Raw genomic sequence first — 42,619 nt, 5'->3', positions numbered from 1 at the left:
CCCCATGATAGGGGGAGCCTGCTTTTCGGGAGGGCCGCCGATGGGACACCCATGTCAACGGTGGTTTAACATAGAGCCACCCGTTTTTCGAAAAGAAGGACAGGGGAAAGAAAGGCGGCGAGAAGGGGGACGGCGAGAAGAAGGGCGATGGGGAGAGGGTCGGCAGGATGAAGGACAGCAGGAGGAAAGGCCAGGGGCGGCGCTTCCTCTATACCGGATATTCCCCCAGGTAGTCGGCGTGATTCTCTTCAAGGTATCGATCGAGCATTTTTACAGCATACCGCACGCGTGGCTTCTGCCGAATGTGCTTGGGGTAAAGAAATCCGACGTAGCTTATTGATTCTGGGGTCGAGAGAGGCACGAAGGCGAGGCCGTCCGTCGGCATGGCAGCGTCTTTGAGCGCAAGGTGGTAGCTGAATGAGTCGAGAAAGGCCACAGCATCATCGCGCGAATGGACGAAGCGGATGAGCATGCGCGGACTTGCGACGCTCATTCGCACGTTCTGCAGTGGATAATCGCGAAACAGCCACTCCATCTGCTGCGCCGCTTCTCGCGAGGCGTCCGTCGCGCAGGGTACGCCTGCAACCTCGCGTCGACGAAGGGACTCTCTTCGTGCATACGATGACGCTGCATGGCACACGACTCCCAATTGCGTGCGAAGGACAGGGTCGAACGCAAGCTCCGTGCTCGCGATGAGGTCGAGGGCGCTGTTGGCGTGAAGGTCAACAAACCCGAGGTCAGTGCCGTCTGACAGGCATGTGCGCGAGACGATTTTATCGAAAGGCTCCTCGATATACGAGCATCTGGCGAGCAGATCGACGTACGCCTGCGTTGCCGAGGCGATCTGCGCCGAGTAATGCGTGACATGGATATCGAAGGGGTCCTCTTCCCGCTTCTGCTCCTCGTCGGGGTTGTAGAGCGCATCGAGAAATTCCCCGTAGTCTGCGGTTACCTTTCGCGCAAACGCGAGAAAGCTTTTTCCCGTCGGCGTCAGCGTAACGCCTTTGCGGCTTCGCTCGAGAAGCTTTGCCGAAAGTTCGCGCTCAAGCGAGGTGATCGCCTTGTTCAGCCCCTGTTGAGACACGGCGAGTCGCTTTGCGGCGCCGTAGAACGACTCTGCGCGAGCAACCTCTTCAAAGTAGTGGATCGTCTCGATGTTCATAGGTGCTCACTTTCATATGCAACCAACCGTTGTCTAAAAGACAATTATAGGCTTCTTTCGGTTGCTGCTATACCTTTCCATAATGAACGCAGGGTGAATGAGCGCCGTCCTTCCAGCCCTCTGCAGGCTGGGTGCATCTTGCAGCGGGCCATCGGGGTGGGCATCGCCCAGGTAGGAGAAATACGAGAGGAGCTATGCCATGACGCAAGGGGAGTCGTTCGTCTACACGTGTTGTCCCGGATGGGGCGACCACGAGTTCTGCGCGATCAAGACCATCGTCAAAGATGGCAAAATCGTTCGCACCGAAAAGCCCAGCTATACCGGCGCGGAGGAAAACGAGGGCTACATCTGCCAAAAGGGCATCATGTCGTGCAGGCAGCCTTACAATCCGAAGCGCTTGCTGCATCCGCTGAAGCGTGCAGGTGAGCGCGGCGAGGGCAAATGGGAGGAAATCAGCTGGGACCAGGCGCTCGACGAGATCGCCGCGAAGCTTTTGCAGCTGCGCGATGACTACGGTCCCGAATCGCTCGCGATGTGGAATGTGGTGGCGTCGGTGCCTCCCTCGCAGGGGCTTGCCGCTGTGCTGAGCTCGCGGTTCATGGGGCTTTGGGGCGCGACCGACCCCATCCAGGGGTACGGGCTCGACAACGGGCCGTTCTACGCGGCGTTCTTCGACATGGGCGACTTCTACAAGTACATGACGACCGACCCCGCGAACTTCGACACGTCGGACTACATCATCGTGTGGGGCGCCAACCCCATCGAAAATCAGCAACGCATTGCAAAGCACCTGGTCGAAGCACGTTCGAACGGTGCAAAAATCGTCGACATCGGGCTTCTGTTCGACGGCACGGCGGGCTTCGCCGACGAGTTCATCCCCGTGAAACCAGGCTCCGACCCAGCGCTTTCCCTTGCGATGGCCAATCTCATCATCCAGGAGAAGCGCTACAACGAGAATTTCCTGCTGTCCTACACGGTGGCACCGTTCCTCGTGCGCGACGATACGGGCGAATTCCTTCGCGACGCGGACGGCAACTACCTGGTGTGGGACGTCGATGCGGCTGCGGCGATGCCCATGACCCCTGGCGAGCAGGCGTCTCCTGTGGCGCATATGGAGCTCGATGGCGAGCACGAAGTCGGCGGCGTGGCGTGCAGAACGGCGTTCGCGTGCCTGCGCGGGCATGTGGCAAGCTATACGCCCGAATGGCAGGAAGGCGTCACCGGCGTCGCTCCCGAAGTGGTCAGGCGCCTAACCGACGAGTACGTGAGCGCTCCGAACGCCTACATCTTCGGCGCGCTGGGGCTTCGCTATCAGAACCAGGGCGAAAGCTATCGCTCGTTCTACCTGCTCGGCATGCTGACAGGCAACTTGGGCCGACCTGGTGCTGGCGTCACAAGCGAGATGCTGCCGGCCGGTTTCCCGATGATTTTCAACGACACGCCCATCACCATGCCGCTTGGCCGCGAGGGCTACAAGGCGAAGATGCTGCGTCAAAACGAGTTCATCAACCAGGTGAAAAGCCAAGAGCCGTACCCGATTAAGGCGTTTTGGGTAATCGCCGGCAACCCGGTGCACAACTGCCCGAACCGCGGTTTGTGGATTGACGAGATCTTCCCGCAGATGGAGCTCATCGTCGACGTGGACATCTGGATGACCGACACAGGCCAGTATGCCGACTACGTGCTGCCCGACTGCATGCCGTTCGAGCGCTATGAGCTGGTGGCATCGGCGGCGTACAACCACATCGTCTTGCAGGAGCCGGCGATCGAGCCGCAAGGCGAGGCGCGCGACCCCACGTTCCTCTACAGTGAGCTTGCGAAGCGTGTGGGCTTGGGCGAGTACTTCGACAAGACGGCGGAGGAATGGATCGAGGTGCGCATCCAGTCGAAGTGGCCGATGATCGCGGGCATCCAGCCGCCGCTGACCTACGAGCGCCTGAAGAAGGAGAAGCTCGTGCGCGCGGCAACGCCCCCGGTGAATTGGGACCCGTTCATGGGACTGCAGTTCAACACGCCCTCCAAGCGTCTCGAATTCTACTGCGAGCGACTGCTTCCCGTCGGGGCGCAGATGGCAGCCTATCGCGAGCCGCTTGAGGCTCCCACGCCGATGAGCTTGGGAAACGGCACCGCCAAGGGGAGGTACCACTTCTTCAGCGGCCGCCAGCGCTTCTTCATGCAGTCGATGTTCACTGACGATCCGGTCATGGCCGACCTATCGGGCGGGTACCCGACGGGCCGCATGAACCCGGCGGATGCGCAGGCGGAAGGCATCAAAGACGGCGATAAGGTGGAGATTTACAACGAGCGAGGGCACGTGACCATCGAGATGAAGCTTGACCAGCAGATTCCTCCGGGAACCGTGCAGTGCTGGTTCGGTTGGCGTCACGATGCGTTCGAGGACGGCATGTACTCCGAGCTCATCCCGGCGCTCGGCAGCGACTATACGTTGAACGATGTGTCCAAGCATTGGGATAGCTGCGTGCGGGCGATCGGCGGCTTCCAGCCAGGGTTCGGCACTGGCGGCATCGGCGGCATGGCTGGTGCTTGGGATACGATTTGGGACTGTGCGTGCGACGTGCGCAAGGTCGAGGAATAGGGGGAGCGACATGGATGAGAAGACGATTCTGGTTAATCTGCAGCGATGCACAGGATGCTGGACCTGCTCCCTTGCTTGCAAGGTAGGGAACAACCTCCCCGATGAGAAATTCTGGCTGACGGTGCGCACGGAAGGCAGCGGCGAAGGCATCGATCGCCCCGCGGGGACGTGGCCCGACCTGCATATGAGCTGGATTCCCATCTGGTCGAAGAGCTGCGTGCGCTGCGGTGGACGGCTGACGGCGGGTGAGCTTCCGTACTGTGTGAATGCATGCCCGAACGGAGCGCTTTCCGTTGGTGGTACCGCGGCAGGGGAATGCGAGGCGCTGCGACAGCGGGGTTTCCGCATTTTCAAGCTTCCCGCCTGGGAAAACGCCGCCGATAACGTGGTGTACGCCTCGAAGGGGTAGCGAGGGTTAGGCCGAGGCGCAAAACCTGAGGCTGGGGTGCTCTTTCCCCGGGCGGCGAGCTCGTCGTCCGGGGAGCCCTATCCAGGACCGCCGCGCCTCTTCCTTCAGAATCCTCCTGCTTTCGCGAGTTCGAGGGCGGGTGTCCCCGTCGGTGCTGCTATACTTCCGAACCATGGACACACTATCGAACACCCACCACGCGTCTGCCCACAAGCAGCGCATCGCCGTCGTCACCATGGGCGTGAAGCTCGGCGACGAAACGCGTGGCTACACGCGCTTCCGCTTCCTGTCTGAGCTGCTCGTGCGCGAAGGCTTTGACGTCACGCTCTTCACCTCGTCGTTTCAACATTGGGAGAAGGCCCAGCGCGACACGGAGAAGGCGTGCTATCGCGATCTCCCGTACCGCGTCGTCTTCATCCCCGAGCCCGGCTATAAGAAGAACCTCGACCTTGCGCGCATCATGAGCCATCGTAAGGCTGCGAAGAATCTGCGCCGCATGTTCGAGGAACGATTCGCCGCCGATGCTCGCGCGTTCGACCTTATCTACGCTGAGATTCCGCCCAACGATGTCGCCCGCGTGTGCGCGGAGGTGGCGCACGAGCGCGGCATTCCCTTCGTCGCCGACGTGAACGACCTGTGGCCCGAGGCCATGCGCATGGTCGTGAACGTGCCGGTTGTGAGCGATATCGCCTTCCGCCCGTTCGCGCGCGATGCACATCGCGTCTACGAGCTGCTTTCGGGCGCGGTGGGGACCTCCGACGAGTACGCCGCGCGCCCCGCCGCCGACCGCGAGGAGCCTTACGCGCGCGCCACGGTGTATGTGGGGAACAATCTCACCGCCTTCGACGAGGGTGCGCGCGAGAATGCGAGCGCAATCGTGAAGCCCGCGGGCGAATTCTGGGTAACGTACGCGGGCACGCTTGGGGCAAGCTACGACCTCTCGACTCTCATTCAGGCCGCTAAGCTTGCAAAACCTCAGGTGAGCGGCTTGCGCGTGAAGATTCTGGGCGATGGCCCCGATCGCGATAAGCTCACCGAGCTTGCGAGCTCGATTGGCGCGCCGGTCGATTTCCTGGGCTACACCCCCTACGAGCGCATGGCGGCATGGCTCGTCGCGTCCGATGTCACGGTCAACTCACTCGTGCATGGCGCTGCCCAGAGCATCGTCACGAAAATCGGCGATTACCTTGCCGCGGGCATTCCCATGATCAACACGGGGGAGAGCCCCGAATTTTGCGCGAAGGTGGAGGCGGACGGCTTCGGCGTGAACGTCGCCCCGGGCGACCCGAACGAGCTCGCCGAGGCAATTCGCAAACTCGCCGCGCATCCCTCGTCGCGCAAGATCATGGGGGCGAAGGCGCGCGACGTCGCTTGCCGCCAGTTCGACCAAGCTCATTCATACCAGGCTATAGTGGAATTGATACGCAATTTGCTCTGATCGCACTTCAAGCGGGCGGGTTCGTTGCACAATTAAGTGCTTGAAGTAACCTGGGTGCAAAGTGCGCCCGAATTGTTTGCCCTCGGTTGTGCTCGATATGACGTCGGCGCGCAAAGGGCGACGAAAGGACGGCATGTTCGTGAACGTGAAGCGCAATATCCCCTTCTCTCCTCCCGATATTTCCCAGGCCGAAATCGACGAAGTGGCCGACGCGCTTCGAAGCGGCTGGATCACTACCGGGCCGAAGACCAAGCAGTTCGAGCGCGACTTGGCGGAATTCAGCCACACGACGCGTTTTGCTTGCTTCAATTCCGCGACGGCAGCGCTTGAATGCGCCCTGCGTGTACTCGGCATCGGCCCAGGTGACGAGGTCATCACGAGCGCTTACACCTATACTGCGTCAGCAAGCCCGATTGTGCATGTGGGCGCGACGCCTGTGCTCTGCGACGTGGCGCCTGGTTCCTTCGAAATTGACTACGACCAGGTGGCGAGTCTCGTTACCGAGAACACGCGCGCCGTCATTCCCGTCGATGTGGCGGGTGTCATGTGCGATTACGACCGCCTGCGCGCGGTGCTTCAAAGTGTGAGCGGCAAGTGGAGCCCGCGCACGCCCCGTGAGGAGCTCTTCGATCGCGTGCCCATCGTGGCAGATGGTGCGCATTCGCTCGGCGCCGTGCGCCATGGCCTTCATTCGGGACAGGCGGCCGACTTCACGTCGTTTTCCTTCCATGCGGTGAAGAACCTCACGACTGCCGAGGGTGGCGCGCTTACCTGGCGCGATATCCCCGGGCTCGACTCGGAGGAGCTCTATCGCGAGCTTATGCTGCTGTCGCTTCACGGCCAGACGAAGGACGCTCTTGCGAAAACGCGCGTCGGCGCATGGGAATACGACGTGGCGTTTTGCGGCTGGAAGTGCAACATGACCGATCTGCAGGCGGGGCTCGGATTGGCTCAGCTGCGCCGCTACCCAGGCCTTCTCGCGCGCCGTCGCGAGATCGTCGAGCGCTACGAGCGCGGGCTGGCCGATTTGCCTTTCTCGCTGATCAAACATTATGGGGATGATTTCGCGTCGTCGGGGCACCTCATGCTCGCGCGCATCGAGGGCGCCTCGCAGGAGTTCCGCAACGCGTTCATCAACGAGATGGGGGAGACAGGCGTTGCCTGCAATGTTCACTACAAGCCGTTGCCCCTGCTCACTGCCTACAAAGATCTTGGCTTCGACATCGCTGACTTCCCGAACGCGCTCGCGCAGTTCGAAAACGAGGTCACGCTGCCGTTGCACACGAAGCTCTCCGACGACGATGTGGACTACGTAGTCGAGATGTGCCACGAAGTGTTCGCGAAGCTCTCAGCGAGGGGCGTGCGCTAGATGTACCTGCGCTTTGGGAAACGCATCTGCGACATCGTCATCGGTTTGGTTGCGCTGCCGTTTGTGCTGATCATCGTGGCGATTTGCGCTCCGCTCATCTACTTCGAAGACAAGGGTCCTATCTTCTACAATGCGCCGCGCGTGGGCAAGAACGGCCGCGACTTCACCATGTACAAGCTGCGTTCGATGAAGGTGAACGCGCCTGACCTGGTGATGGAAGACGGCTCGACCTACAACGGCGCCGACGACCCGCGTATGACGCGCATTGGAGCCTTCATGCGCAAGGCCTCGATTGATGAGATGCCTCAGTTCTTGAACGTGCTCAAAGGCGACATGAGTGTGGTGGGTCCGCGTCCCGACTTGCGGCGTGAAACCGAGCTCTACGAGGGCGATGACGCAGAGAAGCTGCTGGTCAAACCTGGCATTACGGGCTATGCCGCCGTCTATGGGCGCAATTCGCTCCCCTGGCGCGACCGTCTGAAGCTCGACGTGTACTACGTGCGCCACGTGTCCTTCGCGCTCGATGTGAAGGTATTCTTCCGCACGTTCTATGTCATCTTCAAGCAGGATGGCGTCTATGTCGAGCCCGAAGACGGTGGCGTGAAGGAAGCTAACTAGGCCCCGACTAAGACCGGGGCGCTTTCGCGTGAGCAGACTGCTGCTACCGGAGCTTCCCCTGTGCCGTCTCCCTGGCAACCTGTGCTTGAGCCCTGCATTCCCAACCCTTTGAAAGGAACGCCTGATGATTCGTCCTATCGTGAAGATGCCCGTGCTGCTTTCGGCTCCGAGTGTCGATGCCACGCCGCTTGATGCCGCCGTCGGGCAGGATTTGCTCGACACGCTCGCGGCTCATGCGGGCGAATGCGTGGGACTTGCGGCGAACATGATTGGCGTGCGCAAGCGTATCGTCGTGGCGGCGTGCACAGGTGGCGCGGTGCTCATGTACAATCCCAAGATCCTCGAGGCGTCGGGCGAGTATCAAATCGAGGAAAGCTGCCTGTCGCTTACGGGCGCGCGTCCCTGCACGCGCTACAAGCGTATCAAGGTCGCCTATCTCGACGCATCTTTCACGCCGCGCGAAAAGTCGTTTTCGGGGTTCGAGGCACAGATCATCCAGCACGAAATCGACCACTGCAATGGGGTCGTGATTTAAGGGCGCGCCCCGTTCTCGCTCTTCTACCTGCGGCGCTTGTCAATTTTGCGCGCGGTTACGTCGCCGATCGCCTGGAACACGATGACGAGCACGACGCACAAGAGCACGGCGAAGATCATGACGTCGGTCTGGAAGCGCTGGTAGCCGTAGCGGATGGCGATATCGCCCAAGCCGCCGGCGCCGACGGTGCCGGCCATGGCGGAGTACCCGAACAGCGTGACGAACGTGATGGCCGCGCCGCGCACGAGCGAGGGCAGCGTTTCCTTCAGATACACCTTCCACACGATTTGCCAGGTGGAAGCGCCGAAGCTCTGAGCTGCCTCGATAAGCCCACTGTCGGTTTCCTCGAGGCTCTGCTCGACCATACGTGCGGCGAAGGGCGCGGCTGTCACCACGAGGGGCACGACGGCTCCCGGCACGCCGAGCGAGGTTCCCACGATAAAGCGCGTGAACGGGATAAGCGCGACGAGCAGGATAATGAAGGGCACCGAGCGGCCGATGTTCACGATCCACCCGACGATTGTCGAGACAATGCGATTCGGTCGCAACCCGTTCGGGCTGGTCACCACCAAAAGAATGCCAAGGGGGATACCGATGACGTACGCCAGGATGGTGGCTACGCACGTCATGACGAGCGTGTCGATCGTGCCCTGTAAAAACAAGTTGCCGTACTGGGCGAAGAAAGCGGAGAAATCGAACATGGGCTACTTCACCTCCAGGCTGTCGAAGGAAACGAGCTCGCGGGCGGCCTCGCTTTGCGGGTTCTCGAGCACTTGGCGCGTCGGGCCTTCTTCCACGATGACGCCTTCGTCGATCACGGCGACGCGGTCGCAGATATGTCGCGCCACGGCGAGGGAGTGGGTGATCACCACGAGCGTCACGCCGAGTTCCTTGTTGATTTTCGCGAGCAGGTTCAAAACCGACACCGTCGTGCGCGTGTCGAGCGCGCTCGTTGCCTCGTCGCAGAGCATGATGCGCGGGTTGTTCGCGAGTGCGCGCGCAATCGCCACGCGCTGCTGTTGGCCGCCGGAAAGCTCGCTCGGATAGCGCTGCGCCTTGTTGGCCAGATCGACCACGTCGAGCAGCTCGAGTGCGCGTTTTTTGGCGGCATCCTTCTTCTCGCCGCGAATGGTGAGCGGGAACATCACGTTGTCAAGCACCGTGCGCTGCTGGAACAGGCTGAAATTCTGGAAGATCATGCCGATTCCCTCGCGCAGACGCCGCAGGTCGCGGCCTTGATAATTCGTCACATCGACGCCATCGATGAGAATGCGCCCCGACGTGGGACGCTCGAGCAGGTTGATGCAGCGCACGAGCGTGGACTTGCCCGCGCCCGATTGGCCGATGATGCCGAAGATCTCCCCCTCGCCAATGGTAAGGCTCACATCATGCAGGGCACGATGTGAGCCTTCGCGAGCGAGGTAGACCTTTTCCAAATGGTCTAGCTCTATCATTCGCTTTCTAACTCCTTTGTGGGCGTCCCTTAGAACACGGGGACGACAGCGCCGGCGTAGGTGTCGTTGATGTAGGTGCGAACCTCGTCGGACGTGAGTGCTTTCACAAGAGCCTTGATTTTATCAGAATCCTGGTTGCCATCCTTCACGACGAGCACATTCGCGTAAGCTTCAGCGGCGAGCGAGGTGGCGGACTCGGTTGCGAGCGCGTCGGTGGTCTTGAAACCGGCGGGGATGGCGTAGTTGCCGTTGATGCAGGCGATGTCGACGTCAGCGACGATGTTAGGAACCGTTGCAGCCTCGACTTCCTTGAACTGGAGGTTCTTCGGGTTGGAGACGATGTCGTTCGTGGTGGCGTTGATGCCCGCGTCGTCCTTCAGCGTGATGAGACCAGCGTCCTGGAGCAGCAGCAGCGCGCGCGCTTCGTTGGTGGCGTCGTTGGGAACGGCGACGGTCGCGCCGTCAGCGAGGGCGTCGAGGCTCTTGGTCTTGCCCGGGTACAGGCCGAACGGCTCGTAGTGGACGTCGGCAACGCTCACGAGATGCGTGCCCTTCTCCTCGTTGAAGTTGTTGAGGTAGGTGATGTGCTGGAAGTAGTTCGCGTCGACTTCGCCTTCCTCAGTCACTGTGTTGGGCTGCACGTAGTCGGTGAACTCCTTGACCTCGAGGGTGTAGCCTTCCTTCTCGAGCAGCGGCTTCACAGCGTCGTTCAGGATTTCCGCGTGGGGTGAGGGGGTTGCCGCGACCGTGATGGTCTTGTCGTCGGAGCTTGCCGACTTGTCGGAGCTTGCGTCCTGTGCGCCGCAGCCGGCCAGGCCGAACGCGAGGACTGCGCCGAGAGCGAGCGTTGCGACGAGCGCCGCTTTCTTCTTTTTGAAGTTGAGTGCCATTAGTGATGTCCTTTCCTGGGACGCGTTGCCTCGGGGGAACGCGTTCGCTTCCATTCGATGTTCTCCATAGTATCGCGTGGGCGTGATAAGTGGTAGTTCGAAAAACAAATGCCTGGCTATCGGTATTCGCGATATACGGAAAACGACGCCCCTCTGTCTCGCTATTTCGCCGATGGGGAAGACGAGGGGCCGAAGCATTTGCAAAACTGTTAACTCCCTCGAAACATAACCCGATATAATAGTAGGATATTTTATGGGCGCGGCCTGCGATAGGGCTGGGTCCGCGCGGTGCGGGGCACACCGCCGAGAACGATCGAACGCAAGGAGCATATGCCATGTCATCGAATCCAGAACAAGATTTCGTGCTCAAGACCATCAAGAGCCGCGATGTCCACTTCGTCCGCTTCTGGTTTACCGACGTGCTCGGCAACATGAAGTCGTTTGCCGTCATCCCGAGCGAGCTTGAAAACGCCTTCGAGGACGGCATGGGCTTCGATGGTAGCTGCGTCGAGGGCTTCTGCCGCACGCGCGAAAGCGACATGCTCGCCTTCCCCGACGCATCGACTTTCCAGGTGCTCCCGTGGCGCCCTGAGAGCAATGCCGTGGGCCGTATGTTCTGCGATATCCGCACGCCTTCCGGCAAGCCCTTCGAAGGCGACCCGCGCCAGGTGCTCGCGCGCGAGGTTGAGCGCGCACTCGACATGGGCTACGTGCTCAACGTCGGGCCCGAGCTCGAATTCTTCTACTTCAAAGACCAGCATTCGACCGAAGTGCTCGACCATGGCGGGTATTTCGACCTGACGAGCCTCGATTACGCCTCTGACCTGCGCCGCGACACGGTGCTCACCCTGGAGAAGATGGGCATCCCGGTGGAGTATTCCCACCACGAGAACGGCCCCTCCCAACACGAGATCGACCTGCGCTTCACCGACGCGCTTTCCATGGCCGACGCCGTGATGACTTATAAGCTGGTCGTCAAGGAAATCGCGATGAAGCACGGCGTGTACGCGTCGTTTATGCCCAAGCCGCTGGCCGACGCCCCCGGATCGGGCATGCACGTGCACCAGAGCCTGTTCGACCTCGACGGCAACAACGCCTTCTTCGATCCGAACGATCCGCTTGGCTATAACCTCTCCGACCTGGCGAAACACTACATTGCCGGCCTTCTTAAATACGCGCCCGAATTCTGCTGCATCACCAACCAGTACGTGAATTCCTACAAGCGTCTGGTCTCCGGCGGGGAGGCGCCCACCTATATCTCCTGGGGCGCGCGTAACCGCTCGACGCTCGTGCGCATTCCGGCGTATCGCCCGAACCGCGAGGTCGCGTGCCGCGTAGAGCTTCGCAATCCCGATCCGGCGGCGAACCCGTACCTCGCGTTTGCTTGCATGCTCGCTGCGGGGCTTGCTGGAATCGAAGAGGAGCTGCCCCTGCAAGACCCGACCGAGGGCCTTGATTTGTTTGAGCTTTCGCGACAGGACCTGCGTAAACAGGGTGTTCGCACGCTGCCTGAAAGCCTCGGCGAGGCGGTGGAGCTCTTCGCCGAGTCCGAGCTTATGAAGAAAACGCTTGGCGAGCACATCCACGGGTACCTGGTGGAGACGAAACGTGCCGAATGGAACGAATACCAGGGCACCGTTTCCGAATGGGAACGCAATCGCTATCTCGAGGTCCTCTAACATGCGCGCCTTCTACGCGGGAAAGGTCGAGCCATGATGCAAAGGAAAACGGTTCTTTTCATCGCCGATAGCCTCGATAACGCCCATAAGTTCCAGTCCGTGCTCTCGGGGCTCGACGTCGATGTGGTGGCGGGGTCGTCTGCGCAGTTCAAGAAACTGCTCGCCCAACATCCCTCGCATGATCTGGTGATTTACGAGGCGCGCGGCGATGCCCTCGACACGATATCGCAGGCCGAGTCCCTTCTGGTGGAAGACGGATCCACGTCGATGCTCGTCATCGTGAACGAGGCGCAGCTCTCTGAGTTCCGCCTGCCCGTGCAGATCAAGGCGGACTTCGTGGTGCATGGGGCATCGGCGGAGGAGTGTGCCGCCCGCATCCGACAGCTTCTGTGGCCGGGCAATGAGAGCTCGACCTCGGATTACATCTCGGTCGACAACATGACGATTAACCTGGCAACCTATCAGGTGAAGGTGAACGGCGAGCCGCTCGACTTCACGTACCTGGAGTATGCGCTGCTTGCGTTTTTGGTGACGCACCCAGGCCGCACGTACTCGCGCGACGCGCTTCTGCGCCGCGTGTGGGGCTTCGACTACTACGGCGGTAGCCGCACGGTCGATGTCCATGTGAGGCGCGTGCGCGCGAAACTCGGCCCCGAGCTGGCGCAACGCCTGGAAACCGTGCGAGGTGTCGGCTACCTCTGGAGCGCATAGGCGCGCGCTCCAGAGTCGAAAGTGCCTAGCGGCGTTTGCTGTGCTGGCGCGCTACTTCGGCGCGGTGCGCGCGGCCGGGGCGGAAGTCGCCCTTTGGCTTTGCGGTTCCCGTCTGCTTGCGCGCGCTTCCGCCCTGCGACGGGGCTTGCTTGCGTGACTGCCCGCCGCTCGCCTGCTTGCGAGAGTGCCCGCCTGGCGTCTGCGCGTTCTTTCGCGCGCTCTCGGCGTGCGCCTTCGCATCATTGGTGGCCTTGCCGGTTGTTGGCGAGTTCTTGCGGGGGCGCTGCTCGTTTGCGCGGGATGTCTTCTTCCCGTCGTGCGTCTTGGGACTCTGCTTGCCACCTTTACCTGCGGGTTTGCCACCCTTGCGTGCGCCCTTCCCCTCGCGGGCCTCTTCGCGCTCTTCGGCGGCGCGGGCCTGCGCCTTCTTCTTTTTCTTCTCGCGTTTGTCCATCTCGCGCTTCGCCTCGGCGATGTCGGGGTCGCGCTTCGCGGCGGCTTTCGTGGCACGTTCGGCGGCAGCCACAGCACACGCTTCCTCGTTGAAGCCCTCGATGCGAACCTCGGGAATCTCTCGCTTCGTGAACTTCTCGATGTCGGTGAGCGCTTCCTGCGTCTCGGGCGTGACGAACGAGATCGCGCGGCCCTTCGCACCCGCGCGGCCCGTGCGCCCGATGCGATGCACGTAGTCCTCCGCCTGTGTGGGCAAATCGTAGTTCACGACGTAGTTCACCTCGTCGACGTCGATGCCGCGGGCGAGCACGTCGGTCGCCACCAAGATATCGGTCGTCCCAGCTGCGAAGTTCTCGAGGGCGCGGCGGCGCTGGTTTTGCGTGCGGCTCGAGTGGATGGCCTCCACCGAGTATCCAGCGCGCTTCAAACGACGGCAGGTCGCATCGGCGCGGCTGCGCGTGCGGGCGAACACGATGACGCGCTCGTGCCCCCATGCAGCGATCGTCGCGCGCAAAAGGTCGGCTTTGAGCACCTGCGGCACGCGCACGATGCACTGGTCGACCGTGTCGGCCGTCTCGCCCTTGTGTGCGATCTCCACCACTTCGGGGTCGCGCAGGAACGCGCCCGCGACACCCTCGATCGAGCGGTCGATGGTGGCTGAGAACAAAAGCGTCTGGCGCGTTTTCGGCGTGGCGGCGACAATCTTTTTCACCGACGGTAGAAAGCCCATGTCGAGCATGCGGTCGGCCTCGTCGAGCACGAGCACTTCCGCCCGGTCGAGATGCGCTGCCTTCTGCTCCATAAGGTCGATCAGGCGTCCCGGCGTGGCGATGAGCACGTCGGTCCCACGTTTGAGTGCGCTGATCTGCGGATTGTACGACACGCCGCCCACGACGGAAAGCACGCGGTGGTGGGTCGATTTCGCCACGGTCTCGCAAACCTCCGCGATCTGCGCGGCAAGCTCGCGTGTCGGGGTGACGACGAGCATGAGCGGCCCGCGTTCGCCCTTCGCGTGCCCGAGCTTGTCCATCGAAGGAAGCGAGAAGGCCGCGGTTTTGCCCGTGCCCGTCTTTGCGGCGGCGATGATGTCGCGCCCTTTAAGGGCAAGCGGGATGGCGCGCTCTTGCACGGGGGTCGGCTCCTCGTAGCCGAGGGCGCGGACGGCGGCAAGCGTCTTGGGGCTAAGCCCCAGTTCGTCGAATGAAGACATGGTTGTTCGGTTGTTCCTTTCCATCTCGGCGCGATGCCGAGCGCGTTAGCGGATGTGTGCGGGGGTGTGTCCCCAATAAAAGTGGAGGAAGTGCTTCTTGCGCATGCGCGTATCGGTGCTCGGCTCGGCCGCGGCAAGGCGCAGTGCGTTGCGCGCGATGTCGAGCGCCGCGTTCGGTCGGCGCAGGTAGGAACCTTGCGTGAGCATCGCCTCCACGATGGCGGGGTTCGCGTCGATATGCCCCATCGCGCCGACGAGCTCGCGCGCGGTCGTCACGTGCAGGGCGGCGCCGAGCGAGGTCAGCATGCGCACGTTGATGTTCTCCTGGCCATAGGCCCGCCCGAGCAGGATCATCGGCGCCTTCGCGCAGAGGCATTCGGTCACGGTGAGCCCGCCTGGCTTGCAGATCACCAGATCGCTCGCGGCCATGAGCTCGGCCATGCCCTCCACGTAGTCGAGCACTGTGGCGTTCGGGATTCCCAGCTCGTCGCATTCCCGTCGCAGGTGAGAGGCGTATTCCGCATCTGCGCCCGCCACGATCACAAGGTGGGTGTTCTTAAAACGGTGCAGGTAGGGAAGCATCTTGTCGAGCGCCTCGCGGAAACGCACGTAGGGCGTGGGGAGGTAGGCGCCGGCGAGCGCCAACACGATGCGCTTGTCCCGGGGCAGCCCGAACTTCTCGCGTCCCGCCGCCTTGTCGTAGGTCTTACGGAACGCGGGTCGGGCGGGAATGCCGGTGATCGTGATGCGATCTTCGGGAACTTTGCGCGGGCGCAGAGTCTCGGCCATCGATTCGTTCGCGACGCAGAAAAGGTCGCTGTGCAGATGAGGCCACAGTCCTTCGGTCTCGTAGTCGGTGGGGACGCAGACGATGGGGAAGGACTGCCCGGTGATCATGCGCGCGCCGACGGCGACGTTGGCGGCCGTGATGTGCGTGCAGACGATGGCGAGGGGGTGGGTTTTGCGCACGTGCTCGGTGAAGCGGGGGAACATGATGCGCGACCAGGCGGTGCCGCCTGCCCACAAAAGGCGCCCCGTGAGGGTATAGCGCCAGGTAAGGTCGTAGATGGGACGCGTCGGACCGGTGAACATCGACGCCATCTTGTCGCCGTTCATGCGCATGCGGCCGAAGTCGAGCACGTCGAGCACCTCGACATGCAGGTCGTCGGGGCAGGGGACGCTCTCGCGAAGGGAGGGGTCGTCGCGCAGAAGCTCGAGCGCCTGGGCGACGGCGTTCGCTGCGCTGCGATGGCCCGAGCCGACCGATGCGTGCATTACGATGACCGTCGGGCGCGGCGTGTCGTCAGGCGAACCCTCGGCCGCGGCGGCAAGCTCCTGCTCGGGGGCGTCTTCGCGCGCAACCCCCGGGACCCCTTCGGCCGCGGCGGGCTGCTGCGAGTGCACCTCGCTTTGATCGGTGGGCTGCTGCGCGAGCTCGTTGTCCTTTTCGCTGGTATGTTCCATAGCTTCCATCGTAAACGCTGCGGCCTAGCGCTCGCTCGGCGTTTCGGCAGGCGCGTCGCCGCCGTCGAGGAAGATCTTCCTCGTGACGAAGTTCCACACCATGACGATGAAGGTGGCGCCGATTTTGGTGATGAGGTAGTGGATGTGCGCGAGCTCGACGCCTGCCCACATGCAGAGGTTGTTGATGATAAGGCCGATCACCGACAGAGTCACGAAGATGACGAACTCGCGGCGGCGACTCATTCCCTCTTTGTGGGTGAACACGTAGCGCATCGAAGCCAGGTAGTTGAAGATAACGGATGCGGTGAAGGAAATCGTGGCGCTCACCAGGTAGTTCACGCCGAAAACTTCCGTCAAAAGGGCAAGCAGGCCGTAGTCGATGATGAATGCGATCACGCCGACGATGCCGAATTTCATAAGCTGTGCGATAAGTTTCTTCACGTTTTCCGAGTGCCTTTCGAATGCGCGTCCGAATGCGCGCTCCCATGAGTTTTCGATGCGGGCGCGCAAATCGCGCTCGCAAGCGGTTTCGGCCCGCGTGAACTCTACCACAGCGGGTAGCTCAGGGCGCATTCTCCTTTTATTCCCTGTTTTTTCCTTGGCGTTGTTTCGCGTTGGCGTTCCATCCTCTAGCATTCACTGGTTAGAAGTTTGGTGTTGCGCCCTGCGCCGCGCCACGATGCGTACGTTTACGAGGAGTATTTTCATGAGCCTTGGGGCCGTCGATGCTGTTGCCGATCGCGCGGAGAAGCCTTCCGTCGCCGTTATCATACCTTGCTACAACGAAGCGCTCACCATCGCGAAGGTGGTCGACGACTTCAAGCGCGTCCTGCCCGACGCCGCGATCTACGTTTACGACAACAACTCCACCGACGGGACGGGCGACATCGCGCGCGAACATGGTGCGCTGGTCCGCGTCGAGCGCCGCCAGGGGAAGGGCAACGTCGTGCGCCAGATGATGCGCGACATCGACGCCGACTACTACATCATGGTCGACGGCGACGACACCTATCCCGCCGAGGCCGCGCCCGAGCTTTTGGCGCCGCTTATGAACGACGAGGCCGACATGGTGGTGGGCGATCGCCTGTCGAACGGTACGTACGGCGAAGAAAACGACCGCGCGTTCCACGGCTTTGGCAACAATCTCGTTCGTTTCCTTATCAAGGCGATTTACGGGTTCGAGTTCTCCGACGTCATGACGGGGTATCGTGCTTACAACGAGGTGTTCGCGAAGTCGATGCCGGTGCTCTCGCCAGGCTTCGAGATTGAGACCGAGCTGTCGATTCATGCGGTTGACAAGCGCTGGCGCATCGCAGAGGTTCCTATCGATTACCGCGATCGCCCTGAAGGCTCCGAAAGCAAGCTCAACACCTTCTCCGACGGCATGAAGGTGCTCATGATGATTCTCTCGCTGTTCAAGGATTACCGCCCGCTCGCGCTGTTCTCGCTTTTGGGGCTTCTGCTGTGCGTGATCGGCCTGCTGTTCGGCGTGCCTGTGATCTGGGAATTCGCGCATACGGGACTCGTTCCGAAGATGCCGAGCGCGCTTTTGGCCGTGGCATTCGTGTTCTTGGGAATGCTGTCGTTTTCGTGCGGGCTTATCCTGGACACGGTGGTGAAAGGCGCGCGCAAGCAGTACGAGATCGAGGTCACTCGCATTTACGAGGAGTGCGGCAAGACCACGCGCGCGTAAGGGCCTGCTGTGCAGCTGGGCTCGCCAAGCGGCCGCGCTTCGCTCAGAAGCTGCTCAGCCTTCGCTTCGGTGGTCGCTTAGTGAGCCCTGCCGCAACGCTCGCGGGGTGCTGCGAGGTGGCAAAGCCGCGTTCGCGATGCTATTCCTACGAGGGCGAGAAAACGAAACGCCAGGCCGTGAGACCTGGCGTTTTCTAGTGTTTCCTGGTGCCCCTGGCAGGATTCGAACCTGTGGCCTTCTGCTCCGGAGGCAGACGCTCTATCCCCTGAGCTACAGGGGCACAACCCCGAGATTATACGCTATCATGGGTGAATCGCAAATATCGATACCGAAATTGGAAGAGAATAGGCAGAGTGCATGGGAGAAATCGTAACGATTGAGCGCATGGGGTTCGGCCCCGAGGCGGTCGCGCATCTTGAGAGCGGCAAGGCCGTGTTCGTCGAAGGCGGCGCACCGGGCGATGTGCTCGCCATCGAATTGACGGAGGAGAAACACTCCTTCGCACGCGCGCGCATCGTCGAGGTGAAGGAGCCTGCGGCGTGCCGCGTGGCCCCCACCTGGGCGGAGCCGTCGTCGCAAGGGGTCGCCCCCTGGCAGCACCTCAGCTACGAGGCCCAGCTTGCTGCGAAGACCGACAACGTCGTTGCGGCGCTTTCGCGCACCGCCGGTTTCGGCGACGAGCGCGCGGCGGCCCTCGTGCGGCCCTGCCTGGGAAGCAAGCGACAGTGGGGGTATCGCAACAAGATCGAGCTCGGCGCGGCGTTCGATGCGGCGGGCATGTTCCAGCTGGGCTTCCACGATGAAGGTTGCCAAGACGTTGTCGCGAGCGCCACGTGCCCGGTTGCCTACAAGCAGATCGAGCGTGCCCCCAAGGCGCTGCGCGGGGCGCTCCGCTTCGCGCAAGGCGCAGACGACCTGGGAATTTTCCGCGTCGGCGTGCGGCATAGTGTGCGCACCCACAGCACCGAGGTCGCGCTTTGGACGACGCCTGCCGCCTTCCCGCGCGGCCATGTGGCCAACATCCTCAAGGGGTCGTTCAAGGCCACGAGCATTGTGCGCGTGCTCGCCGATCCCGGTCGCGCGCGCAAGATCAAGGGAGTGGAGGTGCTCGACGGCAAGGGCTTTTGGGAGGAGAAGCTGCTTGGCTTCACCTACCGCGTTGCTGCGCCGTCGTTTTTCCAGGTGAACACCGCGCAGGCCGAGAAGCTCATCACCGAAGTCATCCGTGGACTCGGTGGGGAAGTGGGCGATGAGGGGCCTGTCGGTCTCGACGAGTTGCTCATCGCCGATTTGTATTCGGGCGGCGGGACGTTCTCCATCCCGCTTGCTGCGGCGGGCGCCGACGTGATCGCCGTCGAATCGGCGGGTAGTTCCGTGCGCGACCTGCGCCGCAATGCCGACGCCAACGGGGTCGACATCGAGATCATCGGCGGCGATGCGGCGCGCGAGCTTCCCGAGTTGGGAGAACTCGACGCGCTTGTCGTCGATCCGCCGCGTGCGGGCTTGGCGGACGGCGTGGTCGAAAGCATCGCCGCGGCGCGTCCCGAGCGCGTGGCATACGTGAGCTGCAACCCCGCGACTTGGGCGCGTGACGTGGCCCGATTCGAGGGCAACGGCTACGAGCTGCTTTACGCGCAGCCGGTTGATCTGTTCCCCCAGACCTACCACGTCGAGGTCGTGAGCATCTTTGTGCAAAAAAGTCGAAAATAGTTCTTGCCAAGCTTGCGCATCTTTGCGATAATATCCTGGCTGCTTTCGCAAGGAAGCGACTTCGTCCCCATAGTCTAGAGGTTAGGACGCGGCCCTTTCAAGGCTGAGACACGAGTTCGATTCTCGTTGGGGGCACCATTCAAAATGAACGGGCTGGAAGATAACTTCCAGCCCGTTTTTCGTTTGCACACTAAAGGGCGCCTTCAAGCGGGAATGCCGAGTTCGCGCCCTCGTTTGCCCGCGGGTGTGCCTTGGGCTTGAAAGCTCGCTATCTGCTCGAGACGCTCTTTTTGTTCAGATATCGAACTACCTCCGCGCGAATCGACTCGACCGATTCCTTCGCGAGGCTACAGCGTGTTTCCCTCCTTTGACGTGCTTTCGTTTGCGAACATTGCGGTTTTTGCATCATTGCAGTCGCATACTGTTAGAATACAGATTCGTATGCAATCATCTGCCCGCCCGCGCAATCTGGAAGGTTGCCCCGCGGGTCAAGGAAACGCAAAGGAGCCGCCTTATGGCGCTGTACACCCCCGAATACAAGCCGAACGGCAACGAAATCGCCGTCATCACCACTTCCAAGGGCACCATTCGCGTGCAGCTCGCGGGCAACGATGCCCCCATCCATGTGGGCAATTTCGTCGAGCTCTCCCAGAAGGGCTACTACGATGGCCTGAAGTTCCATCGCTATGTTCCCGGTTTCGTTATCCAGGGCGGCTGCCCCAACACGCGCGACCTCACGCCTGAGCAGGTCATCAGCGAGGGCTCTCGTCGCGGCTGCGGCACGGGCAACCCGGGCTACTCCATCCATGAGGAGTACACCACCAACCCGAACAACGTGCACAAGGACGGCACGCTCGCCATGGCTCGTTCGCAGAATCCCAACTCCGCGGGCTCCCAGTTCTACTTCTGCCTGGGCGCGCAGCCCTTCCTCGACGACGGCTACACCGTGTTCGGTCAGACCATCGAGGGTAAGGACGTCATCGGCCAGCTCCGTGTGGGCGATGTGATCGAGAAGATCGAGATCGAGAACGCCAACGAATAGGCCGATTTTCCGGCGCTTGCCCGGATCGAAGGAACCAGATGAACAACGAGCTTTTCAATAAAGCGCAATCGCTCTACGACGCAAAGGATTTCCAAGGCGCGCTCATGGCGTTCACGCAGTGTCTGCAGGACGCGATGATGCCGCCTGCGCCTGGTGAGACGGGGCGTTTGTATCACCAGATCGGTAATTGCCTGATCAAGCTGAAGGACGCCAACGAGGCTATCCAGGCATACACGCAGGCAGTGGCCGATGCGGACTACGACATGAAGGGTGCGGTCGACTGCAACCTCGGCATGGCGTACGCGTCGCTCCACGACTACGACAACGCGGTGCACTATTTCGAGGCCGCGGTGGCCGACGAGGGGTACGACGCGCGCTACAAGGCCTACATCGGCATGGGCAATGCGTACATGAAGGTGGGAAAGACCGCCGAGGCGGGCGTCGCATTTCGCGAGGCTGCGCTTGACGAGGGTAATCCCGACCCCACGAAGGCCCTGCTCAACCTGGGCGTTTGCTTTATGGCCCTCAACAGGCCGGCGGATGCGGTCGCGTCCTACGAGAGCGCCTTCCAATTCGACATGCCCCAGGCGATGAAGAACAAGCTCAACGCGAATCTGGGCCAGGCCTACGTCGCATGCGGCGACATGGCGAAGGCCGTCACCGCGTTCGAATCGGCCATTGCCGACAAGACGTACTATCTCTCCGATTCCGCGAGCGTCGACTACCAGCGCGCGGTGGGAGCCGTGGCTCAGGGCACGTCTTCCCAGCCCACGCAGGTCCTCGCGCCTGTCGATATGTCGGGGTTCGACGTTGCCGCCGACGGCACGGCGGTCTATCCCGAGGCCGAGAGCTATCCTGCCGACGCAGCTTCTCAGGACCCGTACTACTACGACGAGGGCCCCATGCAAGGCGCGCCGGGCTATCCGGAAGCCTACGCCGATGGTAACGACGACCGCTTCTTCACTGCGAGCGACGAAGAGCTCGAGCAGTGGTCGCGCGGCATCGCCAAGCAGGAGCGCAAGCGCAGAAACGTCGGCCTCAAGATCGTGGTGGCCATCATCATCGTGATTATCCTCGCATTTGGCGCCGCCGTGTTCGCCTACACTCAGGGCTATGGCTTCCCGACGCAGGAAAGCGTCGCGAAGGAGCTGCTCGCGAACCCGTCCGGCTCCAAGGACCTGTTCTCGAAGGACGTTGAGGACGTCGATGCGCTTACGGGTCCGATCGTGGCCGACTCCTCGGCGGAAGTGCTCGGCGTCGACAAGTCGATGAGCAACTCGACGGTTTACGTGAAGGCGACCACCGAGCAGGGTGGGGAAGTGCAGTACAAGATCTCGATGGTTCGCAACCTCATCGGTTGGGAGATCTCGAACGTCGAGCTTTATTTCCCCAGCCAAAACTAACTATTTCGCGTGCCTTGGGCGCGTGGGAATAAAACGTACCGAACAAGAAAGGTTACAAGCATGGCAATCGAGAAGACCTACAACATGATCAAGCCCGACGGTGTGCGCAACGGCCACATCGGCGAGATCATCTCCCGCATCGAGCGCGTCGGCCTGACCATCGAGCGCATGGAGCTCGGCATGGTGACGCTTGAAGAGGCGGAGGCGAACTACGGCGAGCACAAGGGCAAGCCGTTCTACGAGGGTCTTATCTCCTACATCACGTCTGGCCCGGTTGTGAAGATGGTCGTTTCCGGTGAGAACGCTGTGGCCACCATGCGCAAGCTCATGGGCGCCACCAACTGCGCCGATGCTGCTCCTGGCACCATCCGCGGCGACTTCGGCCTGACTGTTGATGAGAACGTGATCCATGGCTCTGACTCCGTCGAGTCCGCTGAGCGCGAGATCAAGGTGTTCTTCGGCGCATAAGTCATGATCGAGCGCGCCCTCGGGCGTATGCGATCGATTGAGCGCCCTCGGGCGTATCCTGGCGCTTCTAGCGCATCCGAAAGCCGGCAAGCCTCAAAGGCCTGCCGGCTTTCTTGCGTTTCCGAGGGGCGTGCGAGCGAACGCGCGCCGCGCTGTAGGACGCGGGCTGTGGGCTGAGATGTGGGAAACCTCGCAGGCGCGAAACCCCATCCGTCCCAAGTCGGGCAAACGTGCCACTGGTCGATATGTTACTCTCGCGGTGCGCTTGTCGGAGTAGCATGATACGCGCACGAAGTAATCCCAGACGAGATAAGGATGCGTGCGTATGCTCTATCGAGTTATCGATGCGAGCGAGCTTCCCTCGCTTGTGTCGGCCTTCTTAGAAACCTACGAGGTAATCGCCCCTGTCGAGAGCGGCATGAGCCATGCGTACTCGACGGTTGAGTCGTTCGAGGAAATTGCGCTCGATTACACGACTACCATCACCCCGCTGAAGAAGCTCTTCCTGCCGGTGCGCGAGACGCTTCTCACCTTCGACACCGAGGCCAACGACGTCACCGAGTATTCGGAACCCGTCGTGCCGCGCGTCGTGTTCGGCGCCCATGCGTGCGATATCAACGCGCTCAACAGCCTTGACCTGGTGTTTCGCGATGGACCGTACCCCGATCCGTACTACACGGCACGCCGCAACGCCACGCTTATCGTGGGCATCAGCTGCATGCCGACCGACACGTGCTTTTGCCACTTGTGGGGCTCGGATGAGGCGCGCTTCGGTTACGACCTCTTCCTGCAGGATATCGGCGGGAAATACCTGGTGAGCATTTCGAGCGTTGAGGCAGCTAACATTTTGGAAGCGGCGTGCTCTCCCCGCGAGGCGACCGACGAGGAACGAGCGGAGTTCCGCCACGTCACGCGTCGTCGTCAGGAAGCTTTCAACAAAGAAATCCCCGACATCCAAGAAGTCGCCATGCTGATGGACGCTTTCCACTCCGACCCCTTCTGGGAGGAACTCGGCGGACGCTGCCTGTCGTGCACCGCATGCGCGGCGGCGTGCCCGACGTGCTACTGCTTCGATATCCGCGACGTGCGCACCCCCGACGGCAAGCACGGCTCGCGCGAGCGCGTGTGGGACTGCTGCACGAATCCGCAGTTTGCCGTCGTGGCGGGCGGGCACAACTTCCGACCTGACGGGCGCAACCGCGTGCGCCATCGCATGTATCACAAGCTCAACGGCTTTCTGGCCACGCACGACCGCATGTTGTGCGTGGGGTGCGGACGTTGTGTGCGCGCCTGCAAGGCCAATATCAATCCCATTGAGGTGCTGAAGTTCTTCGAGCGAAAGGGGGCGGACGATGCCGAATAACGTTGCAGCCTCCGCAATCGAGGTGCATCCCTTCCATGACGCTGGGTCTCCGATGACCGGCGCCGAGCGTATGGCCGCGAACCCGTATCGCCCGTGGCCGGCGCGCATCACGTCGATCACCGAGCTTACCGCGACTGAGAAGCTCTTCGAGTTTCGCCTGGTCGACGAATGCATCCGCAACGCGTTTCACCATGAGCCCGGCCAGTTCGTCGAGCTTTCCATCTTCGGCGTAGGCGAGGCGCCGATCTCCATCTCGTCCTCGCCGTCGAAGAGCGGCTTCATCGAGTTGTGCGTGCGCCGCGCGGGCCGCTTCACTGAGGCGCTCCACAAGATGCAGTGCGGCGACATCGTGGGCATCCGCGGGCCTTTCGGGCGCGGCTTTCCCTTCGAGAAGATGCGCGGCCACGACATCCTGCTCGTGGCGGGCGGCCTTGGCATCGCACCGCTTCGCAGCCTTATCAACAACATCCACGACGAGCGCTCCGATTTTGGTAAGGTTACTATCATCTACGGCAGCAAGACGCCGCAGGAAGTGATGTTCCGCAACCAGTTCGAGATGTGGCGCCATCGCAAGGATTTCGACCTCTACCTTACCGTCGATCATGCCGACGAGACATGGGACGGCGAGGAGGGCCTGGTCACCAAGCCGTTCGAACATCTCGAGATCAACCCCGACACTACGTTCGGCGCGCTGTGCGGGCCTCCGGTGATGTATCGGTTCGTTGTGCAGGAGATGCGCAAGAAGGGTATTTCCTACGACCATATCTACATGAGCTTCGAGCGACACATGAAATGCGGCATGGGTAAGTGCGGCCATTGCCAAATCGGGCACCAGTACTGTTGTATCGACGGGCCCGTGTTCAATTACTGGGAAGCCAAGAACATCCAGGGGTCGATGTAGCATGAGCAATCTTGAATTCGAGCGCGAGCGCCCGGCTGCTCCGCGCGTCGTTGTGGTGGGCTTGGCGAGCTGCTTCGGCTGCCAGCTCCAGGTCACCAACGCCGAGCCCTACCTGCTCGACGTGCTGGGCCAGATCGACCTGCGCTATTGGCAGCTGGCATCGAGCGATCCTATGCCCGAGGAATTCGACGTGGCGGTGATCGAGGGCGCGGCGACGACCGCCGAGGCCATTGAGACCCTCAAAGCTGTGCGCAAGAAGGCGAGCGCGGTGATTGCCATAGGAGCATGCGCCACGACGGCGGGCATCCCCGGCATGGCGGCGGGCAATCTGGAAGCGGGCGCTGCCGCCGTCTACGGCGAGGACGGCGCGCCCGAGGCGTGCGGCGAGCTTATCGACCCCGCGCCCATCTCGGCATACATCGATGTCGACTTCGAGGTGCTCTGCTGCCCGATCGACACCTTCGCCTTCATTGACGTGCTGCAACGCGCGATTTACGGCTCGAACCGCCTGCCTCAGACGGCGACGCTGTGCGGCGAGTGCAAGCACAACGACCGCGGGTGCTTCTTCGGCCGCGGCGTTTTGTGCCTGGGGCTCGTCACGCGCTGCGGGTGCGGTGCGCGCTGCACGTCGCTCGGCCGTCCCTGCAACGGCTGCGCGGGGCTTTCTCCCGATGCGAACGTGGCTGCCGCGCGGGCGGTGTGCGCCGAGTCGGGCGTGAGCGTTACGGCTTTTGACGAGGCCCTTCAGATGTTCAATTACGTGAACCCCGCCCTTTCCGAGGCGAGCGAGGAGTAGACGCAAGATGAGATGTTCGATCAACGTTGACCATATCGCGCGTATCGAGGGCCACGGCAATGTCCACCTCACGATCGAGGACGGCGCGGTTGCAACCTGCGAAATGAACGTCGTGGAGCCGGCGCGCCTGTTCGAGAGCATGGTGCGCGGCCGCACGTTCCCCGAGATCCCCTACATCGCCTCGCGCATCTGCGGCATCTGCTCGGCGAGCCACGTGGTCACCGACCTTCTGGCGATCGAGCGCGTCTTCGGCGTCGAGGTGAGCGATCGCACGCATGCCTTGCGCGAGCTTTTGATCTACGGGTCGTACCTGCAGAACCACGCAACGCACCTGTTCGTGTTCGCGGCGCCCGACTTCACGGGGCACGCGAGCGTGTTTCCCCTGGCCACCGAGGCGCCCGAGCTGTTCAACCAGGCGCTTGCCCTGAAGGCGCTCGGCAACGAGCTCTGCACGAAGGTTGGCGGGCGTTCCGTCCACCCGATTACGGCGGTCGTGGGCGGCTTCACGAACGAGATCTCGCGTGACGAATACCTGGCGCTTGCCGAGAAGATGGAGGCGATGCTGCCATTCGCCGAGCAGACGGTCGACCTGTTCAACAGCTTCCCCATCCCCGACATCGAGACGGCGGGCGACATGCTCGCCATGGTGCAGGAAGGCTACTACCCGGTGTGCACCTCGCGCGACGCGCGGTTCGTGGTCACGGGGGAGACCTTCGACGCCGACGACCACGAAGCCCGTGTCGAGGAATACGCCGTGCCGCATTCGGGCGCACTCTTCGCTCGTTCGCGTCTGTCCCAAAAGCCGTACATGACGGCGTCGCTCGCGCGCATCAACGCGTCGTGGGGCCAGCTTGGCCAGCGCGCGCGACTGGCTGCTGCGAAGGCGGGGCTTCGTCCGCCGGAGCGCAATCCCTTCCGCAACAACGTTGCGCAGGCCGTCGAGCTCGTCGATGCGCTCGACCGCTGTGCGCGCATCGCACGTAGGCTCGCCGAGGGCGACAACGGCTTTGCGGGCTCGAGCGCGCCTGCGCCCTTCGAAGTGCGTGCCGGTCGCGCGACCGGGTTTACCGAGGCTCCGCGAGGCGTGCTCTTCCACGACCTGGTACTCGACGAGGAAGGCCGCGTGAAGCATGCGTCGATCCTCACGCCCACGGCGCAAAACGTCGCGAACCTCGAAGGCGATATGCGCGTTCTCGCTGAGAAGATGGTGGCGGAAGGCGCCGCCGAGGCCGATATCCGCCTGCGGGTGGAAGAGCTCGTGCGAGCCTACGACCCCTGCCTCTCCTGCAGCGTGCACTAGGGTATGCCAAAGAAGCGGCAACTCCAGGGACTCCCTCGGAAAGCATGCGAATGGCAATGGGTAATCGCGTCCTTCTCATCTTCGGCAAGCCGAGCAGATGGGAAGGGCGCTTTGGGTTTGTCACTCGCTCCGAGGCACTTCTCAAGCGCAGATGGGTTGATCTAGCAGTTGCTGCCGCACACCCTTTCGCCGACGGGTGCGCATCGTTTGAGGCTGAGCGATTTAGTGATACTATTAGTTGTATGTTTGTCTAACATCGAGGGCAAGTTTTATTTCGCTAGCGAAATAAACGAGCTCTGCGGTGGGCTGCGGATTTGCTTCGGGAAAAGATGGAAGAAAGGAGATTGTTGGTTATGGCGAGCAGGAATATTCAAAAGACGGGGGGGGGTGGCTCTTCTCTGCGATTCTCTCGATGACGTTGGTCTTCGGGCTTCTGCCGAGCATTGCGGCTGCTGAGACGAACACCGCCGACGCGAACGCGACGGATGCCGATTCGACCGATGCTTCCCTCAACATCGAGAGCGCCCCGAGAGATGTCGAAGCATCGTTCGGCGAAATCGTGAATATCCGCACAAGCAAGGTCTACACCGATCTTGCTCTCGCCGCGGCCGAGGCGCAAAGCGGCGACAGGCTCAAGCTTGGCGAGGGCAACTACACCCTCTACAAAGTGGCTTCCGAGGGCCACACCAAGGGCAAAGACCTCACCTTTGAAGGCTCCGGCACCGATAAGACAAGCTGGAACGTCGGTGCAGAGGTGCCCGATCCTACCTATTTCGGCACCGAGTACAATGGCGACTATTCCTTCGACGGCGCCGGTACCGTGACGTTCAAGAACATGACGCTTCGTTCCGGCAGCGCCAACTATCTCGGCTTCATTCGCGCCGACAACACCGTGGTCGACGGTTGCGTCGTCGACGGCAAAACCTTCTACTGGGGTTACCAGAGCGCCACATTCACGGACACGACGTTTAACGCCCCTAGCGGCGACTATGCGATTTGGACCTACAGCTCGCCGATTATGACGTTCAATGGCTGCACGTTCAACGCGAGCGGCAAGGTCATCAATGTCTACACCGATGCCGGCGCGGGCAAAAACAACATCACTGTGAACGTGAACAATTGCACGTTCAATTCGAGCTCGTTTTTGGGCTTCTACAAGCAGGCGCTGAACATTAACGACTCTAATATGGGCGACTACAAGTACGTCATAAACTTCACTGGAAATAATATGGTCACGGCCGAGCGCGACAAAGCCACGTGCACTCAATTATTCGGTTTCGGCGGCAAGTCGGGCAACAACACCGGGCGCAGCGACGTGTCCATCGGCGGTAAACTCGTGTACTCTGGTGGCAAGATGCTTTCCCACGATTACACCGATGGCGAGCATGAGGACAACTTCGTCGATCAAAACGACTACGTATGGGAGCAGAAGGCCGATGGCTGGTACTGCACCGGTCACGCCAAGTGCGGCTACTGCGGCTGGCCGCTCGAGGAGACCGTGAAAGCTGAGCTCACGACCGAGACCAGCTGCACCGAGAACGGCAAGGCCATCTACACTGCCAACTTCCAGCACAAGTGCTTCGCGCCCCAGACAAGGTCCGACGACCTCGATCCGCTTGGCCACGACTGGGCCGCGCCTGTGTATACGTGGGCCAAGCAGGGAGACGACTGGTATTGCACCGCCGAGCGCGTCTGCAATCGCGACGCCAGCCACATCGAGAAGGAGACCGTGAAAGCATCTTATAAGGTGACTGTCCCCGCCACTACCGAAAAAGAAGGCGAGGGCACCTATACCGCCGTCTTCGAGAACCAAGCGTTCGAGACGCAGGTTAAAACCGAGCCGATCGCGAAACTTTCGGTAACGCCGAGCGATTCCGGCAACCCTTCCGACCCCGCCGATTCCGACAATCCCTCCAAGAGCCCAGATACCGCGCAATCCCAGCTAGACAAGACGGGGGATGCAACCCTTGTTGTTCTGCCTGCGGTTGCGGCGATTGCGGCCGGTTCTGTGCTCTGCATCGGCTTTGCCGCTCGACGTCGTAAGAGCTGCTAAGGCAATCGCAATTCGATTGATGGCGACCTAAGGGCCGTGCGGGAATGCTCTCGTACGGCCCTTGTGCCCCTCATGGATTTTCAATCAGGTGAAACGCCGTGTGATAAAATCAGTCGTTACTTGAAACAACTGTGACCTCAAGGGGTTTTGCTTTTATGTCGTTTATGGATTGGTTCTCGAATCTTACGGGCCAGATGGGCACCGACATGGCCATCGACCTTGGAACCGCGAACACGCTCGTTGCGATGACGGGCGAGGGCATCGTCATCAACGAGCCCTCGGTCGTCGCCATCGAGAAGAGCACTCATCGCGTTCTCGCCGTCGGCCACGAGGCGAAGAACATGATCAACCATACGCCCGAGGCGTTCTCCGCCGAGCATCCGCTCAAAGACGGCGTCATCGCCGACTACGACGTGACGGAGGCCATGCTCTCGGCGTTCATCAACAAGGCGGCGGTCCGCAAGTACCCGTGGCAGGCCAAGCCGCGCATCGTCATCTGCATTCCCTGCGGTGCCACGTCCGTCGAGAAGCGTGCCGTCTTCGAAGCCGCCATCCAGGCGGGTGCGCGTCAGGCGTACCTTATCGAAGAGCCGATGGCAGCGGCGATGGGCGCCGATCTGCCCGTTACCGAGCCGACGGGCTCCATGGTGGTCGACATCGGCGGCGGCACCACCGAGGTGGCCGTCATCTCCTTGGGCGGCATCGTGACGTCTTCGAGCCTTCGCCTTGCGGGCAACCGCATGGACGAAACCATCGCCATGCACCTGCGCGATCTGCTCGGCATCAAGATCGGCGAGCGCACGGCCGAGGTCATCAAGATCAAGATCGGCTCCATCCTGCCCTTCGAGGACGGGCGCGAGCGCGACATGATCATCTCCGGCCAGGACGTACTCACTGAGCAGCCGAAGGAAGTCACCATCCAGTCCGAAGACGTGCGCCAGGCACTTCAGGCGCCGTGCGAGGAAATGGTCATCCACATCAAGGAAACGTTTAAGAAGACGAACCCCGACTTGGCTTCCGACATCATCCAGAACGGCATCTTGCTCACGGGCGGCGGCGGTCTGCTCTCCGGCCTCGACCGTTATCTGTCCGACAAGCTCGAGATTCCCGTGTGGGTGAGCGAGACGGCGCTGACCAACGTCGTTACGGGCTGCCTGAAGGTGCTCGAGACGCCCACGGCGCTCAAGCAGACGCTCATGCGCTCGAAATAGGTGCTGAACAGCTTTTATGTCGCTTAATTTCCAAAACAGAAACGGAGCATCCGCCAATCGGGTGCTCCTTATCGTTCTGCTCGTCGTCTCCCTTGTAATGACGACGGTGTATTCGCGCGAAGGGGAGTCGGGGCCTTTGCACACGCTGCAGGGAGCCGTAAGCTCGATCGTCGCGCCCTTGAAGTTCGTCGGCGCGTCCGCTTCCTCGGGCGTGAGCGATGCCCAGGATGCGCTCACCGACGCCTCCGCAGATGACGCGACGCTCACGCAGCTGCGCGAGCAGAACGCCGAGCTGCGCGAGCTCGTCGCCCAGACCGAGGAATACCGCCAGGAGGTCGAGCGCCTCGAGGGACTTCTCAATCTTAAGGAAAGCTCAGGTGCCGAAGGAATCGGCGGCCGCATCATCGGGCGCAACACCGACGCGTGGAACCAGACCGTCACCATCGACGTGGGAACCTCCTCCGGCGTGACGACCGGCCTTACCGTCATGGGGCCGAACGGTGTGATTGGACAGGTGGTTTCGGCGCAGGCGAATTCGTCGACTGTGCGCCTTTTGAGCGACCCGCGATCGGGTGCGGCGGCGCTTATCCAGTCGAGTCGTGCGGAAGGCGTGGTCAGAGGCTCGCTCGACGGCTTGCTCTACCTTGAGAACATCGATTCCGACGTGCAGGTCTCGGTGGGCGATGTCGTGCTCACGTCGGGTTTGGGCGGAAGCTATACCCGCGGGCTGCTCATCGGCACCGTCGTGAAGGTCGAAGGCGCGCAAAACGACGCGAGCCGCCGCATCGTCGTTTCCCCCAACGATGCCGCGACGTCGCTTGAAGAGGTCTTCGTCGTCACGAGCGCTTCCGAAAGCTCGTCGGATTCCTCGTCTTCGTCCTCTTCTTCGCAATCGAAATCGTCGTCGACCACGGGAGGTGCGCAGTAATGAACGAACCGATCACCGTCGTGCCCCGTGTCATCGGCGCGATCATCGCCGTGCTGCTCCAGATTGCGCTTGCTCCGAACATCGCGCTTTTCGGTGTGGTCCCTAACTTCATCATGGCCTACGTGCTCATCGTGTCCATCGTCTGCCCCGATCAGTCGGGCCCTGTGTTCGCGTTCGTTTTGGGCCTGCTGTTCGACCTTCTGGGCACGGGACCGGTGGGCGCGATGGCGTTTCTGCTCACCGGTGTGTCGTTTCTCGCGAAGCGCATCTTCATGCTGGTGAACAACGACACGCTCTTCATGCCGCTGTTGCTGGCTGCCATATCGACGCTCGTTATCGAGCTTTTCTACGCCGCATTCATGATGGCCTTCGGCGCGGGCGTAAGTGCGCTCGACGCGTTCGTTTTCCGCGCGCTGCCGGGCACCGTCTACAACTTCCTTGCGGCGCTTATCTTCTACCCGATCGTCGTGCGTTTCCTGGCACAGCCGATTCAGCAGCAGCCTGGAACGCCGCATCTTCGCTAGGGGGCCCGCATGCTGGTAGCCATCATCGCAGCAGTGGTCGCGGCGCTCGTTGCGGCTGCTATCATCGTTGTCGTGCTCTCCGTGCGCAACCGCACGAAGACCCCTTACGCGAACAGCGGGAAGAAAGAGGTACAGCAGCTCTCGACCGTCGGCGTCGGCTCGGGCGGGGGCATCGCTCGCGGCAAGCACACCTCGACCCGGCCTGAATCCGACGTGCAGGTGGGAAGCGGGCATGCCAATTCGAAGAAGCCCGCCGACAGCTTGAAGGGCCGCTTTACGGGCGTCGGCATCTTCTCGGCCGCCGTCTTCGGCACCTTGGCTGCGAAGCTGTGGAGCATGCAGATCCTCTCGAGCGAGGATTACGCGAACAAGGCCGCGAGCAACCTCTACACCACGGTGTCGACCCCGGCGCCGCGCGGCTACATCTACGACGCCGACGGCATCGCGCTCGTGAAGAACCGCTCGAGCCAGACCGTCCTCGCCGATGCGGACGTGGTTGACGACCACGACGTCGTCGCACGGCTTTCGGCCGTCCTCGGCATTCCCCAGGCGATTGTTCGCCAGCGCATCCAGTCGACCACGGCGGGCGCTCAGAGCCAGCGCGTCGTGGCAAGCGATGTCCGCCTGCGCGATGTCGCCTTCATCGCCGAGCACTCCGACGCTTTCTCGGGCGTGACGGTGGAGACGCGCACGGTGCGCGATTACCCCTTCGGCGCCTTGTGCGCCCACGCTTTGGGCTACACGGGCACGCCGAGCGAGGACCAGGTTTCGGACGCGCCGTCGAACCGCGATATCCAATTGACTGATGACGTGGGCAAATCGGGTATCGAGAGCGCGTACGACAACCTGCTTGCGGGCGATCACGGGCAGCGTGTCGTCACCGTCGACGCGCAAGGCAACGTCGTTGACGTGGTGAGCGAGACCAAGGCAACCCGCGGATCGGATGTGTACCTGACGATCAAAGGCTCGGTCCAGTACGCCGCCGACGAGGCGCTCGCAAGCCTTATCGCGCCTAGTGACGGCGTTATCGGTACGGGAAAGGGCGTCGGTGGCGCGGTCGTTGCCATGGACGTGCGCGACGGCAGCATCATCGCGCTGTCGAGCTATCCCACGTTCGACCCGACGAACTGGGTCGGCGGGTTGTCTACCGAGGCGAACAACGTCTACAACTCCGACTCCGCGCACGCGCCGCTGCAAAACCGCGTAACAGCGGGCCTCTATGCTGCCGCTTCCACCTTCAAGCCCTTCACCGGGCTTGCCGGCTTGGAATACGGCTTCGCGGAAGGCCGCTCGTGGGACTGCACGGGCAAGTGGGACGGCTTCAACACAGGATCGCCCCAGTGGTGCTGGTACCACAACGGCCACGGGTACCTCGATTTCCGTGGCGGCATCGTCAACTCATGCGACGTCGTATTCTACGAGATCGCGAAGAACTTCTTCTATGCGTCGAAAAGTCAGGGCGGTAATTTGTCCGATACTGCCATACAGGAGATGGTGCAGCGGTTCGACTTCGGGAAGAAAGCGGGCATCGATATCGGTGGTGAGGTCGAGGGCCTTGTGCCTACGCCCGAGTGGAAGGCGATCCGCTGGCGCAACGTCCCCGCGAACGCCACCTGGACGGGCGGCGACTACACCAACATGATCATCGGCCAGGGCGACGTGCAGGTCACGCCGATTCAGGTTGCGGTGGCCTACGGCGGCATTGCGACGGGTAAGATCATGAAGCCGCACCTGCTGAAGGAAGTGCGCAACGCCTCGGGACAGACGGTTGTCAGCTACGAGTCCGAAGTCGTCACCGAGCCCGACGTCGATCAGCGGTATCTCGAGATCGTGCGCGATGCGCTTCGCGGTGTGGTCACCGAGAACGAGGGCATCGCATCGCTTTTCGCCGAGTCGGGTATCAAGGCGGCGGGCAAGACCGGTACCGCGGAGCATACCGACAAGGGCGACGACGCGTGGTTTGTGTGCTATGCGCCCTACGACGATCCAAAGTACGTGGTCGCAACCGTTATCGAGCAGGGCGGCGGCGGCTCGGCTGTGGCGGCTCCCGTCGGCGCGAAGGTGATGGAAGCGGTCATGGCCGCCGATGCCGGCAACAACGACGCGTCCTCGATGGGCCGCATCGCAGGTTCGTCGGGCCGCCAGATCGAAGGCTTCAGCACTAAGAGCGCAAGCCGCTCCGACTAGGGAAGCGAGGTGGAATAGTATGGCATTGCCGCAGATAGATAGCTTGAAAACGCCCGATGCGTCGCTTTCTCGGGCAGCGAGCCCGCGCAGGGGGAGACTTTCCCTGGTCAATCTTCCCTTCGTTGCGATTATCGTGCTGCTCGTGGGGTACGGCCTGCTCGTGTGCTGGTCGTCCATCGAGGGGTCGACCGACATAAAATACAGCTTCACGCGCCAGCTCCTCTTCGCCGCAGTGGGCGCCGTTGTTATGATGCTCATGTGGCGGGTGGACTACCAGCGGTTCGCGAACGCAGTCATGCCGCTGTTCATCTTGAACATCGCGCTCATCTTGTCCCCGCATATCCCGGGGCTCGGCACCGACGCCGGCATGGGCGCACAATCGTGGTTGAAGCTCGGCATCCAGGTGCAGCCGGGCGAGTTTGCGAAGGTCACGATTATCCTCATGGACGCGGCTCTTGTGGCGCGTTACGGTGGACGACTCGATGACCTGCGGGAATACCTGAAAGTCGTCTTCTTCATACTGGTGCCGTTCTTGGCCATTATGACGCAGCCCGACTTAGGCACGGGGCTCGTGTATCTCGCCATCGGCGCAATGGCGCTTGTCGCGGGAGGCGCGCGTCCGAAGTACCTGCTCATCACGCTGGCGCTGGGAATCGCGGCCATTGCGGCGGTGTTTGCGATCGACCAGCTCATCTACAACTCCACGGGCGAGTACAAGTTGCTCAAGCAGTACCAGCGCAACCGCCTGCTCGTGTTCCTCGATCAAGACGGCTCGAATACGTCGTCGTCGGGCTATAACCTCCAGCAGGCGAAGATTGCTATCGGCTCGGGCGGGCTTTTTGGAAAAGGCCTGCTCAACGCTACGCAGTCGGGGCATGGCTTTCTACCCGAAGCGCAGACGGACTTCATCTTCTGCGTGCTTGCCGAGCAGTTCGGCTTCGTGGGGTCGATGGCCCTGCTCGCGCTCTATGCCGCGCTCATCTATGTGAGCATGCGCATCGCGCGCAACTCGAACGATTTATTCGGAACCTTGATAGTTATGTGCGTTGTCGGCATGTGGCTGTTCCAGATTTTGGAGAATATCGGCATGGATTGCGGGCTTATGCCCATCACGGGCATCCCTCTGCCGTTTGTGAGTTACGGTTCAACCGGCATGATCATGAGCTTCATGGCGTTAGGACTTATCGGCTCGGTGTGGCGCGGATCGAATATCGACAAGAAGAAAGAAGGGCGGCTATGAAACTCCCCATCGACCTTAAGGCGGTCATCGAGGCGGCGACCGACATCGAGAGAGCGCGCAACACGCCAGTGTCTGTGAGCGTGCTCATCGATGATTCGGCGCCTGGCGATGTGGCGGCGCATGTTCGCTCGGCTTTCGTTGGTGTAGGTGCGCACGCCCGCGTGACTATGGGATATTTCGCGGGTCCTGCTTTCTCGCCGTATGAAGGCGACGACATGGCGGTAATCGTCGCTGGCTTCTCCGAGGAGGTTGGCCGCCGAGCTGCCGAAATCCGCGCCGCGGGTGTTCCCGTGATGGTCGTGACGTCGATGCCGCGCCTTGTGGCCGACATGGCGAGCGCGTACGGCAATCCCATTCCCGAAGGCGATCTGGTTTCGCCTGAGTGCGTTGTGGAATATGAGGCGGAAGACGACGCCCCCTGCGTGAGCGCGGGAGGCGCGGGTGCGCATGTTAGCGTGTTCGCGGGCATACGTGCGAAGGGGTCTGCGGGCTCGGCGGCAGGCTCCGCGGGTTCGCCTGATGACTCTGATGCCCCGATCCCCATTGATGACGCCGCGGCCGATGCACTTGATCGCCGCATGGGCGAATGGGTTGTGGCGGCATGCCGCGAGAAGCGCCTCGCCCTCGCGCTGTCGTTCCCGTTCGTGCGCCGCCCGCTCTCGCTTGAGGCCGTGAGCGCAACGTCGCTTCAGAACGCAGGCATCGGCCTTGTGCTTTTCATCCCCGGCGCCGACATGCCGCTCATGACGCTCAATCAGGCGAAGATGCTGCTCCAGATCGCTGCCGCATACGGCGAGCCTATGAGCGCCGCGCGCGTGAAGGAGCTTGCCGCCATCGTTGCCGGTGGGTTTGCGTGCCGCAGCGTTGCTCGCCAGGTCGCGGGCGCGGTGCCTGCTATCGGCTGGGCCGTGAAGGCCGGCGTGGGTTATGCGGGCACGAAGGCGATGGGCCTTGCGGCCGTCGAGTACTTCGAGCGCGGCGGCAACATCGCAGGTCTTGCGGGCGTCGTTTCCACGGCGACGGCGAAGGCTACGCAGATTGCGGGCGATGTCGCGGCGACTCCTGCGGGGGCGCGTGTGCTCTCGACCGTGAAGACGGCGGTCCGTCAAGGCGCCGCGTCGGTTCTCAAGAAGACTGAATAAGGGCCGCACCTGCGGTTTCGCATATCGAAGCTATATCGAGGGGGATACATGATCGACTTGTGGCCGCGGCTGGAGCCGCTGCTTGCGCGCGTCGAGCGACCGGCGCGTTATCTCGACCACGAATGGGGAAGCGCGCACAAGGAAGGCGCGGACTTCAACTACTGCATGGTTTACCCGGACACCTACGAGCTCGGGCAACCGAATCAGGCGGTTCGCATCCTCGTGAATGCGGTGAACGCGACCGAGCATCTTGCGGCCGAGCGCGCCTTTCTGCCTGCGGTCGACCTGATCGACCTCATGCGCGACGAGGGCATTCCGATGTTCTCGCTCGAAAGCTGTGCTCCGCTTTCGGAGTTCGACGCCATCGGCATCACGCTGCCGCACGAGCTTGCGGCGACTAATGTTCTCGAAGTGCTCGACCTGTCGGGTCTTCCCCTGCGTGCAGTCGATCGCGCTCAGGATGACCCCATCGTGCTCGGCGGCGGGCCTTGCGTCTTCAATCCCGAGCCTTACGCGCCGTTTTTCGACGCGATGCTCATCGGCGAAGGCGAGGAATCGCTGCCCGAGGCGTTGCTGTGCGTGCGCGAGTGCCGTCGCGCGGGTGCGGCGCGCCAGGATATTCTGCGCGCGCTCGCTGCGCTTCCCGGGTGCTACGTTCCTTCGCTCTATCGTGTGCGGGAAGAGGAGGTGGCGCAGCGCGCGGGCTCATGGGTCGAGCCGCTTGAGCCGGGCGTTCCCGAGCATATTGAGAAGCGCCTGTTCGCGGGCTTTTCGGAAAGCTCTGGATGGGAGCCGTGCATCGTTCCCTATACCGAATGCGTGCACGATCGCCTTTCGGTCGAGGTCCTGCGCGGGTGCGCGCGCGGGTGCCGCTTCTGCCAGGCGGGCATGATGTATCGCCCGGTGCGCGAGCGCTCCGCCGACAACGTGGTATCCTCGGTGCTTGAGGGGCTTGCCGACACCGGCTACGACGAGGTGAGCCTGACCTCGCTTTCCTCGACCGATCATTCGCAGATCGCCGACATCCTTACCAAGCTGAATCACGCCTGCGACGGCAAGGGCGTGCGCATATCGCTGCCTTCCCAGCGCCTCGACTCGTTCGGCGTCGACATGGCGGGGCTTGTCGCGGGGCAGAAGAAGGGCGGCCTCACCTTCGCGCCTGAGGCAGGCACGCAGCGCCTGCGCGACGTGATCAACAAGAACGTGACGGAAGATGACTTGTTCGGGGCTATCGACGCCGCGTTTAAGGCGGGGTGGCGCCGCTGCAAGCTCTACTTCATGATCGGCCTGCCCACCGAGACCGACGACGATATCAAGGGGATCGCGAGCCTCGTGCAACGCGCTTACGATCGGGCGAAGGCTGCTGTACCGCCCGAGCATCGCGGCAACGTGCGGGTGAGCGCGTCGGTTGCGCTGTTCGTTCCCAAGTCCCAGACGCCTTTTCAGTGGGATGGCCAGATTCCGCCCGAGGAGGCGCTGCGCCGTGTGAACCTGCTGCGCAACAGCGTGAAGTATCGGGCGGTCGATATCCACTGGCACGATCCGGCGACGAGCTTCGTCGAGGCTGTCATGAGCCGCGGCGGGCGTCGGGCGGCCGACTGGGTGGAGGCTGCGTGGCGTCGCGGTGCGCGCTTCGACGCATGGACCGAGCTCTTCTTGGAAGATGCCTGGCGAAGGGCGGCGTCTGACGTGGGAATCGATCCTGCGGAAATCGCGCAGGCGCAGTGGGATACCTCGCGCGTCATGCCGTGGGCGCACATTTCCACGGGTGTGACCACGCGTTACCTAGCGCTCGAGCGCAAGCGCGCGACGGCGGAGACCACCACGCCCGACTGCACCTTCGAGAAGTGCACGGGTTGCGGCGCGTGCCAGGCGCTCGATTGCGACAACATGCTTGCCGGTGTCCGCGCGATGCCGAGTGCGCCTGTTGCTGCAGCCGGAGAGGCCGCGGCAGATGTGACGCCGAGTGAGGCTGCGGCGCTGGGCGAGGTGACAGCGAGCGGGACGTCAGGAGAAGCCGCGCCGGCTGCGGCTGAGGAGTCCGCGACGGCTGCGACGTCGGAGGCTGCCGAGGCGGCCAAGGTGTTGGGTGAAGAAAGTTCCGCGGAGGCGGCGAGTGCCGAGTGGTCGCTTTCTGCGTCCGAAGGAGGTGCGCGATGAGCGAGCCTCAGCAGGTATTTCGCCTTCGCTTGACGTTTGCCAAGCAGGGGCGCCTTGCGATGCTGTCGCATTTGGAAGTTGCCCGCGCGCTCGAGCGCACCGTGCGCCGTGCGGGCCTGCCCTACGCGGTGAGCCAGGGCTTCTCGCCCCATATGCTCATCGCCTTCGGCGCGGCGCTGCCCGTCGGTGTCGGAGGGACGCACGAGATCGCCGACGTCCGCCTGACGCACTACGTTTCCGCAGATAAGGCGCTTTCCGCCCTCCAGGACGCGAGCGTTGCCGACCTCATGGTGAAGGATTGCCGCTACATCGAGCCCAAGGCTGCTGCTGCTTCGGTCGCCTTCCCTGTAAGCACGTACCGCGCGCTCCTGTCGTGCACTCCGGCGGTGTTGCCGCTGCCTGACGAGATTCACGTTGTGCGCAAGAAGAAGGAGAAGGTACTGCATCCCGCCGAGTTCCTCGTGGGGAATTTCGAGCTTAAGGGTGCGGTGGCCACCTTCAAGCTGGAGGCGAAGCCAACGGGCAGCTTGCGGCCGGACTTGCTTCTGCGCGAGGCGGTCGACAATTACAACTTAGCTGCGTCGGGGGAGATTGTTCAAGGTGTGACCTGGGTGGAGAACGCGGTTGCCCCGGAGACGGTGATGGCGAAGAAGGCCGAGCACGGCTTGGATCTGCCCTGCTGCGACGATGATGTGCTTCGTATCCTGAGCATCATGCGCATCGCCCAAGAGTAGGGGAGCACAGCCGATCTGATGGATGAGGGGCAACCAGTACTGGCTGTCGATTTCGGGTGCAGCCAGCTCGGGTTGCCGGGCTGGCGTGCTCGACCTGATAGTTGATCCGGTTGCGCAAGGGGAAGAGCCTCCTTCACGATGGCCTTCTCTGTGGCTAATTGGAACTTCATGAAAAGTTTTGCCACGATGAGGAAACTTGCGGTACAATAGCTAACGCTGTAAATTGCGGGTGTGGTTCAATGGTAGAACTTCAGCCTTCCAAGCTGATAACGCGGGTTCGATTCCCGTCACCCGCTCCATGAAACACCAGGCCAGAGGCTCTAAGCTTCTGGCCTTTTGTTTTAGGACCAAGCGGGGATCAAGCACGGGATATATAGCGGGACCCGATGCGGGACCCAACCCGCTCCAAATCTGAGTGAATACAATCTATCCATTGTGACCGGGCGCCTCGTGCTCGTTACAGCCACGTCTTATTAGCGTAGAGTGATCAACGATCTGGCCTGCATCGTTCTTTCGGACACTCATGATAGGGGGCAATCTTTCTGTACGAGATTGACGAAATGTTATGAAGGAATGGTGAAGTTGTCCGTTAATTCGCCTTATCTGTCCCAAAAATGTCGCAATTGAAGCAAAATAATCCACAATATTACGCGATTTGTGGAGTCGTACGCAATTCCTTCGCAACAAAACGTCATTCTCGTACAGAAACTCCGATTCGACTTGGTGAATCGGAGCGATGAGGGCGTGGGAGCCAACTCGGGCGCCTAGCGGCGCCGAGTCGTTATCGGTAATAAGCTCAAACGCAAAACGCCAAGACCGTGGCAGCGCTCGACGAAAATCACAGGCGAGCAAAAGCTCTTCTCTGGTAAGTGTTCTGCATCCCTGAAAAAGCCACGCTAGGGGGATATCGGCTCAGTCGCGTTGGGGCGGGTGAGCTCGATGCCCTGCGTCGATCGTCCCGCTTGGCAACTCAGAACCGTCGGATTCGATGTTTGGCGGCTTGGCTAGCCACATGCGACCACTTCGAATCGAACATAAAAAGCAGCCCCGAAGGACGGCTTGGTCGATCTGCATAAAATGAAAGAAACAAACTATTTCTTCGCAGCTTTCTTCTCTTGAGTTTTCAGCTTTTGGATTTTTGCTTCGAAAGCTACTTTGCGCATCATCAGCTCATGTACTTCTTTGTCGCTCATATACTTGCCCGTGTTCTTCATATTCTCGCCTTCTTATGAAATGAAAGCTCTGAAGTTCGCTTTCGTCAGTTCGAAATCGTATCGTGCTCTAGCTGGTGGCATTTAATACACATTGAAGCCTATGAATTCGATTTAAACAGCCACTTCGCATCCTTCGTGACTGTCGACGACGCTGGTCGGCTCGTCTCGACTACTTATGACTTCCGGCATCGAAATGCCCCAATAGGCACGCATTCTCGGGGGCAAAACAATCGAGGCGAAGTCGCGTGTACAACTTCGCCTCGAGGTCAACTCTCAGTGCTCGCTTTCGGTATTTCCTGCTGCAGCGAACGTTTCGCGGGCAAACGGCTGTCCGCTCGAACGCCCCTTAATCGCGACGGCGCTTCAGGGCGGTGGCAATCACGCAGGCGCTTGCGCCGGCAGCGAGCAGGCATACCATGCCCATTACAAATGCCTCATCGCCGGTCTTCGCTAGAGTGCTCTTTGCACCCGGCTTGTCGGCGGTCGTTCCGCTGTCGGAAGGCTTGTCGGTAGCGCCGGGTTGCGGGGCCGGATCGGGCTTGGCAACCGTATAGTCGACGGTGGGAACAGGGAACTCGTAGGCCTTGCCAGCCACGCCATTGCCGTCGATCGGGTGGAGCACCGCGCTCTCGTTAACCTTAAGCGTGTGGGTGCCGGGCTCGGTGGGCTTATTCACCAGAAGCTCGCTGTATTCCAACACGACGGGCCTGCTCGGAGCGGCAGCCTCGTTCAGCGTGAGCGTGAGCTTCTCGTTTTCCCCAGCCTGGTACTTCAGGGTGAAGCGATACGTGCCGTCGCTCTTCTTGCCGAAGCCGTAGGTCGTGGTGTCAATCTTCACGGGAGCGAGCTTTTCGCCATTGGCGGTGAGGCTGATCTTGGCGGGGTCGTTGACGAAGTCGAAGTTGGCGCCGATGGTGTCCTCGACCGTCGAACCTGCGGCGATCTTGTCCACAAGCTTTGCTTTGAGCTTGTCAAAATCGGTGTTGAGCTCGCCGTTATTGGAGTTTCTGACGAGGTACTTCAGGAAGACCTGGCCATCAAAGTCGGCGGCGTTCTTGTAATAGACGTTCATGTCGTAGCCGGCATTGACCATCGACTGGAAAGTGTCATCCGTGCTCCAGAATGCGACGTCGATGTTGCACGGCGCGGTCACGTCAACGGGAATGGGGTTCGTGGTGCCGGTATTGGCTGCTAAAACGGTGTACTCGTAGTCGTACTGGGCCCAGTTCTTGTCGGAGCTCTCGTACTGATCGCGATAGTAGGCGAGGTACTCGGCGAGCTTCTCGGGGCTGGTCATGGCCTGCGAGAAGATGAAATTCGAGCCGTCGGAGAACTTCTTCCAGGCGTTGTCGGTGTGGTACTCACGGGACTGCCACTCCCAGATGCCGCCCATCATGTTTCTGCCGCCCTCAACGCTGCCAAACGACCTGGTGTACGGTTTGGTGAAGTCGCCGTCCTTGCAGTAGAGGTAGGTCGCGCCGTCGCTGATGAGAATCACGTGCTTGTTCTCGGCCTTAACGGCGGTGTCCGCGTCGAGAATGCTCTTGGCGGCAAGAAGACCGGCGTGCATGTTGGTGCCCGAACGCACGCTCGAGTTCATCGCGTTCAGGATGTCGTCGTAGCCCGTTGCCACGTCAGTCAGCGGCAGCTGCACGTTGCCCATCTTATTGAAGAGTACGACACCGACTTTGATGTTGAGGCCGTCGGCATTGGCCTTCTGGTTGATTTCTTCAAGGAATGCCTTGGCCTGCTTGAAGATGTCCGTCTGCGCGGAAGCGCCGGATTTGTCCAGCACGAACACGACGTCGGCGGGCTCTGCCTCGCGCTGACCTGGGAACGAGAGGGTGACCTTGGTTTCGAGGTTTTCGTCGAGCGCTGTCGCGGTCTTGACGTTCTGCGTTAGCGCTGCGGATTGATCCGTTGCCCCAACTACCTCGTCAGCAGTGGCTTGGGGGGGGGGTATTCACCGATACCCCAAACGTCAATGCTGCGACAGCGCAAACTGCCACGGTGCGTTTGAGCCCCTCTAGTAGCTTTCTTGGATATCTCATGGTGTCCGTCCCCCTTTTCTCCTGATGAGAATGCGCTTGCCAGAAAGTGCTCGCAATCTCATTCCGCTGGAAAGTTGCTGAGTGCAATTACTAACAGTGTGCTTAGTATAACCCGTCAAATGGTATTTAACGTGAAAAAGTGTGGTGCGTATTTGCGAATGGTTGCAATGACCTTGGTGAATCGGGTCGAAAGTGGCATTGGGCGTGCATATTTTGTTAGGAAACGATGCTCGTATGTCGGGCGCAGCAGGGAAGGGCCAGCGCGGTGGAGGAGGGCAAGGGGGCCGAAAGGGAAGGTCGGTCGAGGCGGGGAGGTGGGGCCACGGGGGAGGGCGGTCGCGGAAGGAAAGGGCAGGGGGTAAGAGTTGATCGCTCAAGAAAGTCTTTCCGGCGGATTTCGATTCTTCTGCTATAATCGATGCCGCTGTGTAGCGTCGGGATGTGGCGCAGTTTGGTAGCGCGCCTGCTTTGGGAGCAGGATGTCGCAGGTTCGAATCCTGTCATCCCGACC

Annotated in this window: 34 protein-coding genes and 4 tRNA genes; 29 read left to right on the top strand and 9 right to left on the bottom strand. The window is 61.5% G+C overall.

Annotated elements, in window-relative coordinates:
* Nucleotides 1–208: 208 nt before the first annotated feature.
* Nucleotides 209–1,162: a LysR family transcriptional regulator gene (locus tag Q0G85_RS05245; RefSeq protein WP_297155402.1), complete on the bottom strand. Its 954-nt coding sequence runs from the start codon at nucleotides 1,160–1,162 to the stop codon at nucleotides 209–211.
* A 199-nt stretch (nucleotides 1,163–1,361) separates the two neighbouring features.
* Here Q0G85_RS05245 and Q0G85_RS05240 point away from each other — a divergent pair, with 199 nt between their 5' ends.
* From Q0G85_RS05240 to Q0G85_RS05215, 6 genes are all read left to right on the top strand, one after another.
* Entirely contained in the window at nucleotides 1,362–3,758 is a 2,397-nt protein-coding gene (locus tag Q0G85_RS05240) for a molybdopterin-dependent oxidoreductase (protein WP_297155400.1), read from the top strand.
* A gap of 10 nt (nucleotides 3,759–3,768) precedes the next feature.
* Complete coding sequence (locus Q0G85_RS05235; RefSeq protein ID WP_297155398.1) at nucleotides 3,769–4,167, top strand: 4Fe-4S dicluster domain-containing protein; 399 nt, start codon at nucleotides 3,769–3,771, stop codon at nucleotides 4,165–4,167.
* Nucleotides 4,168–4,339: 172 nt separating this feature from the next.
* On the top strand, nucleotides 4,340–5,605 hold the full coding sequence (locus tag Q0G85_RS05230; protein WP_297155396.1) for a glycosyltransferase family 4 protein: 1,266 nt from the start codon (nucleotides 4,340–4,342) through the stop codon (nucleotides 5,603–5,605).
* Nucleotides 5,606–5,681: 76 nt separating this feature from the next.
* Nucleotides 5,682–6,974: a DegT/DnrJ/EryC1/StrS aminotransferase family protein gene (locus Q0G85_RS05225; RefSeq protein WP_297155394.1), complete on the top strand. Its 1,293-nt coding sequence runs from the start codon at nucleotides 5,682–5,684 to the stop codon at nucleotides 6,972–6,974.
* A complete protein-coding gene (locus Q0G85_RS05220) occupies nucleotides 6,975–7,592 on the top strand; it encodes a sugar transferase (protein WP_297155392.1) in 618 nt (205 codons plus the stop codon).
* Between the two features lie 124 nt (nucleotides 7,593–7,716).
* Entirely contained in the window at nucleotides 7,717–8,127 is a 411-nt protein-coding gene (locus Q0G85_RS05215) for a peptide deformylase (protein ID WP_297155390.1), read from the top strand.
* Between the two features lie 23 nt (nucleotides 8,128–8,150).
* On the opposite strand, the gene Q0G85_RS05210 is transcribed toward Q0G85_RS05215, so the two are convergent.
* From Q0G85_RS05210 to Q0G85_RS05200, 3 genes are read right to left on the bottom strand one after another with little or no spacing between them, the layout of a single operon-like run.
* Entirely contained in the window at nucleotides 8,151–8,828 is a 678-nt protein-coding gene (locus Q0G85_RS05210) for a methionine ABC transporter permease (RefSeq protein ID WP_297155388.1), read from the bottom strand.
* A 3-nt stretch (nucleotides 8,829–8,831) separates the two neighbouring features.
* Complete coding sequence (locus tag Q0G85_RS05205; protein WP_297155386.1) at nucleotides 8,832–9,581, bottom strand: methionine ABC transporter ATP-binding protein; 750 nt, start codon at nucleotides 9,579–9,581, stop codon at nucleotides 8,832–8,834.
* A gap of 29 nt (nucleotides 9,582–9,610) precedes the next feature.
* Nucleotides 9,611–10,471: a MetQ/NlpA family ABC transporter substrate-binding protein gene (locus Q0G85_RS05200; RefSeq protein WP_297155384.1), complete on the bottom strand. Its 861-nt coding sequence runs from the start codon at nucleotides 10,469–10,471 to the stop codon at nucleotides 9,611–9,613.
* A 335-nt stretch (nucleotides 10,472–10,806) separates the two neighbouring features.
* On the opposite strand from Q0G85_RS05200, the gene Q0G85_RS05195 reads away from it, so the two are divergent.
* Nucleotides 10,807–12,150, top strand: coding sequence for a glutamine synthetase family protein (locus Q0G85_RS05195; protein WP_297155382.1), 1,344 nt, complete (start codon nucleotides 10,807–10,809; stop codon nucleotides 12,148–12,150).
* Nucleotides 12,151–12,183: 33 nt separating this feature from the next.
* Nucleotides 12,184–12,861: a response regulator transcription factor gene (locus Q0G85_RS05190; protein WP_297155381.1), complete on the top strand. Its 678-nt coding sequence runs from the start codon at nucleotides 12,184–12,186 to the stop codon at nucleotides 12,859–12,861.
* A 25-nt stretch (nucleotides 12,862–12,886) separates the two neighbouring features.
* Here the strand turns inward: Q0G85_RS05190 and Q0G85_RS05185 are convergent, their stop codons facing one another.
* Genes Q0G85_RS05185 through Q0G85_RS05175 form a run of 3 tightly spaced genes read right to left on the bottom strand, consistent with a single transcriptional unit; the run spans nucleotide 12,887 to nucleotide 16,429 of the window.
* Nucleotides 12,887–14,524 carry a DEAD/DEAH box helicase gene (locus tag Q0G85_RS05185; protein ID WP_297155378.1) on the bottom strand — a complete coding sequence of 546 codons (1,638 nt, stop codon included), beginning with the start codon at nucleotides 14,522–14,524 and terminating at the stop codon, nucleotides 12,887–12,889.
* A gap of 45 nt (nucleotides 14,525–14,569) precedes the next feature.
* The gene (locus Q0G85_RS05180) at nucleotides 14,570–15,988 is read right to left on the bottom strand and encodes an MGDG synthase family glycosyltransferase (RefSeq protein ID WP_297155377.1); all 1,419 of its coding nucleotides are present in this window, start codon (nucleotides 15,986–15,988) and stop codon (nucleotides 14,570–14,572) included.
* 24 nt (nucleotides 15,989–16,012) lie between these two features.
* A complete protein-coding gene (locus Q0G85_RS05175; protein ID WP_297155376.1) occupies nucleotides 16,013–16,429 on the bottom strand; it encodes a GtrA family protein in 417 nt (138 codons plus the stop codon).
* A 265-nt stretch (nucleotides 16,430–16,694) separates the two neighbouring features.
* Between Q0G85_RS05175 and Q0G85_RS05170 the strand changes: the two genes are divergently transcribed.
* Nucleotides 16,695–17,681: a glycosyltransferase family 2 protein gene (locus tag Q0G85_RS05170; protein WP_297155374.1), complete on the top strand. Its 987-nt coding sequence runs from the start codon at nucleotides 16,695–16,697 to the stop codon at nucleotides 17,679–17,681.
* 204 nt (nucleotides 17,682–17,885) lie between these two features.
* Here the strand turns inward: Q0G85_RS05170 and Q0G85_RS05165 are convergent.
* Nucleotides 17,886–17,961, bottom strand: a tRNA-Arg gene (locus Q0G85_RS05165).
* 77 nt (nucleotides 17,962–18,038) lie between these two features.
* On the opposite strand from Q0G85_RS05165, the gene rlmD reads away from it, so the two are divergent.
* The 19 genes from rlmD to Q0G85_RS05070 all read left to right on the top strand — a co-directional run bounded on the left by rlmD (nucleotide 18,039) and on the right by Q0G85_RS05070 (nucleotide 39,142).
* A complete protein-coding gene (gene rlmD / locus Q0G85_RS05160; protein WP_297155372.1) occupies nucleotides 18,039–19,391 on the top strand; it encodes a 23S rRNA (uracil(1939)-C(5))-methyltransferase RlmD in 1,353 nt (450 codons plus the stop codon).
* A gap of 63 nt (nucleotides 19,392–19,454) precedes the next feature.
* Nucleotides 19,455–19,529, top strand: a tRNA-Glu gene (locus Q0G85_RS05155).
* Between the two features lie 376 nt (nucleotides 19,530–19,905).
* Complete coding sequence (locus tag Q0G85_RS05150; RefSeq protein WP_297155370.1) at nucleotides 19,906–20,433, top strand: peptidylprolyl isomerase; 528 nt, start codon at nucleotides 19,906–19,908, stop codon at nucleotides 20,431–20,433.
* Nucleotides 20,434–20,471: 38 nt separating this feature from the next.
* The gene (locus Q0G85_RS05145) at nucleotides 20,472–21,836 is read left to right on the top strand and encodes a tetratricopeptide repeat protein (RefSeq protein ID WP_297155368.1); all 1,365 of its coding nucleotides are present in this window, start codon (nucleotides 20,472–20,474) and stop codon (nucleotides 21,834–21,836) included.
* 60 nt (nucleotides 21,837–21,896) lie between these two features.
* Nucleotides 21,897–22,304, top strand: a complete 408-nt coding sequence (gene ndk / locus Q0G85_RS05140; RefSeq protein WP_158049925.1) for a nucleoside-diphosphate kinase — start codon at nucleotides 21,897–21,899, stop codon at nucleotides 22,302–22,304.
* Nucleotides 22,305–22,629: 325 nt separating this feature from the next.
* Nucleotides 22,630–23,667, top strand: a complete 1,038-nt coding sequence (locus tag Q0G85_RS05135) for a 4Fe-4S dicluster domain-containing protein (protein WP_297155365.1) — start codon at nucleotides 22,630–22,632, stop codon at nucleotides 23,665–23,667.
* A complete protein-coding gene (locus Q0G85_RS05130; protein ID WP_158049923.1) occupies nucleotides 23,657–24,568 on the top strand; it encodes an FAD/NAD(P)-binding protein in 912 nt (303 codons plus the stop codon). The genes Q0G85_RS05135 and Q0G85_RS05130 overlap by 11 nt, the downstream gene beginning before the upstream one ends.
* Before the next feature lies 1 nt (nucleotide 24,569).
* A complete protein-coding gene (locus Q0G85_RS05125; RefSeq protein WP_297155362.1) occupies nucleotides 24,570–25,364 on the top strand; it encodes an NADH:ubiquinone oxidoreductase in 795 nt (264 codons plus the stop codon).
* 7 nt (nucleotides 25,365–25,371) lie between these two features.
* On the top strand, nucleotides 25,372–26,664 hold the full coding sequence (locus tag Q0G85_RS05120; RefSeq protein WP_297155360.1) for a Ni/Fe hydrogenase subunit alpha: 1,293 nt from the start codon (nucleotides 25,372–25,374) through the stop codon (nucleotides 26,662–26,664).
* Nucleotides 26,665–27,076: 412 nt separating this feature from the next.
* A complete protein-coding gene (locus tag Q0G85_RS05115) occupies nucleotides 27,077–28,717 on the top strand; it encodes a right-handed parallel beta-helix repeat-containing protein (protein ID WP_297155358.1) in 1,641 nt (546 codons plus the stop codon).
* 155 nt (nucleotides 28,718–28,872) lie between these two features.
* Nucleotides 28,873–29,928 (top strand): rod shape-determining protein, encoded by a 1,056-nt coding sequence (locus Q0G85_RS05110; protein ID WP_296058523.1) that lies wholly within the window; start codon nucleotides 28,873–28,875, stop codon nucleotides 29,926–29,928.
* A 16-nt stretch (nucleotides 29,929–29,944) separates the two neighbouring features.
* Nucleotides 29,945–30,856 (top strand): rod shape-determining protein MreC, encoded by a 912-nt coding sequence (mreC, locus tag Q0G85_RS05105; protein ID WP_297155356.1) that lies wholly within the window; start codon nucleotides 29,945–29,947, stop codon nucleotides 30,854–30,856.
* Nucleotides 30,856–31,380, top strand: a complete 525-nt coding sequence (mreD, locus tag Q0G85_RS05100) for a rod shape-determining protein MreD (RefSeq protein WP_297155354.1) — start codon at nucleotides 30,856–30,858, stop codon at nucleotides 31,378–31,380. Before mreC ends, mreD begins: the two co-directional genes overlap by 1 nt.
* A gap of 9 nt (nucleotides 31,381–31,389) precedes the next feature.
* Nucleotides 31,390–33,567, top strand: a complete 2,178-nt coding sequence (gene mrdA, locus Q0G85_RS05095; RefSeq protein WP_297155352.1) for a penicillin-binding protein 2 — start codon at nucleotides 31,390–31,392, stop codon at nucleotides 33,565–33,567.
* Nucleotides 33,568–33,586: 19 nt separating this feature from the next.
* Nucleotides 33,587–34,807 (top strand): rod shape-determining protein RodA, encoded by a 1,221-nt coding sequence (gene rodA, locus Q0G85_RS05090; protein ID WP_297155351.1) that lies wholly within the window; start codon nucleotides 33,587–33,589, stop codon nucleotides 34,805–34,807.
* Nucleotides 34,804–35,949 carry a hypothetical protein gene (locus tag Q0G85_RS05085; RefSeq protein ID WP_297155348.1) on the top strand — a complete coding sequence of 382 codons (1,146 nt, stop codon included), beginning with the start codon at nucleotides 34,804–34,806 and terminating at the stop codon, nucleotides 35,947–35,949. The genes rodA and Q0G85_RS05085 overlap by 4 nt, the downstream gene beginning before the upstream one ends.
* A gap of 48 nt (nucleotides 35,950–35,997) precedes the next feature.
* Entirely contained in the window at nucleotides 35,998–38,109 is a 2,112-nt protein-coding gene (locus tag Q0G85_RS05080; RefSeq protein WP_297155346.1) for a TIGR03960 family B12-binding radical SAM protein, read from the top strand.
* The gene (locus tag Q0G85_RS05075) at nucleotides 38,106–38,843 is read left to right on the top strand and encodes a TIGR03936 family radical SAM-associated protein (RefSeq protein WP_297155344.1); all 738 of its coding nucleotides are present in this window, start codon (nucleotides 38,106–38,108) and stop codon (nucleotides 38,841–38,843) included. Before Q0G85_RS05080 ends, Q0G85_RS05075 begins: the two co-directional genes overlap by 4 nt.
* 225 nt (nucleotides 38,844–39,068) lie before the next feature.
* Nucleotides 39,069–39,142: transfer RNA gene (locus Q0G85_RS05070), tRNA-Gly, on the top strand.
* A gap of 1,261 nt (nucleotides 39,143–40,403) precedes the next feature.
* On the opposite strand, the gene Q0G85_RS05065 is transcribed toward Q0G85_RS05070, so the two are convergent.
* Nucleotides 40,404–41,852, bottom strand: a complete 1,449-nt coding sequence (locus Q0G85_RS05065) for a vWA domain-containing protein (protein WP_297155343.1) — start codon at nucleotides 41,850–41,852, stop codon at nucleotides 40,404–40,406.
* Between the two features lie 691 nt (nucleotides 41,853–42,543).
* Here Q0G85_RS05065 and Q0G85_RS05060 point away from each other — a divergent pair.
* A tRNA-Pro gene (locus tag Q0G85_RS05060) sits at nucleotides 42,544–42,617 on the top strand.
* Nucleotides 42,618–42,619 lie beyond the last annotated feature (2 nt).

The sequence above is a fragment of the uncultured Ellagibacter sp. genome (assembly GCF_934617235.1).
Classification (GTDB): Bacteria; Actinomycetota; Coriobacteriia; order Coriobacteriales; family Eggerthellaceae; genus Ellagibacter.
Note: the sequence above shows the minus strand (reverse complement) of the source record. Positions and strands in the feature narration are given on the sequence as shown.

Coding starts and splice junctions, on each gene's coding strand:
- Q0G85_RS05245 (WP_297155402.1), bottom strand. CDS start 1,162: ATGAACATCGAGACGATCCACTACTTTGAAGAGGTTGCTCGCGCAGAG.
- Q0G85_RS05240 (WP_297155400.1), top strand. CDS start 1,362: ATGACGCAAGGGGAGTCGTTCGTCTACACGTGTTGTCCCGGATGGGGC.
- Q0G85_RS05235 (WP_297155398.1), top strand. CDS start 3,769: ATGGATGAGAAGACGATTCTGGTTAATCTGCAGCGATGCACAGGATGC.
- Q0G85_RS05230 (WP_297155396.1), top strand. CDS start 4,340: ATGGACACACTATCGAACACCCACCACGCGTCTGCCCACAAGCAGCGC.
- Q0G85_RS05220 (WP_297155392.1), top strand. CDS start 6,975: ATGTACCTGCGCTTTGGGAAACGCATCTGCGACATCGTCATCGGTTTG.
- Q0G85_RS05215 (WP_297155390.1), top strand. CDS start 7,717: ATGATTCGTCCTATCGTGAAGATGCCCGTGCTGCTTTCGGCTCCGAGT.
- Q0G85_RS05210 (WP_297155388.1), bottom strand. CDS start 8,828: ATGTTCGATTTCTCCGCTTTCTTCGCCCAGTACGGCAACTTGTTTTTA.
- Q0G85_RS05205 (WP_297155386.1), bottom strand. CDS start 9,581: ATGATAGAGCTAGACCATTTGGAAAAGGTCTACCTCGCTCGCGAAGGC.
- Q0G85_RS05200 (WP_297155384.1), bottom strand. CDS start 10,471: ATGGCACTCAACTTCAAAAAGAAGAAAGCGGCGCTCGTCGCAACGCTC.
- Q0G85_RS05195 (WP_297155382.1), top strand. CDS start 10,807: ATGTCATCGAATCCAGAACAAGATTTCGTGCTCAAGACCATCAAGAGC.
- Q0G85_RS05190 (WP_297155381.1), top strand. CDS start 12,184: ATGATGCAAAGGAAAACGGTTCTTTTCATCGCCGATAGCCTCGATAAC.
- Q0G85_RS05185 (WP_297155378.1), bottom strand. CDS start 14,524: ATGTCTTCATTCGACGAACTGGGGCTTAGCCCCAAGACGCTTGCCGCC.
- Q0G85_RS05180 (WP_297155377.1), bottom strand. CDS start 15,988: ATGGAACATACCAGCGAAAAGGACAACGAGCTCGCGCAGCAGCCCACC.
- Q0G85_RS05170 (WP_297155374.1), top strand. CDS start 16,695: ATGAGCCTTGGGGCCGTCGATGCTGTTGCCGATCGCGCGGAGAAGCCT.
- rlmD (WP_297155372.1), top strand. CDS start 18,039: ATGGGAGAAATCGTAACGATTGAGCGCATGGGGTTCGGCCCCGAGGCG.
- Q0G85_RS05150 (WP_297155370.1), top strand. CDS start 19,906: ATGGCGCTGTACACCCCCGAATACAAGCCGAACGGCAACGAAATCGCC.
- Q0G85_RS05145 (WP_297155368.1), top strand. CDS start 20,472: ATGAACAACGAGCTTTTCAATAAAGCGCAATCGCTCTACGACGCAAAG.
- ndk (WP_158049925.1), top strand. CDS start 21,897: ATGGCAATCGAGAAGACCTACAACATGATCAAGCCCGACGGTGTGCGC.
- Q0G85_RS05135 (WP_297155365.1), top strand. CDS start 22,630: ATGCTCTATCGAGTTATCGATGCGAGCGAGCTTCCCTCGCTTGTGTCG.
- Q0G85_RS05130 (WP_158049923.1), top strand. CDS start 23,657: ATGCCGAATAACGTTGCAGCCTCCGCAATCGAGGTGCATCCCTTCCAT.
- Q0G85_RS05125 (WP_297155362.1), top strand. CDS start 24,570: ATGAGCAATCTTGAATTCGAGCGCGAGCGCCCGGCTGCTCCGCGCGTC.
- Q0G85_RS05120 (WP_297155360.1), top strand. CDS start 25,372: ATGAGATGTTCGATCAACGTTGACCATATCGCGCGTATCGAGGGCCAC.
- Q0G85_RS05115 (WP_297155358.1), top strand. CDS start 27,077: ATGACGTTGGTCTTCGGGCTTCTGCCGAGCATTGCGGCTGCTGAGACG.
- Q0G85_RS05110 (WP_296058523.1), top strand. CDS start 28,873: ATGTCGTTTATGGATTGGTTCTCGAATCTTACGGGCCAGATGGGCACC.
- mreC (WP_297155356.1), top strand. CDS start 29,945: ATGTCGCTTAATTTCCAAAACAGAAACGGAGCATCCGCCAATCGGGTG.
- mreD (WP_297155354.1), top strand. CDS start 30,856: ATGAACGAACCGATCACCGTCGTGCCCCGTGTCATCGGCGCGATCATC.
- mrdA (WP_297155352.1), top strand. CDS start 31,390: ATGCTGGTAGCCATCATCGCAGCAGTGGTCGCGGCGCTCGTTGCGGCT.
- rodA (WP_297155351.1), top strand. CDS start 33,587: ATGGCATTGCCGCAGATAGATAGCTTGAAAACGCCCGATGCGTCGCTT.
- Q0G85_RS05085 (WP_297155348.1), top strand. CDS start 34,804: ATGAAACTCCCCATCGACCTTAAGGCGGTCATCGAGGCGGCGACCGAC.
- Q0G85_RS05080 (WP_297155346.1), top strand. CDS start 35,998: ATGATCGACTTGTGGCCGCGGCTGGAGCCGCTGCTTGCGCGCGTCGAG.
- Q0G85_RS05075 (WP_297155344.1), top strand. CDS start 38,106: ATGAGCGAGCCTCAGCAGGTATTTCGCCTTCGCTTGACGTTTGCCAAG.